We start from the raw sequence: 57,671 nt of genomic DNA, 5'->3' as shown, positions 1-57,671 counted from the left end.
CTTGCGCCTAGGCATGATTTCGCTTGCCGAATTTTGCAGTGCACTTGCTATATTTTACTCTGCGAAACGCTATATAATACTTTATATCTTGCCCAACTGCCTGCTTGATTGTTAAAGTAGTGGGATTTTCTGTGTAGTCTGGTGAAATCATGTTCAAACGCATTCGTGGCCTTTTTTCTAACGATTTATCTATCGATTTAGGGACGGCAAATACGCTAATTTACGTTCCTGGCCAAGGAATTGTGCTTAATGAGCCTTCGGTTGTTGCAATCAAAGAAGACAAGGTGCGTGGCCAAAAAACCATCGCCGCGATCGGTTCGGATGCCAAAAGCATGCTCGGTCGTACGCCGGGCAATATTACCGCGATTCGCCCTCTGAAAGACGGGGTAATTGCCGACTTTGCCGTCACTGAACGCATGTTGCGCCACTTTATCAAAAAAGTGCACGAAAACAAGTTACTCAGACCCAGCCCACGCATCCTGATTTGCGTGCCTTGTGGTTCAACTCAAGTAGAGAGACGCGCCATCCGCGAATCTGCGGCGATGGCCGGCGCCCGCGAGGTATATCTGATTGAAGAGCCGATGTCGGCGGCGGTAGGTGCGGGTTTACCGGTTGAAGCCGCACATGGTTCCATGGTGCTGGACATTGGCGGCGGTACTTCCGAAGTGGCGGTTATTTCCTTAAACGGCATCGTTTATTCGGCTTCGGTACGGATAGGCGGCGATCGATTCGATGAATCCATTATCAGTTATGTGCGCCGTAATTACGGCACCCTGATCGGTGAAGCCACCGCTGAAAAAATCAAACACACTATCGGTGCCGCTTATCCGGGCAGCGAAGTACGGGAAATGCAGGTGACAGGCCGCAATCTGGCTGAAGGCGTACCGCGCAGCTTCTCTTTGAACAGCAATGAAATTCTGGAAGCCTTACAGGAACCTCTGTCCGGCATCGTTAGTGCCGTGAAAGTGGCGCTGGAGCAAACCCCACCGGAACTGGGCGCAGATGTGGCTAGTCGCGGGATTGTGCTGACCGGCGGCGGCGCTTTGCTGAAAGATATAGACCGACTGATTTCTGAAGAAACCGGTTTGCCGGTGTATATTGCCGATGATCCACTGACTTGTGTGGCACGCGGCGGCGGCATTATTCTGGAAATGCTGGACTCAAAAGGGGCTTCAGCGTTTTCGCTGGAATAAACCCACCCGGCCCGGCAAGATAAGGAACTCCAAGCTCAGCACGGTAGCCCAAGCCAGGACTGGGAAGCTGTTCATCCCTGCTGACACGGCATTTTATTACTGATTGTTTGAGGTTGTACTATAAAACTCTTATTTGCTACCGGGCCTTCCTTAAATACACGTCTGCTGGTGGCCGTACTGGTATCGATTACGCTACTGGTGATCGATTATCGCGGCGCTAAACTGAACTCTTTGCGTTCCTTGCTGGCTTTTGCTGTTTACCCTCTACAAAATCTGGCAAGTCTTCCGGCTGACACTATCCACCGGCTATCCAGCACTGTAATTTCTTATGTGGAATTACAAAAGGAGAATCAGCGCCTGAAAGAAATACAGCTGATTAACGACGGCAAGCTGCTGAAACTGGCGGCACTGGAAAAAGAAAACATCCGCTTGCGCCTGCTGCTGGAAAATTCTTTTCAACTTGGCGAACAGGTGCTGGTGGCCGAGCTGTTGTCTGTGAAGCTGGAACCTTATGAACATACCGTGGTGGTCAACAAAGGCACCCGCTTTGGTGTCCACCCTAAACAGCCGGTACTGGATGCCAACGGCATCGTCGGCCAGGTAATCAGGGCCTTGCCCAACACCTCTGAAGTCATGCTGATTACCGACCCCAATCACGCCATTCCGGTGGAAGTGAACCGTAATGGTTTGCGGACAATTGCCTTCGGCACCGGCCAGCCCAATCGTCTGCATTTGCCGTTTCTGGCCAATAATGCCGATATTGTGCCGGGCGATTTGCTGGTCACATCGGGTCTGGGCGGGGGTTTTCCAGCCGGTTATCCGGTGGCAGTGGTGGACAAGTTTGAAGCCAGACCGGATAAATCCTTTGCCAATATTTACGCCACGCCTAAAGCGCAACTGGATTCCAGCCGCGAATTTTTGATTGTGTGGAGCGATACCACGCCAGTAGTGCTGGGTGAACACGATCAAGCCAAACCATCGACCGGTTCTGAGTCCAGCCATGCCGCGCCCTGACGCTTTTGCCTATTTTTACTACATGCTGACCATCGCCGCAGCGATGATATTGCGCGTAACCTCCATCTGGCCCAGCCTGGACCCGTTTAATCCGGACTGGGTATTGCTGGTACTGATCTACTGGTGTATTGCCTTGCCGGAACGGTTTGGGGTGTTTACCGCCTGGTGGGTGGGCTTGCTGACTGATGTATTGACCGGGCGGCTTTTGGGGCAATATGCCTTGATTTATGCCTTGATGGCTTACTTTAGCATTCGTGAACACCGGCGGCTGCGCCAATTTCCGATCATTCAGCAATGTGTGTTTGTGTTTTTTTGTGTGTTAGGCTCGGAAAGCATTATTTTCGGCACAGAAAGCATGAAAGCTGGCAACCGCTTATCCTATGATTTTTGGTATCCGGTGATCAGCGCGGCGTTGGTTTGGCCGCTGGTATTTGGGGTGATGCGTTATATCCGCGTGGTAACGCGTATCGCCTGATGCTGTATGGATAGAAAGTTTGCCATCAAAGATTCTCTGGCGGAAAACCGGATTTTTTTAAGCCGTGTCGTCGCCGCTTTCGTGCTGATTATGCTGTTGATTGCCGGTCTGGTCGTGCGTTTGGTGTATCTACAGATTGTCGGCCATGAGCATTACGCCACCTTATCAAAAGACAACCGCATCAAGATTTCACCTTTGCCGCCGACTCGCGGCATTATCTATGATCGCCGCGGCCGAATGCTGGCGCAAAACGTGCCGACTTACAGCCTGGAATTGATTCCGGAACAGATTGAAAATCTGGACGATACCCTGCAAAAACTGCAGCAGTTGCTGAATATTTCCGATGAAAAAATTGATTTGTTTCAAAAACTGCGCAAACGTAACAAATCATTTACCACCACACCCTTACTGCAAAATCTGACTGAAGAGGATGTGGCGAAATTTGCGGTGGTGCGCCCGTATTTTCCCGGTGTGGATGTTTATGCCAGACTGGTGCGTTATTATCCTTATGCCGATCTGGCCGCGCATGTGGTGGGTTATGTCGGTAGAATCAATGAGCAGGAATTAAAAGTTCTGCCCATCGCTGAATACCGTGGCACCGATTTCATCGGTAAGAACGGTATCGAAAAAAACTATGAAAACCAGCTGCACGGTACCGCCGGCTATGCAGAAATTGAGACCAATGCCCAGGCTAGAGCGGTTAATACCGTATCCACTACTGAGCCGATAGCCGGAGCCAATATCTATTTGACGCTGGATATCGATCTGCAAAAAATTGCTTACGATGCTCTGGGTGAATTCAACGGGGCTGCAGTAGCAATAGACATCAAGACCGGCGGGGTTTTAGTGTTTGCCAGCCGGCCAGGCTTTGACCCCAATCCATTTGTGTCTGGCATTTCCGCCAAGGACTATAAGGCCTTGCAGGATTCGCCGGATCAACCCCTGTACAACCGGGCTCTGCGCGGCCAATATCCGCCCGGATCAACGGTGAAACCATTTCTGGGATTGGCTGGTCTGGAATACGGTGTTGCCGATTTTGGTCATCGTTTGTTTTGCCCTGGTTATTATCGGCTACCCAATGTAGAACATAAATACCGGGACTGGAAAAAATGGGGCCACGGAGTAGTGGATATGAACGAGGCCATCACCCAATCCTGTGACGTGTATTTTTATGATCTGGCGCTGGCGCTGGGCATAGACCGCATACATGAGTTTCTGGACAAATTTGGGTTTGGTAAACGCACCGGCATTGATCTGGTTGGCGAAGTGGATGGCTTATTGCCGTCCAAGGAATGGAAAAAGGCCAATCGCAATCAGGCCTGGTATCCGGGTGAAACTTTAATCACAGGTATTGGTCAGGGCTATATGCAGGCCACACCGTTACAGTTGGCTAAAGCGGTGGCTACGCTGGCCAATCACGGCAAGGTGATTACGCCGCATCTGGTGCAACAGATTATCAATGCCGACTATGCCGATTCGATTGAATTACTGCCCGATGAAGTAATCCCCCTGAAAGAACAAAATGTGGACAATATTATTCTGGCCATGACTAATGTGGTGCATGGAGCACGCGGTACTGCTGGTAAGCTGGATAAAGCGGTGGGTTATCAAATCGCCGGCAAAACCGGTACCGCCCAGGTATTTACCATTAAACAGGAAGAAAAATATAATGAGGACGCCATTGATTTTAAAATGCGCGACCACGCCTTATTCATCTCATTTGCCCCGGTGCACGATCCACAGATTGCCGTGGCAGTTATTGCAGAACATGGTGGCCACGGTGGCTCGGTAGCGGCGCCGATAGCCGGCGAAATTATTGATGCCTATCTGAATCCTAAAAAAGCCAAGCCTGATGAAAAATGAAACCCGCCAAGAGCATTTTAATTCGCCGTCACTGATCGGTAATTTATTACGTAAATTACATATCGATATTCCGCTGTTGCTGGGATTACTGATGATCTGCGCCTTAAGTTTTGTGATTTTATACAGCGCCGGCGGCCAAAAAATTGCGGTGTTGATTCGGCACGGTACCCACATGGGGCTGGCGCTATTGCTGATGACGGTACTTGCCCACATCAATCCTCGCCAGTTTCAGAACTTTTCGCTGGTACTATTCACGATTTGCGTATTGCTGCTGCTGGCGGTAATGGTAATGGGCCAAATCGGCAAAGGTGCGCAGCGTTGGCTGGATTTGGGGTTTTTCCGTTTTCAGCCTTCTGAACTGACTAAACTCAGCGCCCCCATGATGGTGGCCTGGTATCTGTCTGAACATGCCTTACCGCCCAAGGCCAAGCATGTCGCTATCGCCACCGGCTTTTTGAGCCTGCCGGTATTATTAATTGCCAAACAACCCGATTTGGGCACTGCGTTACTGGTAGCCAGTTCCGGGGCAGCCGTACTGTTTTTTGCCGGATTGTCCTGGTGGGTAATGTTGGGAGGGATAACACTGCTGGGCTGTTTGACACCACTATTATGGCATTTTATGCGGGAGTATCAACGGAACCGGGTGCTGACTTTTATCAACCCGGAAGCCGACCCGATGGGGGCTGGTTATCATATTATCCAGTCAAAAATTGCTATCGGCTCAGGCGGCATCAACGGTAAGGGCTGGCTGGGCAGTAGTCAGGCCGAGCTGGATTTTTTACCGGAAAGCTCTACCGATTTTATTTTTGCGGTGTTTGCCGAAGAATTTGGTTTATTTGGTTGCGTCGGCTTATTGTTATTGTATTTGCTGGTGATCAGCCGCTGTTTTTATATTGCCGTGCAAGCTCAGGATACTTATGGCCGTTTGTTGGCCGGCAGTCTGGCTTTTACGTTTTTTGTCTATGTATTTGTCAATATCGGCATGGTGATTGGGGTATTACCGGTAGTCGGCGTACCCTTGCCTATGGTGAGTTATGGCGGTACTTCGATGGTGACACTGATGGCCGGCTTTGGCATTTTGATGTCGATTCATACTCATCGCAAATTATTGCCAGTGTAATAACACAGGCAACCCTGACTATATATTCAGACTATTTATGAAATTTAAACTCACTTTAGCATTATTGCTGACTGTTTTACCCTATCAGTTCGGCTGGGCTGCTGTCGCTGCAACCGACAGCTTTGAAAGTTTTATTCACACCATGGTGCAACGCCACCATTTCCAGGAAAGTGCGTTGCGCCAGCAATTTGCGTCCGTGGAAATTCAGCAAAACATATTGGATGCCATCAGCAAACCTGCAGAAGCCAAACCCTGGTATCAATACCGGGAGATTTTTCTGACTGAGGCGCGTATTGCAGCCGGGGTACAGTTCTGGCAGGATAACGCGGCTACTTTGCAGGCGGTGGAACGTGAATACGGAGTACCGGCTCCGATTTTGCTTGCCATTATTGGCGTAGAGAGCAAATTTGGGGCTCATACCGGCAAGTATAGGGTGATAGATGCGTTATCCACTTTAGGGTTTGCCTATCCGAAACGCAGCGATTTTTTCTTAAAAGAACTGTCCAGCTTTTTGTTATTGAGCCGTGATGAACATCTGGATGCCCTGCAACCGATGGGTTCTTATGCCGGAGCCATGGGTTTGCCGCAATTTATGCCCAGCAGTTTTTTAAGCTATGCTGTGGATTTTGATCACGATGGCAAACGGGATATTTGGCATAACAACGCCGATGCCATTGCCAGTGTTGCCCATTATTTTGTCGCCAATCAATGGCGGCGCGGCGAAGCCGTGGTTGTGCCGGTTTCGGCCAAAGGTCACGCTTATCAGCACTACCTGACATCGGGAGTGAAACCTGATACCAGTGTCCAGCAGTTGCGCACAGCACAAGTGCATTTACCGGCTGCCCTACCCGCCAAACTCCAAGTCAAATTATTAAGCTTTCCGCTGCAGGACGGTGCCGAACTTTGGGCCGGGTTGCATAATTTTTATGTCATCACTCGCTATAATCATAGTCCTTTGTACGCGATGGCCGTTTATCAACTGAGTCAGGCCATTGCCGAGCGCAAAAAGTCAACCAATTGATGCCACTGGCTCATGCGCACCGAATAGCCATGATGCCAGCCATTTTGATTTATCTTCTCAGCCATTTATTGACTAGCCCATGAGTAACGAATATAACGCCGCCGCCATTGAAGTGCTGACCGGGCTGGAACCGGTGCGCAAACGCCCCGGCATGTATACCGACACCACCCGTCCTAATCATTTGGTACAGGAAGTGGTGGACAATAGTGTGGATGAGGCTCTGGCCGGTCACGCCACCACCATTGAGGTGTTGCTGCATAAAGACGGCTCGGTGCTTGTCAAGGATAATGGCCGAGGAATGCCGGTGGATATACACCCGGAACAGGGTATGCCGGGCGTGGAAGTAATCCTGACTCAATTGCATTCCGGGGGCAAGTTCTCCAATAAAAACTATCAGTTTTCCGGTGGCTTGCATGGTGTAGGGGTATCTGTGGTCAACGCCTTGTCGGAACGCCTGGAGATTGAGGTTAAACGCGGCGGCGGGGTCTACCAAATGAGTTTCGCCGGCGGCGAAAAAACCAGCGATCTGGCGCAAACCGGCAGCGTCGGCAAAAACAATACCGGCACCAGCGTACATTTCTGGCCGGATGCCCAATATTTTGACTCCAACCGAGTATCAGTATCGCGCTTAAAGCACGTATTACGCGCCAAAGCCGTGCTCTGCCCAGGTCTGAAAATCGTTTTGCAGGTGGAAGCAACCGCAGAGCTCTATGAATGGTGTTATCAAAACGGTTTGCAAGAGTATTTGCTGAATCGGGTCGGAGATGTCGAAATATTTCCAGATCGGGGGTTTATGGCCACCATGACCACCAGCAAAGAGGCGGTAGAATGGGGCATACTCTGGACGCCAGACAGTCTGCCGGAAAGCATTACCGAAAGTTATGTCAATCTGGTGCCCACCGCTCAGGGCGGTACCCATGTCAATGGTTTACGGGCAGGTCTGACCGAGGCTATCCGCGAGTTTTGCGAGTTTCGCAATCTATTGCCGCGTGGGGTAAAAATTGCGCCGGAAGATGTCTGGGAAACTTGTCATTTTGTGCTGTCGGTTAAATTGGAAGATCCGCAGTTTTCCGGACAAACCAAGGAGCGGCTGAGTTCCCGTGAATGTGTGGCGTTTGTATCCGGAGTAGCCAAAGACAGTTTTAGCCTATGGCTGAATCAGCATCCCCAGGAAGGCGAGAAAATCGCCGATATTATTCTGACCAGCGCCCAAAAGCGGCTGAAAGCCAGCAAAAAAATCATCCGAAAACGCATCACCAGTGGCCCGGCTCTGCCCGGTAAACTGGCTGATTGCTCGGCTCAGGATATCAGCCGTACTGAGTTGTTTCTGGTGGAAGGCGATTCTGCCGGCGGTTCGGCAAAACAGGCCAGGGATCGTGAGTTTCAGGCCATCATGCCCTTACGCGGCAAGATTCTGAATACCTGGGAAGTGGATTCGGCAGAAGTAATGGCTTCGCAAGAGGTACATGATATTGCCGTGGCACTGGGTATAGAACCGGACAGCCGTGATTTGCAAAATTTACGCTACGGTAAAATCTGTATTCTGGCTGATGCCGATTCCGATGGCAATCATATCGCCACCCTGATTTGCGCCTTGTTTTACCGGCATTTTGCTGCGCTGGTTCAGGCCGGGCATGTGTTTGTGGCCATGCCGCCCTTATACCGGATCGATGTGGGTAAAAAGGTTTTCTATGCTCTGGATGAATCCGAGCGGTTAGGGGTACTGGCGCGTATCGAAGCCGAAAAACTCACCGGTAAGATCAATATTCAGCGCTTTAAAGGCTTGGGTGAAATGAATCCCTCGCAATTGCGGGAAACCACCATGAATCCTGACACCCGGCGTTTGGTACAGCTAACGGTTAGTGAAGACGACGGCACTTTTCAGCAAATGGATTTATTACTGGCCAAAAAGCGTGCCGGCGACCGGAAAAGCTGGCTGGAAGACAAGGGTAATCTGGCTGAGCTTTAAGACAGCTCAATCTGTTTGTGGCTGCGGCTTTACGTGTCATATCATGTGGAATTGTTATTCCGCCATAGAATAGCTTAAGCTTGTATAATTGTTAGTCTTTTTGTTTTGTACTTTACTTTCACTGTTATGAAATCCGTCAAGATCCTGATCTGCCTGTTATTCATCATCATAAGCAATGCGGCCATACAGTGGTATGCCAACCAGCCACAAATGGCCGGCACGGATTTGCCGCCCGGTAAATTTAAAAGTTTATCGTTTGCCCCCTTTCGGGAAGGTTATAGTCCGCTGGATAAAAAATTCCCTCTTCCGGAGCACATTGATCAGGATCTGAGCTTATTGGCTGGCAAAACTCAGAATATCCGCACTTATTCGATACTGGACGGCATGGAACGCACACCGGAATTTGCCGGCAAACATGGCATTGATGTAATTCAAGGCGGCTGGCTGGAAGGCAGTACCAAACGCAACAAAAAAGAAATCCAGACCTTGATCGAATCCGTTAATGCTCATCCCGATGTGATAAAACGGGTTATCGTCGGTAATGAGGTATTACTGCGTCATGATATGAGTGTGGAAGCCCTGATCGATTATATTCGCCAGGTAAAACAGGCAGTAAAACAGCCTGTGTCTTATGCGGATGTCTGGTCGATTTACTTGAAATATCCGCAGTTATTTAATGAAGTTGATTTTATTACCATCCACATTCTGCCTTACTGGGAAGACGAGCCGATCGGCATAGATCAAGCGACAGCACACGTTGAAAAGATAGTGCGCCTGATTGAAGCCAAAGCTCACAGCATGGGGCAAGACAAGCCTATTCTGATTGGAGAATCCGGCTGGCCATCTGCCGGACGCCAACGCGGCAAGGCTATACCCAGTGTGGTTAATGAAACCAAATTTATCCGCGGCCTGATAGAAGTGGCTAATCGTCACGGCTTTGATTACAACATAGTCGAAGCTTTTAACCAGCCCTGGAAAAGTCATAACGAAGGCGTAGTGGGTGCCAATTGGGGTTTACTCTCGGCGGATAGACAACCCATGTTCCCCTTAACCGGTCCAGTCATAGAAAACAGTCATTGGCAATGGGACTTTGGCATAGCCTCTGGTTTATTTTTAATCATTGCCGGCGTTTATTTTAAAAAGCTGCAGACTTTTGCCGTATTGCGTCTGCTGATTTTTTTGACCCTGGCACAGCTGTTTGGCACCTGTCTGGTCACGCAGGCCGATTTTATGTGGTTGACCAGTTACAGCTTCTGGCAACGGGCTTACACAGTGATGATGCTGGCTGCCAATTTTGTTCTGGCAATCGGCCTGATTCAGCGCAATTATGAATTACTGGCAGAAATACCAAATTCCATAATATTGGCAACACGCTTGAGAATAGCTTATCAAGTGTTTGCTTTGTTTGCGCTGTATAAGACTATCAGTCTGGCATTTATTGGCCGCAGCCTAAGTTTTCCTATCGAGGAATTCGCCATTCCAGTGATCGGAGTGTGCGGTCTGATTGCATGCCTGGGTTTGAAACACCAAGATCTGGACTGGCATTCCCTAAGCTTCCGAGATTTACTGGAAGGTGGGGAAATCAAACAGAAATTGCGTGACCGGCAAATTGCCCAATATTTGAGCCTGGCGGCTGTGGCCATGCTGATAGGCGAAACCTGTGCCTTCTGGTTTGGTGAAGATTTTGTTATTGCTCATCCTGACTTCATTGCCAGCCTGCCTTTAGCATTGGGTTATACCTTTACCAATCAGCAGTTATTAATCTGGATAGCCTGTGTTTTAATCCTGTCTGTGCCTTTTTGGGGACATGGCGGGCATAATGACCAGCGTTTAAGCTTAAGTTAAGGTAACTATTCAGCGCCCAATTATCACTTTAAAAACAGGTAGTTGTAGGATGCGCCTAACGCAGTGCCGCGCATCATGCGTAGCTAACTACTTGTTTAAAAAGGATTAGCCAAAATTGACCCTGAATAATTACCAAGTTAAAGTTAAGCCGCTAAAAAAACGGGACAGTTTATAAAACTGTCCCGACACCAGGGAGGAGGTGCTAAACGCAGTACAGCGCATCATTCAAAGCTAACTACTTAAGGAGAGCCGTAGCCTCGATGCAACGCAGTGGAATCGAGGGATTCGCAGCGCGTAACTTTTATCAAACAAGGGTTACGGGGATATACAATGGCCTTTACCGTTTCTGCCAAAATCAACTTTTAACACCAACATAGCCTTAAACAAAATACAGCGCATCATGCGCAGCTAACTATTTAAATCAGCAATCTTACGCCGAGCAATTACAATTCTATTAACAAAGCTGCTGAGCCCTTTCGCTCACTGCCACGGCTTCCAGAGCACTATTCACTCGCCAGCGATAACGTAACTCTGCTGATTTACTAATCAAGAAATTGCGTTCCACCAAATAATCCCCACTTTCTTCGGCAAAAACCCGCCACCCCAAATCCACATACAGATTTCTATGCTTATGATCGAGTATGTCATCTATGGTTTCGGCTCCTTTACACGGCAAAGATTTCACCGCCTGTTCTGCCCATGCATGACCATTTGCGTTACTATTAGTACTGATCAAACAGCACAAAACCCCTGCTCTTACTACTAATGATGAATATCTTTTACTTATCATGCGCCAATACCTTGGTATTTTTAGTAAGCACTCAGCGTCAAAATATCCTGATTAAAAACAGGTAGTTGTAGGATGAGCTCAACACAGCACATCATTCGAAGCTAACGACTTGTTGAGAAAAGCATCAGCAACATAACGCTAAGTAATTACTATTTTAATTATCCAGTCCGATAGGCTGTCATCATGCCGGCCTATCTGTTCAATACAACATGCCATCACATTGTATTGATACGATACTACTTTTTTAATATTGAATCAATATTAATTTTCCATTTTGGTGCGTTTTTATGTAAAGCGCACTAAATTAATGCATCAATAATCACTAACACCAGAATTTAACTTGAAAATGCTAATTGGCGGCAGGTTTTCGGTGTTGCAAGTGCTATGGGTGTTTTTGTAGCCAGTACCAGGATTGCTTATAACTACAGCGCGGCTTCGCAGGGTACATTAACCGGTCGATGGGGATATCGTCTGATAACTGCTTTGATTTTTCTTACCGGCACAAAAAAGCCCAATCCTTAGATTGGGCTTTAGCCTAACTGCCGACAAATGTCCTATTTGGAGGCAAACATCTGAACATGCAGTTAGCTAGATTTTCAAGCACTTTTTACCCTTAGCACCCAATAAAACCAAACTTGCAAGCCACAACTGAACTACTTGTGGCTCAGGGACAGGAGCGGACGCAACCAGCGAAGCAGAATTAAGTCCCCAACCTTCATCAGCAAGCCCCTGGTTTGCGCCACTATATAAAAATTGAATAGTATTATCACCGTTTTGCAGGCTGGCGCTTAAGCCACTGACATCCAGCGTACCTCCCGCCCAAGTGAGTCCAGTACCGGAAGGATTACTATTTGTCCATGACGCCGCCGATGGATTGTAATAAACCACATCCGCACCACCCCCACCTAAATTGAATGTACCGCTAAAAGTCTCAACCCCATCCACATATACAGTCAAATCGTCTTCATCATTGTTTTGACCATCCAGAGAACCAAAACCGGCTATTTCAAAATTGAAGATCCCTGTACCGCCGCCACTTGTGACATCCCAAGTGATTACGCCAGGACTGCTGATCTCAAAACTGCCGACAGCCGCCGTACCTGAGCTACCAAAATAATCTAAATAGCTAACTGTAGTAGCTGAATAAGTTGTTGCCAGGGCATTACTGATACTGATAGTGCCCAGCAATAAAGTTGTAGATACAGCGACTAATCTCTTCATATTCGTTCCTTATGCGTATATTATGGCAAATTGATTATTAGGCGTTTTGATTTGAAGTCAAGTGATTTTAGGTGCATTTATAGCAAAGCGCACCAAATCAATACAACATTAATCACTAAAACCAGTAGTTAACCTGAAGAGCTGGGAATTGGCTAGCATAAGTTGCGTTGGCCGAATTGGGCTATGGATGACTATTGGTTGACCCACATGACTTATTCGGAAGTGCCGGAGGATGTGCCGACTCTGGGGGGACATGGTTCGCGAGCGATGCGTACACGGCGTTCAGCGCCTTCTATGTCTCCTACGCCGTATTCGGCGTTGGTTTTAGATGGGGTTGGATTGAATTGGTTGGGTTGACTTTTTCTTTAGGCAAAAAAAAAGCCCAATGATTAGATTGGGCTTTTGGAGTTAGAAGCTTGGCAATGTCCTACTTTCACATGGCAAACTGCCACACTATCATCGGCGCTAAGCGGTTTCACTTCCGAGTTCGGGATGGGATCGGGTGGTTCACGCTCGCTATGGTCACCAAGCAATTTTGGTGGGCAGGCGGTTCTTTAACCTGCCGTCAGACCTTTGAGGCTTTAAGTCTTAGTCCTCCCGTATTTCTACGTTGGCTATGACTATTGCATCGCTATCGCTTTTGCAATCTTTTTTGCTTTTTTGCTTCTCAAAGGCGTCTGGAAATCTGTATTCGTCAGTTCTTTTCGTTTCTCTCGCATTTTATCAGCGCTTTGCCAACAAACACCAAACGCATTGGGTGTTATATGGTCAAGCCTCACGGGCAATTAGTATACGTTAGCTACATGCATTACTGCACTTCCACATCGTACCTATCAACGTCGTCGTCTTCAACGGCCCTTCAGGGGACTTATAGTCCCAGTGAGATCTCATCTTGGGAGGGGCTTCCCGCTTAGATGCTTTCAGCGGTTATCCTGTCCGAACGTGGCTACCCGGCAATGCCATTGGCATGACAACCGGAACACCAGAGGTTCGTCCACTCCGGTCCTCTCGTACTAGGAGCAGCTTCCCTCAAATCTCAAACGCCCACGGCAGATAGGGACCGAACTGTCTCACGACGTTCTGAACCCAGCTCGCGTACCACTTTAAATGGCGAACAGCCATACCCTTGGGACCTGCTTCAGCCCCAGGATGTGATGAGCCGACATCGAGGTGCCAAACACCGCCGTCGATATGAACTCTTGGGCGGTATCAGCCTGTTATCCCCGGCGTACCTTTTATCCGTTGAGCGATGGCCCTTCCATACAGAACCACCGGATCACTAAGACCTACTTTCGTACCTGCTCGACTTGTCCGTCTCGCAGTCAAGCACCCTTATGCCTTTGCACTCATTGCCTGATTTCCGACCAGGCTGAGGGTACCTTCGTGCTCCTCCGTTACTCTTTGGGAGGAGACCGCCCCAGTCAAACTACCCACCAGACACTGTCCCCAAGCCGGATGACGGCTCTAGGTTAGAACTCCAAACATACCAGGGTGGTATTTCAAGGTCGGCTCCACAAGAACTAGCGTTCCTGCTTCTAAGCCTCCCACCTATCCTACACAAGTAGGTTCAAAGTCCAGTGTCAAGCTATAGTAAAGGTGCACGGGGTCTTTCCGTCTAGCCGCGGGTACACTGCATCTTCACAGCGATTTCAATTTCACTGAGTCCCGGGTGGAGACAGTGTGGCCATCGTTACGCCATTCGTGCAGGTCGGAACTTACCCGACAAGGAATTTCGCTACCTTAGGACCGTTATAGTTACGGCCGCCGTTTACTGGGGCTTCGATCAAGAGCTTCTCCGAAGATAACCCCATCAATTAACCTTCCAGCACCGGGCAGGCGTCACACCCTATACGTCCACTTTCGTGTTTGCAGAGTGCTATGTTTTTGCTAAACAGTCGCAGCCACCGATTTTTTGCAACCTCCTTACGCTCCGTCCGCGAGGGACTTCACTTATCAAAGGCATACCTTCTCCCGAAGTTACGGTATCATTTTGCCTAGTTCCTTCACCCGGGTTCTCTCAAGCGCCTTAGAATTTTCATCCCACCCACCTGTGTCGGTTTGGGGTACGGCCACTGTTAACCTGAAGCTTAGAGGTTTTTCCTGGAAGCAGGGCATTCATCACTTCGCGTCTCTCTCAAGACACTCGTCATCACGTCTCAGCATTATGAATCCGGATTTGCCTAGACTCACTGCCTACTCGCTTAAACTGCCACTTCCAACCGACAGCTGATGTAGCCTTCTCCGTCACCCCATCGCAGTTAACATTGGTACAGGAATATTAACCTGTTTTCCATCGACTACGCCTTTCGGCCTCGCCTTAGGTGCCGACTAACCCTGCGTCGATTAACGTTGCGCAGGAAACCTTGGGTTTTCGGCGAGAGGGTTTTTCACCCTCTTTATCGTTACTTATGTCAGCATTCGCACTTCCGATACCTCCAGCCCACTTCTCAATGAACCTTCGCAGGCGTACGGAACGCTCCTCTACCACTCACGCCTAAGCGTAAATCCGTAGCTTCGGTACTATGCTTAGCCCCGGTGAATCTTCCGCGCAGACCGACTCGACCAGTGAGCTATTACGCTTTCTTTAAAGGGTGGCTGCTTCTAAGCCAACCTCCTGGCTGTCTGGGCCTTTCCACATCGTTTCCCACTGAGCATAGATTTGGGGACCTTAGCTGACGGTCTGGGCTGTTTCCCTTTTCACGACGGACCTTATCACCCGCCGTGTGTCTCCCGTGCTGGCACTTCTTGGTATTCGGAGTTTGCATCGGGTTGGTAAGTCGGGATGACCCCCTAGCCGAAACAGTGCTCTACCCCCAAGAGTGATACACGAGGCGCTACCTAAATAGCTTTCGAGGAGAACCAGCTATCTCCGAGCTTGATTAGCCTTTCACTCCTATCCACAGCTCATCCCCGTCTTTTTCAACAGACGTGGGTTCGGCCCTCCAGTCAGTATTACCTGACCTTCAGCCTGGCCATGGATAGATCGCCCGGTTTCGGGTCTACACCTTGCGACTAAACGCCCTATTAAGACTCGCTTTCGCTACGCCTCCCTTATTCAGTTAAGCTTGCCACAAAATGTAAGTCGCTGACCCATTATACAAAAGGTACGCAGTCACCCCACGAAGGGGCTCCCACTGCTTGTACGCATACGGTTTCAGGTTCTATTTCACTCCCCTCTCCGGGGTTCTTTTCGCCTTTCCCTCACGGTACTAGTTCACTATCGGTCAGTAAGGAGTATTTAGCCTTGGAGGATGGTCCCCCCATGTTCAATCAGAGTTTCTCGTGCTCCGACCTACTCGTTTTCACTAAGAGAAAGTTTTCGTGTACGGGGCTATCACCCTGTGCCGCCGGTCTTTCCAGGACCGTTCCACTAACTTTTTCCTAGCTTAAGGGCTAGTCCCCGTTCGCTCGCCACTACTTAGGGAATCTCGGTTGATTTCTTTTCCTCCGGGTACTTAGATGTTTCAGTTCTCCGGGTTCGCTTCCAGCCGCTATGTATTCACGGAAGGATGACGGGGTTATCCCCGCCGGGTTTCCCCATTCGGACATCTCTGGATCAGGGCTTGTTTGCAAGCTCCCCAAAGCTTTTCGCATGCTACAACGTCCTTCATCGCCTCTTACTGCCAAGGCATTCACCGTATGCGCTTATTCACTTGACCATATAACCCGAATGCGTCTGTTGTTCGGTGCTCGGTGTTGTTTGGGCTTGGGCCTCATCACTTGCGTGTGCGGCTTGCGCTTTAACTTTCTCCTCTCACTTCACTTCAGTGCTTTTGAGTTTCTAGTCTGCTGACATGTTCGCTGATTTTTGCTTGAGTGTTGTGCCCACTGTTTTCACAGTGAACAGAACCCATCACGATCTTGACTTTCGTGATGTTTACGTTTTACAGATTTCCAAATTGTTAAAGAGCGATTGGGGTTATTCTCCCAATTCCATGCGGTCTGTTCTCTATCCGGTTAAGCTGATCTCAGCCTACAGGATTCAAACGACATGGAGTTGTGAGTGTGTCCTTCATCTAAAACATCGACGCGCGGTTATGGTGGAGCCAAGGAGGATCGAACTCCTGACCTCCTGCGTGCAAGGCAGGCGCTCTCCCAGCTGAGCTATGGCCCCTTTGTGGGTATGGCTTACGGCTTGGCTTTCTTGGCCTTCGCTTTTCAGCGGCGGCTTGGCGTCGGCTTGCTATGCTGCTTGCCTCGGCCCGGTTTAGTTGGTGGGTCTGGGAGGAGTTGAACCTCCGACCTCACCCTTATCAGGGGTGCGCTCTAACCAACTGAGCTACAGACCCAGGTGCGTCGTGTTTTCTATCGAAATAATTTGTTGTGGATACGTGCCAGGATGGCTTTGACTTTGTAAGGAGGTGATCCAGCCCCAGGTTCCCCTAGGGCTACCTTGTTACGACTTCACCCCAGTCATGAATCACAAAGTGGTAAGCGCCCTCCCGAAGGTTAAACTACCTACTTCTTTTGCAACCCACTCCCATGGTGTGACGGGCGGTGTGTACAAGGCCCGGGAACGTATTCACCGCGGCATTCTGATCCGCGATTACTAGCGATTCCGACTTCATGCAGTCGAGTTGCAGACTGCAATCCGGACTAGGACCGGCTTTTTGGGATTTGCTGGCTCTCGCGAGTTTGCTGCCCTCTGTACCGGCCATTGTAGCACGTGTGTAGCCCTACCCATAAGGGCCATGATGACTTGACGTCGTCCCCACCTTCCTCCGGTTTATCACCGGCAGTCTCCCTAGAGTTCCCAGCCGAACTGTTGGCAACTAAGGATAAGGGTTGCGCTCGTTACGGGACTTAACCCAACATCTCACGACACGAGCTGACGACAGCCATGCAGCACCTGTCTCAGAGTTCCCGAAGGCACTCCGCTATCTCTAACAGATTCTCTGGATGTCAAGGGTAGGTAAGGTTCTTCGCGTTGCATCGAATTAAACCACATGCTCCACCGCTTGTGCGGGCCCCCGTCAATTCATTTGAGTTTTAGCCTTGCGGCCGTACTCCCCAGGCGGTCAACTTAATACGTTAGCTCCACCACTAAGTTCTTTAAGAACCCAACGGTTAGTTGACATCGTTTACGGCGTGGACTACCAGGGTATCTAATCCTGTTTGCTACCCACGCTTTCGTACCTCAGCGTCAGTTTGAGTCCAGAGAGCCGCCTTCGCCACTGGTGTTCCTTCAGATCTCTACGCATTTCACCGCTACACCTGAAATTCCACTCTCCTCTACTCAACTCTAGTGACCCAGTATCAAATGCAGTTCCCAGGTTAAGCCCAGGGCTTTCACATCTGACTTAAATCACCGCCTACGCACGCTTTACGCCCAGTAATTCCGATTAACGCTTGCACCCTCCGTATTACCGCGGCTGCTGGCACGGAGTTAGCCGGTGCTTCTTGTATGGGTAATGTCAGTCTACCGGGTATTCGCCGATAGGTATTCCTTCCCATTGAAAGTGCTTTACAACCCTCAGGCCTTCTTCACACACGCGGTATTGCTGGATCAGGCTTCCGCCCATTGTCCAATATTCCCCACTGCTGCCTCCCGTAGGAGTCTGGGCCGTGTCTCAGTCCCAGTGTGGCTGATCATCCTCTCAGACCAGCTATGGATCGTCGCCTTGGTAGGCCATTACCCTACCAACTAGCTAATCCAACATAGGCTCATCTCATAGCGCGAGGCCCGAAGGTCCCCCGCTTTCACCCGTAGGTCGTATGCGGTATTAGCGTGAGTTTCCCCACGTTATCCCCCACTATGAGGCAGATTCCTATGCATTACTCACCCGTCCGCCACTCGTCAGCGCCCGAAGGCCTGCTACCGTTCGACTTGCATGTGTTAAGCATACCGCCAGCGTTCAATCTGAGCCATGATCAAACTCTTCAGTTTAATTTCAACTGACACTAAATAAGATTAGTGTCCAATCTCTTGGCTCGACGACAGAGCGTCTGTACTGCTAAATTGACGTGTCTCTCTGTGTCGATCTTTCTATTAAGCAAAGCTTAAATCTCGACACATACCCACACAAATTATTTCGATTCGGTTGTTAAAGAGCTGAGGCTTTCGCCCCGTTGAGCCGACAAATTATACAGCCTTTCTTATTTCAGTCAAGCGTTTTTTTTCAGAAGTGATGTGCGATTCGGCATTAAAAACTCACTACCTCATCACCCAACGACCGAAAACCAACACCCGACTATTAAGCAACAACCTCAATTAAAACCGTTACTTAACAACACTGAAAACCTGTTCGTCTCGCCCCACCGCTGTTCGATTCCAGGAATCAATCACCGCTGAAGAGCCGCCCATTATACGGGGAATTTTGCCTTCGGCAACCCCTTTTTGACGACTTTGTGAATTTATTTTAGCCCTACTTTTAAGATCAATAACTTATCGGAAATGTTTTTTACACCTAAACCCCATCTCAACCCACGCACCAGACCGCCATAGGATAGTAGGATAAATTGAACAATATGGGATAGCGCGAATACAGGCAAAACTTTCGGATAGACTGACAGACGCGATTGATGCGCATCACGTTCGCTCAGCGTCCCACGAGTGATCAAGTTTAAGTTTGGCAAACTGCGGGGATAAACCCATCTGGCTTTGGCTGGCGGGGTGGGGGCTGAGATTTGCCCGGCAGGGAGGCCGGGCCAAAGCTTACAGGGAAGTATTTACAGCGTCCTCAGTCGCCACTTCCGTTGGTCAAAGCCGTTCGGAGGCAGGCAGCCGTGCGGGTGAACGGGGGTGTTTAGGGCTTACCTTTAAGGCGATTTGGATTTTGCGCGGCCTATCCCGGATTCCGCTACGCTGCATCCAAGCTACATTTTTTTATCTGACGGGCATAGCCACTCCAACTAAGGGCTATGCCTGAATTGAGAATAAACAGGGTTATTCCTCTATTATTTCGACTTTGGCGAATTTGCGTTTGCCGACCTGGTAGACGTGCTGACTGGTAACGGCGATGACGGTTTTGGGGTCTTCCACTTTTTCACCGTCGATTTTCACGGCACCCTGCTTGATCTGACGAATAGCCTCGGAAGTACTATCCACCAGACCGGCGTTTTTCAGCAAGTTAGCGATGGGTAAACCTTCGAGACCGGCGCTGAACTGGAATTCCGCAATGTCATCAGGAATAGCACCACGCTGGAAGCGGGCTTCGAAGTTTTCCAGCACCTGCTGGGCGGCAGCGGCACCGTGAAAACGGGCCACGATTTCCTGGCCCAGCGCCACTTTGTAATTTCTGGGGTTTTCGCCGTTTTGGCAAGCCAGTTGCCAGGTTTCGATATCGGTTCTGGGTTTGAAGCTGAGCAATTGGTAGTACCGCCACATCAGCTCATCGGAGATGGACATGATTTTGCCGAACATATCATCCGGGGCGTCGGCTATACCTATATAGTTGTTCAGCGATTTGGACATTTTCTGTACGCCGTCCAAACCTTCCAGAATCGGCATGGTCAGCACTACCTGAGGTTTTTGGCCGTAGATTTCCTGCAAATGCCGGCCCATCAACAGATTGAATTTCTGATCGGTACCGCCCAATTCCACATCGGCCTTCATAACTACCGAGTCATAACCCTGAATTAAAGGATATAAAAACTCGTGAATAGCAATAGGCTGGCCACCTTTATAGCGCTTGTGAAAATCATCGCGCTCCAGCATTCTGGCCACCGTGTGCTTGGCAGCCAGTTGGATCAGCTCGGCACTGGTCATCGCCCCCATCCAGGTGGAATTGAATTTGACCTGGGTTTTTTCCGGATCGAGAATTTTAAACACCTGAGCCTGATAGGTTTGGGCATTTTCCAGCACCGCTTCCCGGCTTAACGGTTTGCGGGTGACGTTTTTGCCGGTGGGGTCGCCGATCATGGCAGTAAAATCACCGATCAAAAACTGCACCTGATGCCCGGCTTCCTGAAATTGCTTGAGCTTATTGATCAAAACCGTATGCCCCAAATGTAAATCGGGTGCGGTGGGATCAAAACCGGCCTTAACAATTAAAGGCCGCTGTTCAGCCAGCTTGGTAACCAATTCTGATTCCAGTAATAATTCATCAGCGCCGTATTTAAGTTGCGCCAAGCTTTCTTGTGTCAATTCTCTCTCCTGCAAGCGGGGTTTTTGCCAGACATTATATGTTATAGCCAGCCCAGGTTTGGATAAAAAATGCCTTTTTGATAGCCATATCGGCAAAAATTGCCTACAATCAACATTCGCAAAACAATGAAGTGTGGTTACTGTGCAGAACAGAATAATCAAATCCGTGCTGGTCGGGGCCTTTACTGTGGCCGCCGCCGGCGCAAGCTACGGTCTTATCCCGCATAAGACTTTTGAAGAAACCAAAAACCTGGAACAAGACCGTTTAATCTCAGCCAAGATCAACCAATACACCAACTATAAAGAACCTGCTCCACAACCCCAAATAGCGGATATTGCCGCAGACGATATTTCGGAAGATTTGGAGCATACGGTTAAATCAGGCGAAAACCTGTCCAGCATTTTCTCCCAACTGGATTTAAGCCGGGAAGATTTGCACAAAATTATCCATGCCAACGCAACCGGCAAAATGTTTGCCGATGTTGAGCCAGGCCGCGATGTAGTGGCCACCGTTAACGCCTCCGGCGAACTGGAGCAGTTGACCTATATTAAAAACCCTTTTGAAACCCTGATCGCCACCCGTCATGATCAGGATTTTGACGTACAGCTATTAAGCAAAAAAATCGACACCCAAATTGCCAGCGTTAAAACCAATATTAAATCATCACTGTTTGAAGACGGCAAACAAGCCGGCTTACCGGAAAAACTGATCTTAAAACTGGCCGACATCTTTGCCTGGGATATTGATTTTGCCCTGAACTTAAAAACCGACGACCAATTTACCGTGGTTTACGAAAAACTGTTTGTAGAAGGCAAAGAATTCGATACCGGCGATATTTTGGCAGTGGAATTCATCAACCAGGGTAAAGCCTACACCGCCATCCGCTTTGAAGACGGCCAAGGTGGTTCCGGTTACTACACACCGGAAGGCAATAGTTTGCGTAAAGCCTTTTTACAAACCCCGATGGATTTTGCCGTGATCAGCTCTCATTTTGATTTGCATCGCGAACACCCGATTTTGCATACCATCCGCGCTCACAAAGGCGTGGATTATTCAGCACCGACCGGCACACCGGTTAAAACCACAGGTGACGGCAAAATTGTGTTTCATGGCCAGAAAAACGGCTACGGCAATGTGGTAGAAATTGAACATGGCGACAAATACTCTACTCTGTATGCTCACTTATCCGGGTTTAAAGCCGGGCATAAAGTCGGCAGCCAGATTAAGCAGGGTGATGTGGTTGGCTATGTCGGCTGCACCGGTCTGGCTACTGGCCCGCATCTGCACTATGAGTTCAGAATCGGTGGCCAGCACGTTAACCCTGTCACAGTAAAATTGCCGCATTCCATGCCGATGGATAAAAACCTGCTGGCCAAGTTTAAAGTGCAAAGCCAGAACCTGTTGGCACAGTTACAGCAAGCCAAAGGCACAGTACAAGTCGCTCAGCAATAATATTTATGGTGGCCTTAATAGCTGATTCAGCAAAAATCCAATGGGCTTTTCAACTATTAATGCATAAACAGGTAAGCCGCCCATGCCCGAACTCTATATAGGTTTAATATCCGGCACCAGCATGGATGGCATTGATGCGGCTCTGGTGGATTTCCAGAGCGGCCAACCGCAACTGGTGGATTTTTTCTATCAAGCTTTCGACAACACCCTAAAAGCCAACATTCAGGCTATCAGCCGCCCCGATACCTTGGTCAGTTTATTGGCTTACGGCCAGTTAGACAGCCAGTTGGGCCGGTTGTTCGGCGAAACTGCTCTGGCACTGCTGGCTAAAGCCGGTATTTCGGCCAGCAACATCCAAGCAATTGGCAGCCACGGCCAAACCGTTTATCACGCACCAGCAGCACCTGACGGCTTTTCCCTGCAAATCGGCGATCCAAACCGCATTGCCCAACTTACCGGCATTACCACAATTGCCGACTTGCGCCGCCGCGACATAGCGGTGGGCGGCGAAGGTGCACCACTGGTTCCGGCTTTTCATCAGGCGGTATTTGCCGATGCCGGGCAGGCCCGCACCCTGATCAATATCGGCGGCATTGCCAATATTACCGTGCTGGACGGCAAATCGATCAGCGGTTTTGATACCGGACCCGGCAATGTATTTCTGGATTACTGGTGTCAACGCCACTTGCAACAGCCTTATGATCAGGCCGGCGCCTGGGGAGCTGGCGGCCAGGTTCAGACCGATCTGCTGGCTGTGCTGCATGATGATGCCTATTTCCAATTGCCGCCACCCAAAAGTACCGGTAAAGAATATTTCTGCGCAGACTGGCTGGAACGCAAACTGATTGGCTTTTCCGGAGTTAAGCCGGTCGATGTGCAAGCCACTTTAGTCCAATTAACCGCCGACAGCATCAGCAACGCGATCCGCCGCTATGCGCCGCAAACCGAATTAAGCCTGGTGTGCGGCGGCGGCGCTTACAATCAGGGCTTGATGACAGCACTGGGGCAAAATCTGGATGGGGCGGTGACAACGACTGCCGGCCTGGGTATAGCGGCTGATCATGTCGAAGCGATGGCTTTTGCCTGGCTGGCCAGACAAAGCCTGCATCAATCAGCCGGCAATATTTGTAGCGTCACGGGCGCAACTGCACCCGTGATATTAGGCGGGATTTATCCCGGCAACAGCCCCTTATCAGGCTGAAAAAGATGATCCGCAACCACAAGTCGTGCTTGCGTTTGGATTACGAATCACGAATTGCGAACCAGAAATATCTTCTTTGTAATCAATCTCCGCACCATTCAGATACTGAATACTCATCGCGTCAATCAATACGGTAACACCACCATTTTCGATCAGGGTATCGTCTTCGTTAACCTCTTCATCAAAGGTAAATCCATATTGAAAGCCGGAGCAACCGCCCCCGGAAATATAGACCCTAAGTTTGAGGTTATCATTGCCCTCTTCCTGAATTAAACCCGCCACTTTATGAGCGGCACTATCGGAAAAAACAATAGGTTGTGACATAGCTATCTCTTCATACAACTGTTAGGAATCATGATTATGACTAAACCTAGTAATTTGGTCAAGAATTATACGCCCCTGCTTGAGACAGCTGCGCCAACTGCAACAGCGCCAGGGTTTGCGCCTGGATTTGCGTTACAACTTGCTGATCCAATTGTTGCAACCAACGCTGTGGAATTGCTGACAATCCGTATTTAGCACCTGCCAACATGCCCGCCAAAGCACCAGTGGTGTCTGCATCCTCACCCTGATTGACTGTGGCAATGACACAGCTTTCAAAACTATCCGTGCTAAAAAAGTAATGCAGTACGGATTGCACGGTATGGACGATATAGGCTGAGGCCCGGCCCGGATAAGGCTGATAGGCAAATTCCGGATATTGACCCAGCAACTGGTCAACATGGGCCAGACACACTGCCGGACTCGCGCCTTGCAACAAAGCTTGCAGCATATACCCCAAACATAAAGTAGCAGCATCCGCAGCCGGGTGATGGTGAGTAATATGACTCTGCTGGATAGTGTAATCAATAAAATTTTGCGGCTGCTGCAGGGTAAACAGCACCACCGGCAGATTGCGCATACAAGCCCCATTACCGGCATCGTCAGCCCGCAACACTCCAAAAAGTTCGCCGCTGTCCCGATAACGGCAGATGCCACGCCGGGTCGTATTACCAATATCCGGCGGATTGCTGTTCATCCAGTTCAAAAAATAGTCGGCAACAGTGGCAATATGCCAGCCCTGCCGATCTATGATGGCCTGACCCAGCGCCAGCGCCATTTGAGTATCGTCAGTCACCTGCCCGGCTGCCAAACCCAGCCAGCCACCACCAATAATATCCTGATGCACCCCATAACGGGTTTGAATTTGAGCCGGCTTTAAAAACTCTACCGTTGCGCCCAGAGCATCACCACAGGCAAACCCCAGATACGCAGCCAAAGCTCTATCCCATAACGGCTGTTTCAGCATAATACTCCTGTCAGAGCAGCACTTTAACCCGGTAATCACCACCGATAACCAGATATTCGGATTCACCGCGTAAAGCATGATGCGGCAACAAGTCATTAAAAAACACCAACTTTACCATCGGCACTTCAACCGCCAAAATATAACTGCCAAATTCACTGGCAATGCTGGGCCTATCGGTAAACGACACCAGACTATTAAAACGCAGGACTTTGTCTGGCCCGGCGGCCTGGATAATATCATCCTCAGCCAGACTATTAACGCCGCGAAACAGGGTCTTATGCCTGGCTGCCGGATAATGAAAATGCTCAATAAACCACTGGCAAAATTCATAAAGCAAATCCAGTTGCATATAAATGCAATTATTGTGATAGCGGCTATGCATTTTTTCGGCGATATAGCTGGTCCAGTAAACATTATTAAAACTGGTCAAGCGCTGTTTATGATAACTGGGAAACAAGCCAAAGCGGCTTTCCACCCAGCCTTTAAAAACAGCGCCCTGAGCATTATTGGAATCCAAACCCCAATCCTGGATCAACCTTAAATAGCTATTACGATAACGATGCGGGCCGGATCGGCCAGCCGGCAACGCCGGATCAGCTTCACAGCCAAACACATCATACATATAGTCCTGAAAAATTCGCCCACAATCCAGACGACTGGTTTGCTTATTTAAATACTCAAACAAACCGGATGCGGATTCGCGGGTACCGGCAATATGCAGCGGCAGCGGATTTTCATTAAACACCTGACTAGCCAGACAGTGGGTAGCAATGCCGATCAGATTAGTACTGTGACCATAGCGGGAAATATCGGGCATCGCAGGCAAATAATTATCAGGCAGTCTGTTTAAAGTGGCTTAAGCCGGGATAAGCTGAATTCAGTCTATCCAGCCCACCTGACCATTATAACCCACTCTAAAATTGTGCCTATTATAAAGCTCAGCCGGATACCAGCCTTTCAGCTGCGGATGCGACAATTTTGTGATTGAACCGATGAACTGCAGAGCATTATTTGCTTACTCAGCCCAAAGCGTATGGGCTTATGACAGACCAACCAACAGCCATTGCCGAGCTGCTGTACCCACAGTTAACAGCAATTTTATGCACTTGAGCGAAATTATTTGTAAAATGAATGCTTGAAAAGTTCGTCCAGCGTGGTAACTTTATTGTTCCTGCATAATAATAACTAGTTTAAGAGGATAAATCGCATGAGTATTGATGAAAATAACAACGAAACAGGAACATCCGATCAGCCAGAGGCAGTGAAACCCGTTGAGCCAACCCCACCTACCGAGCCAGTAGCGCCTGCTGCCAGCAGCACACCGCCAGCAGCTGAAGCCGTCACGGCTGGTGCCGGTGGCGCTTTAGCCGGATTTTTGGCACTGCAACAATCGAATCCTAAAGTATTCTACGGCGCGATAGGCGGCGTAGTGTTATTGATTCTGATTTTTGTATTTAGCGGTGGCTCAGATGCAAAATTACCGGTTCACCAAGCCAAACCAGTCGTTATCGGCCAAAACTATGTCTTGAAAAGCCCCAATGCTTACGACAATAATGCCACCATTCGTCTGGTCGCAGTACCTGGCTCAATGGCGGCTTATGACGATACCGAAGAAAATGATCGTGAAGGCGGCTGCAAACATATTCTGCAAGGCACACCGGTAAAAGTAACCCAATCTCAAGATGCTTACGGCAAAAAAGATGTGTTTGTTGAAGTAGAAATGCTGGGTGGCGAGTGTGAAGGCAAAAAAGGCTGGGCGCTGGCAATTAATTTGCAATAACTGTTGACAAAAAGATTTCAGGACGTATAATAGTCGAATAATCAGCAACGCGGGAATAGCTCAGTGGTAGAGCACAACCTTGCCAAGGTTGGGGTCGCGAGTTCGAATCTCGTTTCCCGCTCCAAAATTTAAAAAAGCCGCGTAGTATCGCGGCTTTTTTATTTATCCGCGATGGCTGCGTAGCAAAATGGTTATGCAGCGGCCTGCAAAGCCGTATATACCGGTTCGATTCCGGTCGCAGCCTCCATGGAAAGCCATCAAAAACAACCGCTTACAATAGCGGTTTTTTTATGCCCAAAAAATAAACATTGTAAAAATAGCCAAAAAATATTAAAAAATACCTAAAAAACACCGCCTAAAATGGTTAAAACCCATTTACAACGGCCTAATTGTGGGTATACATAATGGCAAGCATCAGACAACACCCTTCCAGATTATAAGAAATCATCATCCAAAAATGGCATCCAGCTTCCATGCCGCAACGAATTAACCTACCGGATGAACTTGAATATGACGATCTTTATGCCTCAGCTTTTTGCTTACGCAATAACTGCAAACACGCTCGATTCGCCGCCAAATCCAGCGCACTAAAATCATCCTGAGTGGTTAATAAAGGATTGGCACCCGCTTGCAGCAAGTGAGCTACCACCTGGTGTTTACCGCTTGATGCCGAATAGATCAACGCTGTCGCGCCACTGGGGTTTTGGAAATCTATGCCGATACCGGCCTGGAGCAGGATGTCGATACAAGCCAGAGCATCAGCGAAACAAGCGGCCCACAGAGCGTTATTGCCATAGGGGTCAATAACATCCAGTTCAGCCCCCTGCGCCAATAAATAACAAAGCACATCGGCTCGACTGCAACGGGCAGCCAGAATCAAGGCATAGTCACCCTGGCTATTAGGTATTAAGGCTTGATCAGCCGAAAATCCATTGCTCACTAACCAGGCTGAAACTTGCTGAGCATCGTACATAATGACACCGCTTAATACAGAGATGGCCGATGCAGATAGGAAACATATCCGTAACCCGCCGATATGAGTTGTTCAGCAAGTATCTGCCTGCCACTGGAACCCTTACCGCGCAAGAATCTAAGCTCGGCCACGGTCAGCAAGGTAGCCGGCACCAACCGGACTGAACCACAGGGTAAATCCAAATGCTGGGCATAATTACCAGGCAAATTCAGTAATGCCCCGACCCGGCCTCGGCCATCCTTGATATGTTCGATATTAAACTCCAAAGACAGCAACTCGCCGGCCAGCAGCTTCTCGCCCAGACGCGGATAACCGGCCAGGGTATGGCTAATTTCCGCCAGCAACGGAAACATCCAGGTATCGGCCAACTTGGCTGCCGAAGCCTGGGCGGGAATATCGACATCCGGGCTTTCCACAAAAACTTCCATGCCCAGGCCGATTTCAGGTTTGTCACGCTCAACAAAAGGATCGGATAAACCATCGGAAATAATACAGGGTACACCATGACGACGAGCAGCCAGCCAGGCGGCACCCGCCGGCCATTCCGGACCATCGCTCATCGGCCCCATCAATGAGGTCAACGAAATTGGTTCGGAATTGAGCCAGACAGTCAAGGCTTGATGGCGAGCCTCGGTAACCAGGCGTAAGCGGTCGGCATAGGTTAAGCCGACGATATAATCAGTTTCCATGACTGGCCTCCTCCGCCATCAAACTTAATTTACGTTCTGCTGCTAACAAACGCACATCCTCTTCAGAGTCGTTGAGCAACTCATCCAGCAAAGCCATACCCGCCCGCAACGCCACCTCGTAACGCACAGTCCAGTCACTATCCTGACTCAATAAGGCCAAATCTTCGATTTCCATACGCTGGGCCACAATACGGCGGATACCCACTTCGGCATCATGCACCATCAGCCCCAAACTAACGCTAGGGATACGCTCCACCACGGCGCGGCGCACCTGATTATCGGGATCAGCCACCAGCCGGAATAACCGGCCTTGCGGCAAGCGTTTGGCAACATATACCCGCACCAGATAATCAGAGTCGTTAGCCATCAATTCCAGCTGTTCAGCCGGGAGCCGGTCAGCTACAGTAATACGCACTTCACGGTCGCTATCCTGACTTAAGCTCAGCAACCATTCCAAGGGTACCCGATACGCCAATACCCGGCGTACCGCCTCATCCGGATCGTTAAGCATGGCTTGCAGCCGATTGGTAGGCAAATAACGCGCAGCGATAGCCCGGCGTTCCCAGAATGGATCCTGAACATAATCCACAGCAAAACCCGGATTGTTGCGAAAAAAGCGGTCTATTTGTCGGCCACTTTGCGCTGACACACAGTAATCACCCGGCAGGCACTTACCCTGGGCCAACAAAGTGTCCTGAAACCGGCACGCACTGCAATCGGCCAGCGGGGTTAAGTCCGTTTCAACTGGATTTTCCGCTATCATCAGGCAGCCTGGGCTAATTGCGGCAATAGTTGTGGCGTAATCTGGCTTAACCAGCTTTCAATACGGCCATCGGTTAATGCTGGTTGACTACGCTGGTCAATAACCAAACCAACAAACTGCTGATCAACGATGGCTGCTGAATGCTTAAACTCATAACCATCCGTACTCCAGCGCCCGATGATTTTGGCACCATTACCATAAAACAAGGCATACAGATGAATCAAGGAACTGGCAAACCGATCAGCATAGCGCTCCTGGTGACCTAAACCGAATAGCGCCACCCGCTTGCCGCTTAAATCCACACCATCCAGATAAGGGGCAAATTCGGCCCAGCCGGCTTCCTGACAACCAGTGACCAACCCCGGTAAATCACCGATGCCATAACTAGGGGTACCTAAGATCAAGGCATCATATTGCAATAATTCGGCAGGACTGGTGCGATTGATGTTTTTGGGTTTATCCGCCAGTTCCTCACCCAACTGGCTGAAAATTTTTTTAGCCACCAGCCGCGTGGTTCCGGTATCTGTGCCGAAAAATATGCCGATTTTGCTCATAATTCACCTATGATAGAAATTGCCGGATCAGACTAGACAGTCTTGTTGTTTTGTAACTATTAAGCGTCCAAGTATCCTTTTAAAAAACAGCTAGTTGTAGGATGTGCTAAACGCAGTGCAGCACATCATTCAAAGCTAACTATTGATTTTAAAAAGGATCAGCAACATAACGCTGAGTCATTACTTTATTTTTAAGCAAATTTCAATCCAGATCCAAATTACAAAAAAATTACATATATATCAATATGATATATATGTAATTTATTATTCAATCACAACAAAATCCGACACGGACATCGACAATTAGCCAGGGTTTGGGAGGGCTTATGACATTTTTAATACCATCATAGGGCTCAACAGAACAATGCAAACCGATTCCAGACAAACTACAAATCATTCATGTGGCAAGAAGCCTAAGATTTATTGTTAGCACGGCTATTTGAGTGGTTTCCACGGCTTATCGCCAACATAGCCTATAATAAACAGCTCCTCCCCCCAACCATACCAATATGCTGCACTGGAACGAATATCTACAGCTTTCAGCGGGTTTAATTTCCGTAGTTAATCCCATCGGCGTGATTCCTACCTTTATCGCCCTGACCGAAAACCGCCCAGCCCTGGAACGTAAACACATTGCTTTTATCTGCGCGGCATCGGTGGCAACTGTATTGCTCTTTGCGCTAGTGGTTGGCGAACCGATTCTGCATTTACTGGGTATCAGTCTGGCCTCTTTCCGGGTGGCAGGCGGTATTCTGGTGTTATTGATGGGTATTTCCATGATGTATGCCACTCATGACCGTTCCCGGCATACCCCCGAAGAACTGGCCGAATCATATGAGCGAGATTCAGTAGCCGTGGTGCCGTTAGCCATTCCTCTATTGAGCGGACCGGGAGCAATCAGCACGATTATTGTCTACGCCCATTCCCAGCAATCCTGGTCTCATTACCTGCTGGTTACCGCAGTGATTTTCTCGGTAGCCAGTCTGGTATTGGCTGTCTTACTCACTGCCCCGAAAATTGCCGGCGTAATGGGCCACACCGGCATGAATGTGGTGACACGGGTCATGGGCTTGTTGTTGGCTTCAATTGCGGTGGAGTTTATTGCCAAAGGCCTACAGGCGCTGTTTCCGGGACTTTGCGGTATCTGACACATTACGCCTTAAATAACGACTGCTCCGCCCGGTCGGGCGATAAAACCACATCTGATAAATGCTCAGCATAATCTGAATACTCATCGAAATCCCCATTAAGGCGCCGCTTAACACCACAACATAGGCAAAACCGGCAAACCACTTAGTGATGAACCAGGACATCACATCAAACAACATGGCCAAAAACGGGATCACTACCGCAATCCGCTTGACATAGATATTAATGTCACACAGTAGAAATATCTTACCAATAAAATACAAGATAAAAGCGATACCAAACAAATGGATATGTGAAACCCGCACCAAGGCCGGCACCGATGCACCGCCGGCATGGGCAACAGCGGCAACCCCTTGATAGCTGGTTAAATCCGGCAACGCCGGATTAACGGCCGGGGTATGGCAAACAATACAATCGCGATTTAAAATAGGCGCAATCGTTTGCTGATACCCGGATTCATCAGCACCCTCATGTATCCATTTTAAAATCACTTCCTTATCGGACTTAAAACTTAAATTCGGCTCCATGATACCGTTAATGGCAGAACCTAACCGGGTCTGATGGGCCGAACCGTGATAGAGGATCATAATATCTTCTATGGACACCCCCGGTTTGCCGTCTCGGCCCTGATGGGTGTAATACATATTGATCAAGGCCATCAGATAACCCAGGCCTATGGTTAGCAAAAAAACAGTATTGAGTATTTTTTCACTCACAGAAATATCGCTAAAGCGGGTATAGCGCTTGATCATGTTGATGTACCTGCATAGATTAAAAGTAGTAATAACGGCCAGCCTAACCGTCAATATCCTTTCCTAGACAATCATTGTTGCTGAAGTTTCCAAAACTGAAAAAACGGCTGCTTATGGTGCTGTTTTATCGGTAGGTGTCGCTAATAGACAGCCGTGCAAAAACAATTGGGTGGCTTGCTCCGCCAGATCACAAATCTTGGCGTCACAGGGCGGTAATTCCAGACCCAGCTGCAAACGGTAATATTGTTCACCGCGCAGCAAACTTAGATATTGTTCGGCCAGAAATTCAGCATCAAAAGGAGCAATTCGGCCGGCAGCCTGCTGAAATTTGAAGAACTCAGCTAGATAATTCAGCGTACGCCTGGGCCCTTGTTCATAAAACTGTAGCGCCAATTCGGGAAAGCGAGGCGATTCTGCAATCAGAATAGCCCGAATCCGAATAATCTCGGGCAGAGTCATACTTTGCAAAAATTGCCTGGCAAAAGTCAGCAAAGCTTCCTCCAGAGGTTTATCCCGAGCCAGAGTACCGACAAACTGATCGCTATAGCGTCTGATGACCGCCCCAAACAAACCGGCCTTGCCGCCAAACTGACTATAAATAGTTCTTAAAGATACATGGGCATCTTTGGCTATGGTTTCCATAGTCAGATTGCCGTAACTGTATTCCAAAAATAATTGCCGGGCGGAATCCAGTAAACGATCTCTACTCAATTGCTCGTCACCTTTGCATGGGCGTCCGCATTTAACCATGTTGAAATACTCTCAAAACTTGTTGACTTAACTATTAATAATAACGTAGACTCAACGGTAATTCATATTACCATTTTAACCAACAGCCTGAGGTGCTAATAAAATGGCAAAACCGCTCGCTCTCCCCGTATTATCCAAAATCAATCTGTTTGCAAAATCCGCCTCCCGGTTCACGGCTTACGCCTGGCCAAGTCTGCTGGTAATCAGCTTGTCTGCAGGTTTAACAGCCTGCGACAAAGCCGGCTCAGCCAATCCCGCCCCGGGCAAAGCCCCCGAACCACTGGTAAAAATTGCTCAACCACTAAGCCGCGATACCATCGAATGGGATGAGTATACCGGCAGAGTGGAAGCGGTCAATGCCGTGGATGTCCGCGCCAGAATTGGCGGGCACCTGGAGCAGGTAAACTTTACTGCCGGTGCCAAAGTCAAAAAAGGCGATCTGTTGTTTGAAATTGACCCCAAACCCTATAAAGCTCAGCTGAACTTTGCCGCATCAGAACTGGAGCGTGCCAAATCAAAATACGAATTGGCCAAAAACGATTTACAGCGTGCTGATACCCTGTACCGGGAAAAAGCCATTTCAACTGAAGAGTTTGATGGTCGCAGCAAAGGCTTACGCGAAGCAGCTGCATCAGTGGCCTCCGCCGAAGCCAATGTCTATAGTGCCAAAATCAATCTGGATTATTGTGAAATAAGGGCGCCCATCAGCGGCCGTATTGGCCGGGAACAGATCACCGCCGGCAATTTGGTTACTGGCGGCGATACGACAGTGTTAACCAATATCGTTTCTATTGACCCGGTTTATGTGTATGTGGATGCCGACGAGCAATCCGTACTGAAGTATCGTCGCCAGGCGGTAAAATCTGCCCACAATGCTGAACTTAAGGGTACGCCGGTAGAATTGCAGGTTGTTGATGAGCAAAATTATCCGCATCACGGTTTTATTGATTATGTCGCACCACGGGAAAATACCGCCACCGGTACTGTCACCTTACGCGCCGTATTCACCAATCCCGACGAATTACTCAGCCCCGGCTTTTTTGCCCGGTTACGGGTAAGAGCCAGTGCGCCCTATCCGGCATTACTGATTCCTGATCGAGCCATTAGTGCCGATCAGGCGCAAAGCTTTGTCTGGGTCAGCAATCAGGATAATCAGGTGGAGTACCGCAAAATTTCTGCAGGTGCACATATCGGCGACTTGCGGGTCATCAGTGCCGGACTGCAGGCCAATGATTGGGTGGTGATAGACGGTCTGCAAAAGCTTAAACCCGGCAGCAAGGTCAATCCCGAAAAAATCACGCTTGGCAAATAGCTGGGAGTCTGACAGGCATGGATAAATTTACCAATTTTTTCATTGATAGACCGATCTTCGCAGCGGTACTGTCTATTCTTATTGTACTGGTCGGCGGACTAGCGCTGCTGGGCTTACCGATCGCCCAATATCCAGAGATAGCCCCGCCTACGGTAGTGGTTACCACTACCTATCCGGGGGCAAATGCTCAAGTGGTGGCGGAAACAGTTGCCACCCCAATCGAGCAGGAAGTAAATGGGGTGGAAGATATGCTGTACATGTCTTCGCAATCCACTAATAGCGGGGTAATGGCGCTAACGATTACTTTTAAACCCGGCACTAACCTGGACAAATCTCAAGTCTTGGTGCAAAACCGGGTGGCTCTGGCCGAACCGCGTTTGCCGGATGAGGTGAAACGTCAGGGTATCAGCGTTAAAAAACGCAGCCCGGATTTAAGTCTGGTGGTAAACCTGATTTCTCCCGACAAACGCTACGACAGCATTTATTTAAGCAATTACGCTTTACTGCAAATTAAGGACACTTTAGCCAGATTACCGGGTGTCGGCGATATTTTAGTATTTGGTGCCCGCGATTACAGTATGCGGCTGTGGCTGAATCCAGAAAAAATCGCCGCCCGCAATCTCACAGCTTCAGAGGTGGTGCAGGCAGTGCGGGAACAGAACGTTCAGGTGGCCGCCGGCGTGGTGGGTCAACAACCCACCCAGGGCAATGTCGAATTCCAGTATACAGTCAGCACCTTGGGCCGCTTGACCAGCCCAGAACAATTTGCCGATATTGTCATTAAGCAAGGCGGTAATGGCGAAATTACCCGCCTGAAAGACGTGGCTCGCATTGAACTGGGTGCCAAAGATTATAACTCCGGCTTATATCTGGACGGTGAACCCACGGTAGGTCTGGCCTTATTCCAATTGCCCGGCTCTAATGCGCTGGATACCAAAAAAGCCGTCATTGCCGCAATGGAAAAACTGAAAACCCATTTTCCGGACGGTATGGACTATAAAGCGGTGTATGACACCGTAATGTTTGTCGAGCAATCCACCGATGCGGTAATAGAAACCTTGTTTGAAGCACTGCTGTTGGTTGTATTAGTGGTTATCGTTTTCCTGCAAAACTGGCGGGCAGCGGTGATTCCACTACTGGCAGTTCCGGTATCGCTGATCGGCACTTTTGCGGTGATGGCTGCATTGGGTTTGTCATTAAATACTTTGTCATTATTCGGTCTGGTGCTGGCAATAGGCATTGTGGTGGATGACGCCATCGTGGTGGTGGAAAATGTCGAGCGCCATATAGCCGAAGGTTTGAGCGCGCGCGAAGCCACCCGCTTGGCTATGCACGAGGTGGTTGGCCCCATCATCGCCACGGCCCTGGTATTGGTGGCGGTATTTTTACCCACGGCATTTATTACCGGGGTATCCGGGGCGTTTTACAAGCAATTTGCCTTGACCATCGCGGTTTCCACCATCATATCGGCTTTCAACTCATTAACCTTAAGCCCGGCCTTATGCGCTTTGCTGCTGGATAGAGCGCATGGCGACCAGGATATTTTCAGCCGCTGGATTGATAAGCTGTTCGGCTGGTTTTTCAGACGCTTTAACCGTTTTTTTGACCGACTGAGTCAAGGTTATTCTCAATTGGTCAGTCGACTGATACGCATGACAGTATCTGTGCTGGTAATTTATGCCGGCCTGGTCGGCCTGAACTTTCTGGCTTTTGAAAAAGTGCCGACCGGATTTATTCCTGATCAGGATCAAGGCTATCTGATTTTATACGCCCAATTACCGGATGCGGCCTCTTTAAGCCGTACTCAACAAGTGGTACAGCAAACCAATCAGATCTTGATGTCTACACCCGGTGTTGCTCATGGCAACGAATATGCCGGCTGGTCGGTGCTGACTGGCGCCAGTCAATCCAATGTGGCCACCATGTTTGCGGTTTTGAGTCCGTTTGCAGAACGGTCTGGGCATCCGGAATTGTCCGCCAATGCGATTATCAAAACGCTGAATCAACGCCTGGCTGCCATTCCCGAAGCCAGAATTGCCGTGTTTGCGCCGCCGCCGATCAGAGGCATGAGTTCAGTGGGTGGTTTTAAACTGCAAATTCAGGACCGCACCAATGCCGGGATAGGCGAATTGCAAAAAGTCACTGCCGAAATGATAGCCAAGGGTAATCAGCAGCCGGGTCTGGTCGGTTTGTTCACCACCTTTAGAGCGGGAGTGCCGCAATTATTTGTGGATGTGGATCGTACTCGCACCAAATCCATGAATGTGCCTTTGCAACAGGTTTTCGATACCTTACAAGTCTATTTGGGTTCATTGTATATCAATGACTTTAATACATTTGGCCGCAGTTATCAGGTGGTAGCGCAGGCAGATGCCGAGTTTCGGATGCAAAGCGAAGATATTGCCAAACTGAAAACCAAAAACCTGCAAGGCGGCATGGTGCCGCTGGAAGCCATTGCCGATGTCCGGGAAATCAGCGGCCCGGATAAAATCACCCGCTACAATATGTATCCGGCAGCGGAAATTAATGGTGCTACCCTGCCCGGCTTCAGCTCAGGTTATGCCATTGAGACCATGAATAAATTGTTGAGCGCAGAACTGCCGCCTGGCTTCGATTTTGAATGGACTGAAATCACCCTGCAGCAGGTGCTGGCCGGTAATGTCGCCTTTCTGATATTTCCGCTAAGTGTGATTTTTGTGTTTCTGGCCCTGGCAGCTCAATACGAAAGCTGGGCTTTGCCGTTTGCGGTCATTTTGATTGTGCCTATGTGTATTCTGTCGTCCATGACCGGCATTTGGATACGTGGTTTGGATAATAATATCTTTACCCAGATCGGTTTTATTGTGTTGGTGGGTCTGGCCAGTAAAAACGCGATTTTGATCGTCGAATTTGCCAAACGCCGTCATGAAACCGGCATCAGTGCCGGAGCTGCTGCTGTGGAAGCCGCCAAAATCCGGTTACGGCCCATCCTGATGACCTCGTTTGCTTTTATCATGGGCGTGTTTCCCTTGGTCATTGCCAGCGGGGCCGGCTCGGAATCCCGCCAGGTATTGGGTACAGCTGTGTTCAGCGGCATGATAGGTGTTACCGTATTCGGCCTGCTGTTAACCCCGGTATTTTTTGTCACCATAGAATCCCTGGCTAAACGTCTGAGCAGCAAACGCCGCATCCAACCCAATATCGCCGAAGCACCTTCTGCAGGGGATAATCATTTATGAGCGTTATCACTACCAAACCAATAACCGGCATTAGCGGAAGTCGGCCTTTGAGCTTAAGCTTATCAATATTGTTTAGCAGTCTGCTGCTAAACGCCTGTGCCGTCGGCCCGGACTATAAACAACCGGAAAACCATTTGCCGGACAGTTTTGCCAACAGCAACCATGCTGAATTTTCCAGTACCGATACAGCACTGGACTGGTGGAAATTGTTCAATGACAATCAACTGACTGAGTTAATCAATCAAACGACACAGCATAATTATGAGATAAAAGCCGCGCGCGCTAATCTGGCTGAAGCCCGGGCTTTGTACCTGGAAGCCGGCTTAAATCTGTTGCCGCAAATCAGCTCTCACGCTAATTACACCGAAACCACCCGCAGCTCGTCCGCCTTGAACAACCGATCTTATGTACCGCGCGGCTTGGAGTTATACAACACCGGTTTTGATGCCTTTTGGGAAGTGGATTTCTTCGGCAGAGTCCGGCGTAATGTGGAAGCCACCAAAGATGATACCGACCAATTGGATGCCGGACTGCGGGATGTGGTGGTCAGCCTGATTGCAGAGACAGCCCGTAATTATTTTGAATTGCGTGGCCTGCAACGCCAACTTGAAGTAGCGGAAAGAAATGCCCAGAATCAGGCCGAAACCTTGTCTTTAACCAAGGTAAAACTGGATAATGGCCGCGGCACCGAGCTGGACACCTCTCGAGCCCTGGCCCAATTGGAAACCACCCGCGCCACCATTCCGGATCTGAAAACCGCAATTGCCCGCAACATTCATCGGCTTAGCGTATTGTGCGGAGAAATCCCGACCGCCTTGTCTGATAAACTTGCCCCTCCCATGCCTTTGCCCAAAGCACCAGACCATATCCAGATCGGCAATCCCGCACAATTATTGCAACGCCGTCCAGATATACGCAGCGCCGAACGGGCTTTGGCGGCGGCCACTGCCCGCATAGGCGTGGCAACTGCAGACCTGTTTCCGCGCGTGACCTTCGTCGGAGCGCTATCGTTGGAATCCAACAGTTTGGGCAATATGACCGGCCCCGGTACCAATACCGATACTTTTGGCCCTAAAATCAGTTGGGCGTTTCTGGATATGGGCAGGGTTTATGCCCGCATCAAGGCCGCCGATGCCCGCGCCGAATCCAGCCTGGCCCAGTATCAGCAAACCGTACTGAGTGCGCTGGAAGAAACCGAAAATGCCCTGGTTAATTATAATCAGGCCCGGATTCGCCGCTCATCACTAGCCATAGCCGCTCAAGCCAGCGAAAAAGCCAATCAACTGGCCCACTTGCGCTATCAGGCCGGTATCACCGACTTCTTAACAGTACTGGACACCGAATTACGTTTATTGCAGGATCAAAGCGAATTGGCACAAAGCGAAACATCCACCGCCACCGCACTAACAGCAGTTTATAAAGCCTTAGGCGGCGGCTGGAGCGAAAACTAAAGAAAACATCCTAGGAAAATACCATAGCCTCGATGCAACGCAGTCGAATCGAGGCTCATCGCAGCCAATAAACTAAAACACACAGATAAGCGGCTTCGCAGCCACTTGCCCAAATCACTTAAAAAGCCACCCTGTGTAGCGGGCACCAGCCTGTGATCGCGACCCGTAGCCTCGATGCAACGCAGTGGAATCGAGGATCATCGCAGCCAATAAACTAAAACACACGATAAGCGGCTTCGCAGCCACTTGCCCAAATCACTTAAAAAGCCACCCTGTGAGCGAGCAGCAGCCTGTGATCGCACCCCGTAGCCTCGATGCAACGCAGTGGAATCGAGGATCATCGCAGCCGATAAACTTAAACACACAGATAAGCGGCTTCGCAGCCACTTGCCCAAATCACTTAAAAAGCCACCCTGTGTAGCGGGCACCAGCCTGTGATCGCGACCCGTAGCCTCGATGCAACGCAGTGGAATCGAGGATCATCGCAGCCGATAAACTTAAACACACAGATAAGCGGCTTCGCAGCCACTTGCCCAAATCACTTAAAAAGCCACCCTGTGTAGCGGGCACCAGCCTGTGATCGCGACCCGTAGCCTCGATGCAACGCAGTGGAATCGAGGATCATCGCAGCCGATAAACTTAAACACACAGATAAGCGGCTTCGCAGCCACTTGCCCAAATCACTTAAAAAGCCACCCTGTGTAGCGGGCACCAGCCTGTGATCGCACCCCGTAGCCTCGATGCAACGCAGTGGAATCGAGGATCATCGCAGCCAATAAACTAAAACACACAGATAAGCGGCTTCGCAGCCACTTGCCCAAATCACTTAAAAAGCCACCCTGTGAGCGAGCAGCAGCCTGTGATCGCGACCCGTAGCCTCGATGCAACGCAGTGGAATCGAGGATCATCGCAGCCAATAAACTAAAACACACGATAAGCTGCTTCGCAGCCAAATTCAACTCAAAAGCCAAAAGCTAACCTTCCAACCAATGATTAATCTCCAACAAATTATCCTCACTGATGGTACCAATGGCTCTTAAAAACCGCACCCGGTTAATAATATAATTATATTTAGCTCTAGCCAGATCACGCTTAGCTTTGAGTTCGGCCTGTTGAGCCTCCAGCACTTCCCGTATGGTTTTAACCCCATAATTAAACCCACTTTGCATGGCTTCCCGCGATTTTGCTGCCGAACTCACAGCTCTGTGCGCCGCGGCAATACGTTTGGCATTGGCATTGGATAAGGTATAGGCTTCGCTGGTTTCTTTAATCAAAGCCCGTAATTTCGCTTCGTTTTCTTCTTTTACAATGGCCAGCTTACTTTGCGATTCAGACACCGCCTCACTCAATACACCACCGGAAAAAATCGGCACGTTAACATTTAATGCCGCCACCTGGGTCTGCATGTGATTAGTTCTCACGCTTTGATAACCGGTATCGGTGTCGTAATAATACAATTGCAAATCGACAACCGGCAGGTGTTTGGCTTTTCTAACTGCCACATCGTTTTGGGCGGCCTGCACAGCGCTATGGTGGGCCGACAGGGTGGGATTTTCGCTTTTTGCTACTTCCAGCCAATCCTCCAGCTTGCCATCCAGTTCTTTATATTCGATAGCCTCGCGCAAATGCCGCAACTCGCCGCTAGCACTATTAGTCAATTCCATCAAAGACTGACGCGCCGTCAATAACAGACTTTCCGCTTCAATTTCATCAGCCTTGATCTGATCCAGCCGGGCCTCCACTTCATAGACCTCGGTGATTTTAGTCATCTGCTTGGCAAACAGCTTATTGATCTGCTGCTGATAGATTTCGGTAGACTGTTTTTCAGTTTTGATAAAGCCCAGTTGTTCCTCGGCATCAAGAATCAAAAAATAGCGTTTTACCACCTCAAACAACAGAGATTGCTGAGCCGTTAACTGTTCGGCATCAAACTGGCGCTGCTGTTCCCGGCTGCGTTGCCATTCCCAGTATTTGGCAAAATCCATCAGACTTTGAGTCAACGAAACATAATACCGAGTACCATTATAAGTCTGACCAAAATTGCCTTGGTGAAAATCGTTCCCCGACCAGTTTGCCACACCATTAACCTGCGGCAACATCTGCCCAAAAGCTTCGCCTTTTTGTGCCTCACCCACAGCCACCTTCAAACCGGCAGCTTTCAGTTCCGGGGCAGACACTAAAGCCTGCTGATAAATACTCAGCAAATCTTCGCCGCAAACTGGTCGGCTCAAGCCCAACACCAACATTAGCACCCACCCGCTGCGCTGTAGTGATAACCATAGTCGTGCAGTGTTCATGCCGATCAATCCTCTACAAATGCACGGGCAAAAGCATTTGTGATTGGTTTAGCCAGATACTGAAACAGGGTTCTCTCCCCGGTTTTGATCATCACTTCAACCGGCATCCCCGGCAGCAGTTCCAGATGCTGCATTTTCTCAATACTTTCCGGAGTCAGTTCCACCAAAGCCTGGTAATAAGTATTGCCGGTTTTCTCATCCAGAATCCGGTCAGCGGACAGATTAATCACTTTACCTTCGATGATAGGAGTCAAGGCTTGCTTGAACACCGGAAATCGCACTTCAGCAACCATGCCGATACTTACCCGGTCGATATCCAGTGTCGCCACCTGAGCATCAATGACCAGTTCTTCCTGTTGCGGAACGATTTCCAATATCGGATAACCCGGCGCAATTACCCCACCCAGAGTATGTACCGCCAAGCCCATGACTCTGCCGGCCACCGGAGCCTTGATTTCAACCCTATTCACCTTGTCCTGAGACGTCAACAGGCGTTGATTGATGTCATACAGATTAGCCTGTACCTCACTGTATTTGGTCGTGACTTCTTCCTGGAATCTTTTTTCCAGTTGCAGAATTTTCAGCCGGGTTTCACCTATCTGTATTTCGCTGCCGGCTATTTCGGCATTAATCGAAGCGATATCACCCAGATTGCTGGCATGGTTACGTTCCAGTTCCCGTAAACGCAGTTTATCGGCAAAGCCTTCGCTTAATAATTCCCGTAAATCCTTAACTTCTTCAGCATAAGAATCAGCCAAAGTCTGTTTACTGGTACGCATGCCTTTCAATCCCTCGATCTTGGATTGCAACTGACTGACTTGCTGCTTCAGCACGGCAATTTCACCATCGTGGGCATTTTTCCGGGCTGCAAAAATGTGCTCTTCGCTCTGCCTGGCTTCCAGAACCCGAGCATCGCTCTGGTCGATAAATTGTTCCGGGAAATTAATGGTTTTTTTGCCGTCACGCTCGGCTTCCAGTCGCGCCAATTGCGCCGCCAGGGTAATATACTGCCCTCGCGCCATCTCCAGCAGCGCTCTGTTTTCAGTGGCATCCAGCACCAGCAAGGCATCTCCTTCCTTGACCACATCGCCATCTTTGACCAGTAACTGGCTGACTATGCCGCCTTCGCGGTGTTGCACGGTCTTTTTATGGGATTTGACCACCACATAACCCGGTGCCACCGCTGCACTATCAATAGGGGCCAGACAGGCCCAAGCGCCAAACACCCCTAACGTCAAAAACAGCACCACATAACCGATTACACGGATGGGTCTATCATCAGTTAATAAGGTAATGGCTGGGGGCTTTTGCTGAGACTGATCTTGCTTAGACATAGTTAAAAAATATGGAGTTGACTAACGCTTAAGCAGGTGCGGCAGCGGGTGTGGGGGCATTTTTTTGCAGATGGGCAATCACCAGATCTTTCTTGCCGTAAACCACCAGCTCACCATCATTCAGAATCAGCAATTTATCGACCTGAGCCAAAATATTATTGCGATGCGTCACCACAATCACGGTGGCTAGGCTGGCTTTCAGGGCCAGCATAGCGTTGGCCAGAGCAATTTCACCCTGTTCATCCAGATTGGAGTTGGGCTCGTCAAGCACCACCAGCACCGGATTACCGTACAAAGCCCGTGCCAAACCGATACGCTGGCGCTGACCGCCGGACAATACCCCACTGTTGGCGCCTATCACAGTATCATAGCCTTCCGGCAGCCGTAAAATCAGTTCATGGACATCGGCCATTTTCGCGGCACTAACCACTTTTTCGGCGTCAATTTCGCCAAAACGGGCAATATTTTCGCTGATACTGCCTTCAAACAACTCAATGTCCTGGGGTAGATAACCGATATACGGGCCTAGTTCATCCCGATTCCAGGCAAAAACGTCTACCCCATCCAGCCTGATTTTACCGGCACTGGTCGGCCAAATACCCAATAAGGCTCTGGACAAGGTTGATTTGCCGGCGCCGCTGGGGCCCAAAACCCCAACAATATCACCGCGCTCTATCAGCATGCTCAAATTCTTGATGGCCGGCAGTTTGGCACCGGGCGGGATAACTTGCACCTGTTCCAACAGCACAGTACCGAGTGGGGCCGGTAAAGGCATTTTGTCAGCTTCGGCCGGAACCCGCACCAACAATTCCTGCAAACGATGGTATTGGCCTCTGGCATTAATAAAGCCTTTCCAGGTACCGATCAGCATATCGATAGGGGCCAACGCCCGGCCCAGCAGAATGGAACCTGCTATCATCATACCCGGCGAAATTTCCCGTTCAATAACCAGATAGGCTCCCAAGGCCAAAATTAAAGATTGCGAGGTCAACCGAAAAATTTTAGAAACGGCGGCGATCAAACCCGCTCTGGAGCTAACCTGAGACTGCAGCTCCAGCACTTTATAAGCCGTACTCAACCAGCGCTGCCGAACACTGCGCAACATGCCCATGGCTTCTATAACCTCGGCATTACGCAAATTGCGGTTGACTTGAGCCCGCCCCGCTGCGGCCACCTTATTGGCATCTTCCAGCATTTTGGCAGTGGCGCGTTCGTTGATATAGGCTATCGCTACCAAACTTAACGCAGTCAACACCGAAAACCAGCCATACCAGGCATGAAACGCAAACATTAAAGCGATGTAAAACGGCAGCCAGGGGGCATCAAAAAAGGCAAACAAACCGCTGCCGGTTAAAAACTGCCGCAAACCGGTCAAATCATCCAAAGCTTGCGAGGTGACCCGGCCACCACTATATAAAGACTGCTGATAAGCGATACCAAATACTCTTTCGTTGAGTAAAGTCTCCAGCTTGGCGCTGACCCGCACCAGAATTTGTGAACGTACCCATTCCAGCATGGCCATGGTGACGAACAAACCAAACATGATCAGGGTTAACATCAACAAGGTGGCTTGATTACCGGTTGATACTACCCTATCATAAATCTGTAACATATAGATTGATGGCACCAGCATCAGCAGATTAATCACCATGCTGAAAGCGGCAGCAGAGATGAAGGCGCCTTTACATAAAGCTAAAGCTCTCTCCAAATCTGACTTGCTAAAGTTTTTCATTTCGGCTTTTCCCTGTTTAGCCTTGCATTTTTTAAATTCATGTCACTTTTCAGCCTATTGAAAAGTAAACCCTGTAGCCTCGATCAATCGCAGTGGCATCGAGGCACATCGAAGCAGAGTTACCTAAAAATGCCACAGGATGCTGCAAAGCCGTTTGCTAAATAATGCCTCGATTCGGCAATGCACCATTGAGGCTACCCTGAATAGTTACCGATTCATGCCCTCATTTTAGGGCTTATTCTGCCATATTGCCATAATCTTTGCAGAAACAGGTATGATAAGGAATGGACTTAAGCCCGCATAGACCATGCCTTGCAACCACCATAGCCTAAATAGGATGTGCCGATGGCCAACAGGCGCATCGCTCGCGATTTAAGTCCAATGCTTTATGTTTTTAGCCACAATCCAGATGAGAAACCACCTAGATGGAAGATAAATTTCAGCTATTTCCTTATTTTCAACCTATCGTCAGTGTCGCTAGCGGCCGCATCATTGGCTACGAAGCCCAGGCCCGGCAACGCGATAAAAATAATCGCATCATCTCTGCCGGCCGGCTGTTTGCTTCACCCAAATTGGAAGCCAAACAGCGCATGGAGCTGGATCGCCAAGTACGCCGTCAGGCTCTGGAAAAATTTGCCGAACTGGATGACAACAGCTTTTTGGCTATCAATATCTCGGCATCCTGGATAGACAATGTGCGCAAGATCAATGCCCTGCCCACCCTGAAAATACTGGATCAAATCAATATCGACCGCCAACGTATCATCGTCGAAATCAATGAAGCCCATGCCGATTTGAGCCGATTGCGGGAAATTGTCAAACGCTACCGGCATCACGGGTTGCGGGTGGCACTGGATGACTTCGGCTCGGGTTCTTCGCAACTGGAGCGGGTGCTGGCGATTCATCCCGATATCATTAAAATTGATATGCAATTATTTAAAAAAGCCAATAAAGGCGGTATTGCCAGCGATATTATGCACATGCTCACCCGACTGGGCACCCGCACCGGCTGCCAGATTATTTGCGAAGGCGTGGAAACCGACGATGAGTTTTTATTCGGCCTGACCTGCGGCGCGCAATATATGCAAGGCTATCTATTCTCAGCCGCCGAAGCCGAATTCAAACCGGCCACACTTTATGAACAACACATCAATTCCTTAACAGGCAAGTTTTTCCGTAATTCGGTAGCCAAAGCCGAAAAAAACATTGCAAACGTTAACGCCACTAAAAATCTGATCTATAAGCTCAAGGATGCCTTACAAGGCGACTTTAATCTGAATGAATTGGCCAAGTGGAATTTCACCCAAAGTAATATTACCCGCTTTTACATGTGCGACAACGAGGGCCGCCAAATCTCGCCCAACTTCAATTTCACCGAAAATCGCTGGTTTACCGATCCACGCAAAATCGGCTTCAACTGGTCATGGCGGCCTTATTTCTTTCAGTTATTCGCCCGCGAAAACAACGGTGACAGCAACCGCATCATCACTTCCGAGCGCTACCGCGACTTCGATACCAATTTATATTGCAAAACCTTGGCCTTACGCCTGGATAGAGACAGGATATTACTAACTGACATTATCGTCGAAGATATTTAGCCTTTCTGGCTAGTCCCGTAGCCTCGATGTAACAAAGTGGAATCGAGGGCTTCGCAGCTTGGCTTCAACTAATCGATGCCATCGCCATATAGACAACCGCCATCCTCAATTCCACGCCGCTGTATCACAGTTACCTTAGGCTTTTTACATAGGATGGCCTTACGCGCATATGACTAACTCACATTATCGCCGAAGATATTCAGCAAAAGGCGATCCCGTAGCCTCGATGTAACGAAGTGGAATCGAGGGCTTCGCAGCTTGGCTTCAATTAATCGATGCCATCGCCATATAGACAACCGCCATCCTCAATTCCACGCCTAGGATGACCTTACCCGCATATGACTAACTCACATTATCGCCGAAGATATTCAGCAAAAGGCGATCCCGTAGCCTCGATGTAACAAAGTGGAATCGAGGGCTTCGCAGCTTGGCTTCAACTAATCGATGTCATCGCCATATAGACAACCGCCATCCTCAATTCCACGCCGCTGCATCACAATTACCTTAGGCTTTTTACATAGGATGGCCTTACCGCGCATATGACTAACTGACATTATCGCCGAAGATATTCAGCAAAAGGCGATCCCCGTAGCCTCGATGTAACGAAGTGGAATCGAGGGTTTCGCAGCCTGGCTTCAATTAATCGATGTCATCGCCATATAGACAACCGCCATCCTCAATTCCACGCCGCTGCATCACAGTTACCTTAGGCTTTTTAAGTAGGATGACCTTACGCGCATATGACTAACTCACATTATCGCCGAAGATATTCAGCAAAAGGTAGTCCCGTAGCCTCGATGTAACAAAGTGGAATCGAGGGCTTCGCAGCCTGGCTTCAATTAATCGATGTCATCGCCATATAGACAACCGCCATCCTCAATTCCACGCCGCTGCATCACAATTACCTTAGGCTTTTTAAGTAGGCTGAGGCATCAATCACGCACTATGCGCTTCCAGAGTCGGCAGATCCTTTGGTGATTCCGTCAAAGTAATATTGGTCAACCACTTGCTTAAAAAGGTATTCTAAAATTTACACTTAATAATAATTACTGTTCGTGTTAATAATTGATACGGCTTTTAGGTTAACAAATATCCTCTGCGTAAGCAAACCAACCAGTTCACCCTTTAAAAAGGCTACGGGGCGTACGCCTCAATAACTAAACACCAAACACCCGCGCTGTTTTGGTGGCGAAGCCACCCGACATGGCTAAATTAAAACCAATGTCCCCCTTACCAAATTCACCAGCCAAAACCTTGGCAATCTCAGCCTGAAAACCACTTAAACTTAAACTTGCTAAAAAAATAATTGCCAAGTTCAGCTGCCTAATGTTATAAACGAACACAACTGTAAACCAAAATATTGGCCACACATATCAATAATTATCATATAGATATGTGTAATACAGAACTGGAATTTTTTATTGTGTTGATAGGGTATATAACCACATTTAACGCAGCTGATTAATTATTACAAAAACATGTCATAAAAATAATAATACCTCATTATGAGCCAAATAAGGGAAATATCGGCACTGTTCGATACACCAGCGCTTGAAAATCAACACAGGGATATCCAAAAGCCTGAGTTACCAGCTATTGCCTTGGCCAGTCTGTCCCGCAAACAAAACCTCACACCCAATCCAAAATTACCTAGCCGATACCCCAAGCAGTGCTGCCATAGCCAGAGTTATGCGATAGGGCTGCGTTTTAAACGCCAAGATTTTTTCTGGCCATTACCCCATCAACACCCACGGCGCCAGTTTACATGTCCCCGGCTGATCAGCCTTGCTCGCGTCAAAACCAAGATACAACCGATAGCCGGATTCGCACAACCCTTAACGCCAAGCATCGCCAATATCAATTAATTTTCGCCTCAAGGAGCTGTACCATGACTATTTATAAACTGCCTTATGTTTCATCTGGCGTCACCATTACCACTTAATGGCACCGTGCTAAACAGCGGCGATCAGGAATTAATTACCAGTGGTGGTACGGCGTACAACACGGCAATCAACAGCGGCGGCAAAGAAATAGTTTCCAGCGGAGGTATTGATAGTGGCAGCACTGTTTACAGCGGTGGCACAGAAACCGTTTCCAGCGGCGGCATGGCGAATAACGTGACCATAAATGCCGGCGGCAGCGAAACAGTCTACGGTGTCAATAACACAGCCGCTATTTACGGAACTGAAACTGTTTCCAGCGGTGGTGTCGATAATGGTACATATGTTTACGGTGGTATTGAAACCGTAACTAGCGGCGGTCTGGCAATCAATACTTTCAACTATGGCGCTTATTATTCCGGCAACGGCAGCGTCTTAATCAATAATGGCGGTAAAGAATTAGTCAGTGCCGGTAATGCCTATTATGTTACCGTCAACAGTGGTGGTACTGAGCTGGTCAGCAGTGGTGGTACAGCCTATTACTCCATTATCAATTCTGGTGGTAGCGAGCAGATCGTCAGCGGAGGTATCAGCAATTACACCTCAGTCAATAAAGGCGGTACCGAGGTGATTTCCAATGGCGGTAATGCCAATTACACCACCTTGAACAGCGGCGGTACTGAGCAGGTTATCAGCGGGGGTGCTAGCAATTACGCCATAGTCAATAAAGGCGGCAGCGAGATCGTCTCCAAGGGTGGCGTGGAAAATTACGCAACAATTAACAGCGGCGGTACCGAACTGGTCAGCAGTGGCGGCATTAGCTATTCCCCCATCATCAATTCCGGTGGTAACGAATCGATTAACAATGGCGGTGTCGTTAACAACGCCACGGTTAACAGCGGTGGCAGCGAGATCGTCTCCAGTGGTGGCTTAGCCAATACTCTTTATATCAGCAGCGGTGGCAGTGAAACGGTTTCCAGCGGTGGTGTCGATAGTGGCAGCTATGTTTACAGTGGCGGCACAGAAACTGTCTCCAGCGGCGGCTTGGCCATCAATACTTATGGTCAGGGCGGCAACGTCCTGATTAATAATGGTGCAAAGGAACTGGTTAGTGCCGGGACGGCCTATTATGTTACCGTCAACAGTGGTGGTACTGAAGTGATTTCCAATGGCGGTAATGCCCAGTACACCACCTTGAACAGCGGCGGTACCGAAGTGGTTTCCAATGGCGGTAATGCCAATTACACCACCTTGAACAGCGGCGGTACTGAGCAGGTTATCAGCGGGGGTGTTAGCTATTACGCCATAGTCAATAAAGGTGGCAGCGAGATCGTCTCCAAGGGTGGCGTGGAAAATTACGCAACAATTAACAGCGGCGGTACCGAACTGGTCAGCAGTGGCGGCATTAGCTATTCCCCCATCATCAATTCCGGTGGTAACGAATCGATTAACAATGGCGGCATCGTTAACAACGCCACGGTTAACAGCGGCGGCAGCGAGATCGTCTCCAGTGGTGGCTTAGCCAATACTCTTTATATCAGCAGCGGTGGCAGTGAAACGGTTTCCAGCGGTGGTGTCGATAGTGGCAGCTATGTTTACAGTGGCGGCACAGAAACTGTCTCCAGCGGCGGCTTGGCCATCAATACTTATGGTCAGGGCGGCAACGTCCTGATTAATAATGGTGCAAAGGAACTGGTTAGTGCCGGGACGGCCTATTATGTTACCGTCAACAGTGGTGGTACTGAAGTGATTTCCAATGGCGGTAATGCCCAGTACACCACCTTGAACAGCGGCGGTACCGAAGTGGTTTCCAATGGCGGTAATGCCAATTACACCACATTGAACAGCGGCGGTACTGAGCAGGTTATCAGCGGGGGTGTTAGCTATTACGCCATAGTCAATAAAGGTGGCAGCGAGATCGTCTCCAAGGGTGGCGTGGAATATTACGCAACAATTAACAGCGGCGGTACCGAACTGGTCAGCAGTGGCGGCATTAGCTATTCCCCCACCATCAATTCCGGTGGTAACGAATCGATTAACAATGGCGGCATCGTTAACAACGCCACGGTTAACAGCGGTGGCAGTGAAACGGTTTCCAGCGGTGGTGTTGATAATGACAGCACTGTTTACGGCGGCGGCACAGAAACCGTTTCCAGCGGCGGCGTGGCGAATAACGTGACCATAAATGCCGGCGGCAGCGAAACAGTCTACGGTGTGAATAACGGCGCATCTATTTACGGAACTGAAACTGTTTCCAGCGGTGGTGTCGATAGTGGTACATATGTTTACAGTGGTGGTATTGAAACCGTAACTAGCGGCGGTCTGGCCATCAATACCTTCAACCAAGGTGCTTATTATTACGGCAGCGGCAGCGTCTTAATCAATAATGGCGGCAAAGAACTCGTCAGTGCAGGGGCAGTCTATTATGTCACTGTCAACAGTGGTGGTACTGAGGTAGTTTCCTACGGCGGTAATGCCCAGTACACCACCTTGAACAGCGGCGGTACCGAAGTGGTTTCCAATGGCGGTAATGCCAATTACACCACATTGAACAGCGGCGGTACTGAGCAGGTTATCAGCGGGGGTGCTAGCAATTACGCCATAGTCAATAAAGGCGGCAGCGAGATCGTCTCCAAGGGTGGCGTGGAAAATTACGCAACAATTAACAGCGGCGGTACCGAACTGGTCAGCAGTGGCGGCATTAGCTATTCCCCCATCATCAATTCCGGTGGTAACGAATCGATTAACAATGGCGGTGTCGTTAACAACGCCACGGTTAACAGCGGTGGCAGCGAGATCGTCTCCAGTGGTGGCTTAGCCAATACTCTTTTTATCAGCAGCGGTGGCAGTGAAACGGTTTCCAGCGGTGGTGTTGATAATGGCAGCACTGTTTACGGCGGCGGCACAGAAACCGTTTCCAGCGGCGGCGTGGCGAATAACGTGACCATAAATGCCGGCGGCAGCGAAACAGTCTACGGCGTCAATAACACAGCCGCTATTTACGGAACTGAAACTGTTTCCAGCGGTGGTGTCGATAGTGGCAGCACTGTTTACAGTGGTGGTATTGAAACCGTAACTAGCGGCGGTCTGGCAATCAATACTTTCAACTATTATGGTGCTTATTATTACGGCAGTGGCAGTGGCAGTGTCTTGATCAATAATGGTGGCAAAGAACTGGTCAGTGCAGGGGCAGTCTATTATGTCACTGTCAACAGTGGTGGTACTGAGGTAGTTTCCAACGGCGGTAATGCCACTTACACCATTATCAACTCAGGCGGCACCGGGCAGATAGTCAGTGGAGGTATCAGCAATTACACATCAGTCAATAAAGGCGGCAGCGAGATCGTCTCCAGCGGAGGGGTGGAAAATTACGCAACAATTAACAGCGGCGGCACCGAACTGGTCAGCAGTGGCGGCATTAGTTATTACGCTACCATAAACTCAGGTGGTAACGAATCGATTAACAATGGCGGTATCGTTAACAACGCCACGGTTAACAGCGGCGGCAGCGAGATCGTCTCCAGTGGTGGCGTGGCGAATAACGTGACCATAAATGCCGGCGGCAGCGAAACAGTCTACGGCGTCAATAACACAGCCGCTATTTACGGAACTGAAACTGTTTCCAGCGGTGGTGTCGATAGTGGCAGCACTGTTTACAGTGGTGGTATTGAAACCGTAACTAGCGGCGGTCTGGCAATCAATACTTTCAACTATGGTGCTTATTATTACGGCAGTGGCAGTGGCAGTGTCTTGATCAATAATGGTGGCAAAGAACTGGTCAGTGCAGGGGCAGTCTATTATGTCACTGTCAACAGTGGTGGTACTGAGGTAGTTTCCAACGGCGGTAATGCCACTTACACCATTATCAACTCAGGCGGCACCGGGCAGATAGTCAGTGGAGGTATCAGCAATTACACATCAGTCAATAAAGGCGGCAGCGAGATCGTCTCCAGCGGAGGGGTGGAAAATTACGCAACAATTAACAGCGGCGGCACCGAACTGGTCAGCAGTGGTGGTACAGCCTATTACTCCATTGTTAATTCTGGTGGTAGCGAGCAGATCGTCAGTGGTGGCATAAGCTATTACACGGCTATCAACTCAGGTGGTAACGAATTGATTAGCAATGGCGGTGTGGCTAACAACGACACCGTTTACAGCGGTGGTACTGAAACCATATCCAGCGGCGGCATCGCTTACTACCCGGTCAATAGCGGTGGCGCGGAAAACGTGTTGAGCGGCGGCGAACTGGTGGTTAACAACACGACCACCGGCATCAGCCTGAATGGCGGCGCGATTCTGGATTTGGCGGGTGTGGTGGCTACAGCCGGCAGTGTCAATGCCAGCAATCAGTTAGTGCTGACCAGCGGCGGTAGCGTGGTCGAAACCCTGGGCTTAGTCGGTGATAACAGCAATTTTAGTTTTAGCACCAAAACCGATGGCAGCGGCGGTACCTTGGTCACAGTGGCGGTGATTCCACCCACCTTGACTAAAGCGGTGTATAACGCTGCCAATGGTCAATTAAGCCTGACCGGCACTCATTTAACCAGTCTGGCCAGTAACTTTATTGTGACCGATCTGACGCTGAAAGGTGATGGTGCCACCGCTTATACCTTAACCAGTGGCAGTGTGGTGAGCGGCACTCCTAGCAACAGCGGGGCTGTGATTCAACTGTCTGCGGCCGATCAGTTAGCCATCAACGGCTTGCTGAATAAAATCGGTACCCAAGCCAATGATGGCCTGACCAATTACAATCTGAGTGCGATAGCCGGTTGGGATGCCTATGCCGGGGCGATTACCACCTTGCCGATCACCGTCAGCAATGTCACTGCGCCGACCATCAGCAGCGTTAGCTATAATGCGGCAACCGGTGTGTTCAGCGTCACCGGTGCCAATCTGGACAACCACGGCAGTGCCAACGGCATTAACCTGCCGGGCCTGACCTTTAGCGGCGGCAGCGGCACTTACACCTTTAGCGCCACCAATGACAGCGTCAGCAATCTCAGTGCCACTGGTTTTACCATTACCTTAAGTGCAGCTGATAAAACCAGCATCAACAGCTTCATCACCGATAACGGCACGGCACCGGTGAGTGGCGCAGCCTACAATCTGGCAGCGACTGTTAACTGGGACAGCGACAGCGGGGCGAAAATTATCACCCAACCGGTCACGGTCAGCGGTTTGCCGACTGCTTTGACTGGCGTGGCCTATAACGCCGGTACCGGCGTATTAACCCTAAGCGGTCACAATCTGGCCACCACAGCAGCGGGTTATCTGGTCAGTGATCTGACTTTGAAAGGTGACGGCAATACCAGCTATACCTTGACCGGCGGCAGTGTGGTCAGCGGCACCCCGGCCAGCAACGGCACAGGGGTCAGCATCCAATTGTCCACAGTTGATCAATTGGCTATCAACGGTTTGCTCAACAAAGCCGGCACCCAGGCTAATGACGGTGTCACCACTTATAATCTCAGCGCAATCAGTGGTTGGGATACCGGCGCAGCCGCTGTTACCACCCAGGGTGTCACGGTCGGCAATGTTACTGCGCCGACTATCAGCAGTGTGGCTTACAACGCCGCCACCGGCGTATTCACCGTTACCGGCGCCAACCTCGACAACCACGGCAGCAGCAACGGCATTAACCTGCCGGGCCTGACCTTAACCGGCGGCAGCGGTACTTATACCTTTAGCGCCACCACTGACAGCGTCAGCAATCTCAGCGCCACCGGCTTTACCTTGACCTTAAGCAGTGCCGACCAAGCACTGGTAAACGCCTTCGTCACTGATAACGGCACCGCACCGGCTAACGGTGCTGTCTACAATTTGGCGGCTGCGCTGAATTGGGATAGCGACAGTGGTGCCAAGATTACCACCCAAGCGGTGACAGTCAGCGGTTTATCACCATCCCTGAGCGGGGTGAGCTATAACGCCGGCAGCGGTATATTAACCCTGAGCGGCCATAACCTGGCTACTACCGCAGCGGGTTATGTGGTCAGTGATCTGACTTTGAAAGGTGACGGCAATACCAGCTATACCCTGACCGGCGGCAGTGTGGTCAGCGGCACCCCGGCCGGCAACGGCACCGGGGTCAGCATCCAATTGTCCACAGTTGATCAATTGGCTATCAACGGTTTGCTCAACAAAGCCGGCACCCAGGCTAATGACGGTGTCACCACTTATAATCTCAGCGCAATCAGTGGCTGGGATACCGGCGCAGCCGCTGTTACCACCCAGAGCGTCACGGTCGGCAATGTTACTGCGCCGACTATCAGCGGTGTGGCTTACAACGCCGCCACCGGCGTATTCACCGTTACCGGCGCCAATCTGGACAACCACGGCAGCAGCAACGGCATTAACCTGCCGGGCCTGACCTTAACCGGCGGCAGCGGTACTTATACCTTTAGCGCCACCACTGACAGCGTCAGCAATCTCAGCGCCACCGGCTTTACCCTGACCTTAAGCAGTGCCGATAAAACCAGCGTTAACAGTTTTGTCAATGCCAACGGCACCGCACCCACCAGCGGCAAAGCCTACAATCTGGCGGCCAGCGTGAATTGGGACAGCGACAGCGGTGCGCAAATTACAACTCAGTCCGTCACCGTCAGCGGCCTCAGCTCCAGCTTACCAACCCTGAGCCAGGTGGCCTACAACGCCGGCACCGGTGTGCTGAGCCTGAGCGGTACCAATTTCACCACCACGGCGGCAGGCTATGTGGTCGGCGATCTGACCTTGAAAGGTGATGGCAATACCAGCTATACCTTGACCAGCGGCAGTGTGGTGAAAGGTACGCCAACCGCCACCGGGGTCAGCATACAATTGTCGGCAGCCGATCAGCTTGCCATCAACGGCTTGTTGAACAAAGCCGGCACCCAGGCTAATGACAGCATTAGCAACTACAGTTTGACGGCTACCAGCGGCTGGGATACCGGGGCGGGAGCCACCAACCTGGGTGTCACCGTCAGCAATGTCACTGCACCCACCATCAGCAGCGTGGCTTATAACGCTACCACCGGTGTGTTCACCGTGACTGGGGCTAATCTGGACAATCACGGCAGTGCCAACGGCATAGCTTTGGGTAACTTCACCCTAAGCGCCGGCAGCAGCAGTTATACCTTCAGTGCCGTCAATGACACGATTAGCAATTTGACCGCCACCGGCTTTAAGATCAGCTTAAGCAGTGCCGACGAGGCAGTGGTGAATAACTTTGTCACCACCAATGGCACCAGCACCACGGGTGGCGCAGTTTACAATCTGGCGGCGACAGCGAACTGGGATAGCGATAGTGGTGCCGCTATTACCACTCAGGGCGTCAGCGTTAGTGGTGCCGCACTCAGTGTGGTCAACTCAGGCAGCTTTACCAATCCGCAAGGCGTGGCGCTGGATAGTGCCGGCAATATCTATGTTACCGATTTTGCCGTCAATACCATCGTCAAAATTGCGGCCGGCACTTATGCTGCCAGCACTTTCTTGAATGTCAACCAGCCTTCGGGATTGGTGATCGATAAAGCCGGCAATTTCTATGTCAGTGAATACGGCAATAATACCGTGCAGGAATTTACGGCCGGCAGCCTGGCACCTACCACTATCGCAACGGGTTTGAATAAACCGACCGGCTTGTCGCTGGATAGTGCCGGTAATGTCTATGTCGTCAACAGCGGTAATGCCAGTCTGACGGAAATCAATCATGCCCTTTACCTGCCGACAGCGACGGCTGTGACCCCTACCCCGGTCAACAACCTGTGGGAAAACACCGGGCAAATCGAGTTGTCAAAAGCCCTGTTTACCGCCTTTGCCGGTGCCAGTGGCGTGACCGCCGCCAACTTCAGTAATGCCGCAGCAGCCACTACCCCAACGGATTATCTGTACTACAACGCCACTAATGGCGGCTTGTATTACGATGCCAATGGTTCAGTGAGCGGCCCGGCCACGGAAATTGCGGTGATAGGTTTAAGCAGTCACCCAACCGCCTTGAGTGCAGGCGATTTTACCTTGATTCCATAATGTGGAGATTTATTTAGATACAGGCAGGGGACTGGCAGAGTTGTTCTGACAGCCCCTGCTTTTTGTGTACTTCCGTAGCCTCGATGTAACGCAGTGGAATCGAGGAATTCGCAGCTTTGCCTTAATTGATCAATGTCATCACAATTTTGGCAGTCTGCATCCTCGATTCCGCCTTCCTGCTTCGCAGTTGTAAGATGAGCTAAACACAGTGCATCGCCTCATTCGAAGCTAACCACTTGTTTAAAATAGGATCATGCAACCTTACACTGAATAATTACAAAACTAAAACATTGAACTGATGAACCAAGCAATTGATAAACCAGCCATTCCCGAATCCCCATCCCTTGACACCCAATCGGGAGACGATCAACAAAATCCTCAGTCTTCTGCCCCAACCGAACCACCCAAACAAAACTTCGTCCCCGCCCCGGAATTACCCACCCAGCTTGGCCCTCACGGCATTCGTTACGATTTCAACGATGGTTGCCGGCTTTTACTGCCGGAAGGCAACTGGCGGGTGCGCATTTCAGACCTCGATACCGGCAATATCGTCTTCGAAACCAATATCCAGGCTGGCCGCGTCAATACCGCCAAACGTTATTTTGTCCGCAACCGTTTGCAAATTTGGTCAGGTGAAGAGCTGATCCTCAGCCACGACTTTGCGGCAAACGATCAACATGTCTTGATTCAACTACCGGTCGGCACCCTGGGCGATACTCTGGGCTGGTTGCCTTATCTGGTTAAATTTCAGCAGCAGCACGGCTGCCGCTTGACTTGCGCATTGGCCGAACGGCTGATTCCTTTATTCCGCGATGCTTATCCCGACATCGAATTGCTTAGTCACGAAGCTGTCAGTGCCGAGCGCTATTACGCCACTTATCGCATCGGTCTGTTTTTTGACGACGAGCAGAATATTCATCAGCCCTGTGATTTTCGGCTGGTGGGCTTACACCGCACTGCCGGCTATATTCTGGGTGTAGACCCCACCGAACAGCCGCCGCGTATCCAGCTAAAAAACAGTAGTCGGCCTATCCCTGAGCCGTATATCTGCATTGCCAGCCAAAGCACCACCCAATGCAAATACTGGAACAACCCCAACGGCTGGCGGGAACTGGTCGGTTATCTCAAAGCCCAGGGCTATCGGGTAATCTGCATCGACCAAAAACCGGTACACGGCACCGGCATCGTCTGGAATCATATTCCCTATGGCGCCGAAGACCAGACCGGCGACCAGGATTTGCTGGAACGGGCCCGCTGGCTGCAACATGCCGAATTCTTTATTGGTTTGAGCAGCGGCTTAAGCTGGCTGGCCTGGGCCATGCAAATCCCGGTGGTCATGATCAGCGGTTTTACTCATCCGACCAACGAATTTGCCACCCCTTACCGGGTCATCAACTACCACACTTGCAACAGTTGCTGGAACGATGTCCGGCATCGCTTTGACCATAAAGACTTTTTCTGGTGTCCGCGTCATAAAGACACGCCACGCCAGTTTGAATGTACCCGGCTGATTACAGTTGACAATGTCAAAGCCGTCATTCAAGACTTAATACCGCCTAGACCTGAGATATCGACAACTACAGCATGACTCCCATACTGTATAGCTTCCGCCGCTGCCCGTATGCCATGCGGGCCAGACTGGCACTGGCAGTTGCCCAAATTAGTGTGGAATTGCGTGAAGTGGCGTTGCGTAATAAACCGGCTGAATTGCTGAATATTTCCCCCAAAGCCACCGTACCGGTATTACAACTTGATAACGGCAAGGTATTGGAGCAGAGTCTGGATATTATGGACTGGGCCTTAGCCCAAAACGACCCTGAACATTGGCTGGAAAGCGCTAGCCACAGTCAGGCAAGACAGTTGATCAGCGAAAACGACGGTCAGTTTAAATATTATCTGGATCGTTATAAATACCCAGACCGCTATCCGCAACACAGCCAACAGTTTTACCGGCAGCAAGCCGAAATATTTATTCAAACCCTGGAAAATTGCCTGCAAAAACAAGCGTTTTTATGCGGTGGGCATTTTGCACTGGCAGATGCAGCCATATTGCCGTTTATTCGCCAATTTGCCGCAGTGGATAGCGATTGGTTTAACAATGCGCCCTACCCCTCTGTTCAGCAATGGCTGGCTAACTTTATCGACTCGGGGATATTTGCCGCTATCATGCCGGCTTATCCGGTTTGGCAGCCCAATTCGCCTGTATTGTATTTCCCTGCGACATAGCAGAACTGTATATTGATAAGTAGACCCCGTAGCCTCGATGCAACGCCGTGGAATCGAGGAACATCGAAGCAAATTTACCTAAAAACGCGATAACATGCTTTAAAGCCGTTTGCTAAAACCACTCAAAAGCCAAGTATACCTTTAAAAAACAGCCCAGTTGTAGGATAAGTAGACCCCGTAGCCTCGATGCAACGCAGTGGAATCGAGGAACATCGAAGCAAATTTACCTAAAAACGCGATAACATGCTTTAAAGACGTTTGCTAAAACCACTCAAAAGCCAAGTATACCTTTAAAAAACAGCCCAGTTGTAGGATAAGTAGACCCCGTAGCCTCGATGCAACGCAGTGGAATCGAGGAACATCGAAGCAAATTTACCTAAAAACGCGATAACATGCTTTAAAGACGTTTGCTAAAACCACTCAAAAGCCAAGTATACCTTTAAAAAACAGCCCAGTTGTAGGATAAGTAGACCCCGTAGCCTCGATGCAACGCAGTGGAATCGAGGAACATCGAAGCAAATTTACCTAAAAACGCGATAACATGCTTTAAAGACGTTTGCTAAAACCACTCAAAAGCCAAGTATACCTTTAAAAAACAGCCCAGTTGTAGGATAAGTAGACCCCGTAGCCTCGATGCAACGCAGTGGAATCGAGGAACATCGAAGCAAATTTACCT

General features: G+C 49.7%; 37 protein-coding genes, 4 tRNA genes and 3 rRNA genes. 23 read left to right on the top strand and 21 right to left on the bottom strand.

Features of this window, described 5'->3' with window-relative positions:
• The first annotated feature begins 149 nt into the window (after positions 1 to 149).
• The 8 genes from KEF85_RS02980 (at position 150) to KEF85_RS02945 (ending at position 10,500) form a co-directional block, all read left to right on the top strand.
• Positions 150 to 1,193, top strand: coding sequence for a rod shape-determining protein (locus KEF85_RS02980; protein ID WP_215583246.1), 1,044 nt, complete (start codon positions 150 to 152; stop codon positions 1,191 to 1,193).
• Positions 1,194 to 1,313: 120 nt separating this feature from the next.
• The gene (gene mreC, locus KEF85_RS02975; RefSeq protein WP_215584975.1) at positions 1,314 to 2,207 is read left to right on the top strand and encodes a rod shape-determining protein MreC; all 894 of its coding nucleotides are present in this window, start codon (positions 1,314 to 1,316) and stop codon (positions 2,205 to 2,207) included.
• Entirely contained in the window at positions 2,194 to 2,682 is a 489-nt protein-coding gene (gene mreD / locus KEF85_RS02970; protein ID WP_215583245.1) for a rod shape-determining protein MreD, read from the top strand. Before mreC ends, mreD begins: the two co-directional genes overlap by 14 nt.
• 6 nt (positions 2,683 to 2,688) lie before the next feature.
• Positions 2,689 to 4,545 carry a penicillin-binding protein 2 gene (gene mrdA / locus KEF85_RS02965; RefSeq protein ID WP_215583244.1) on the top strand — a complete coding sequence of 619 codons (1,857 nt, stop codon included), beginning with the start codon at positions 2,689 to 2,691 and terminating at the stop codon, positions 4,543 to 4,545.
• A complete protein-coding gene (gene rodA, locus KEF85_RS02960; protein ID WP_215583243.1) occupies positions 4,535 to 5,665 on the top strand; it encodes a rod shape-determining protein RodA in 1,131 nt (376 codons plus the stop codon). The genes mrdA and rodA overlap by 11 nt, the downstream gene beginning before the upstream one ends.
• 37 nt (positions 5,666 to 5,702) lie before the next feature.
• Complete coding sequence (gene mltB, locus KEF85_RS02955; RefSeq protein ID WP_215583242.1) at positions 5,703 to 6,686, top strand: lytic murein transglycosylase B; 984 nt, start codon at positions 5,703 to 5,705, stop codon at positions 6,684 to 6,686.
• Between the two features lie 79 nt (positions 6,687 to 6,765).
• On the top strand, positions 6,766 to 8,655 hold the full coding sequence (gene parE, locus KEF85_RS02950; RefSeq protein ID WP_215583241.1) for a DNA topoisomerase IV subunit B: 1,890 nt from the start codon (positions 6,766 to 6,768) through the stop codon (positions 8,653 to 8,655).
• Positions 8,656 to 8,781: 126 nt separating this feature from the next.
• Positions 8,782 to 10,500, top strand: coding sequence for a glycoside hydrolase family 17 protein (locus KEF85_RS02945; RefSeq protein ID WP_215583240.1), 1,719 nt, complete (start codon positions 8,782 to 8,784; stop codon positions 10,498 to 10,500).
• 454 nt (positions 10,501 to 10,954) lie between these two features.
• Here the strand turns inward: KEF85_RS02945 and KEF85_RS02940 are convergent, their stop codons facing one another.
• Both KEF85_RS02940 and KEF85_RS02935 read right to left on the bottom strand, forming a co-directional pair.
• Positions 10,955 to 11,176 (bottom strand): hypothetical protein, encoded by a 222-nt coding sequence (locus tag KEF85_RS02940; protein ID WP_215583239.1) that lies wholly within the window; start codon positions 11,174 to 11,176, stop codon positions 10,955 to 10,957.
• A gap of 702 nt (positions 11,177 to 11,878) precedes the next feature.
• A complete protein-coding gene (locus tag KEF85_RS02935; protein ID WP_215583238.1) occupies positions 11,879 to 12,511 on the bottom strand; it encodes a hypothetical protein in 633 nt (210 codons plus the stop codon).
• 183 nt (positions 12,512 to 12,694) lie between these two features.
• Between KEF85_RS02935 and KEF85_RS02930 the strand changes: the two genes are divergently transcribed.
• Positions 12,695 to 12,868: a hypothetical protein gene (locus KEF85_RS02930; protein ID WP_215583237.1), complete on the top strand. Its 174-nt coding sequence runs from the start codon at positions 12,695 to 12,697 to the stop codon at positions 12,866 to 12,868.
• Between the two features lie 57 nt (positions 12,869 to 12,925).
• Here the strand turns inward: KEF85_RS02930 and rrf are convergent.
• From rrf to tyrS, 6 genes are all read right to left on the bottom strand, one after another.
• A 5S ribosomal RNA gene (rrf, locus tag KEF85_RS02925) occupies positions 12,926 to 13,041 on the bottom strand.
• Between the two features lie 234 nt (positions 13,042 to 13,275).
• Positions 13,276 to 16,170 (bottom strand): 23S ribosomal RNA (locus KEF85_RS02920).
• Positions 16,171 to 16,549: 379 nt separating this feature from the next.
• Positions 16,550 to 16,625, bottom strand: a tRNA-Ala gene (locus KEF85_RS02915).
• 98 nt (positions 16,626 to 16,723) lie between these two features.
• Positions 16,724 to 16,800 (bottom strand) — tRNA-Ile (locus KEF85_RS02910).
• Between the two features lie 65 nt (positions 16,801 to 16,865).
• Positions 16,866 to 18,398: ribosomal RNA gene (locus KEF85_RS02905) — 16S ribosomal RNA — on the bottom strand.
• Together the 16S, 23S and 5S rRNA genes with 2 tRNA genes alongside form the textbook arrangement of a ribosomal RNA operon.
• 999 nt (positions 18,399 to 19,397) lie before the next feature.
• The gene (gene tyrS / locus KEF85_RS02900; RefSeq protein WP_215583236.1) at positions 19,398 to 20,597 is read right to left on the bottom strand and encodes a tyrosine--tRNA ligase; all 1,200 of its coding nucleotides are present in this window, start codon (positions 20,595 to 20,597) and stop codon (positions 19,398 to 19,400) included.
• A gap of 142 nt (positions 20,598 to 20,739) precedes the next feature.
• Here tyrS and KEF85_RS02895 point away from each other — a divergent pair, with 142 nt between their 5' ends.
• The gene (locus KEF85_RS02895) at positions 20,740 to 22,050 is read left to right on the top strand and encodes a peptidoglycan DD-metalloendopeptidase family protein (RefSeq protein ID WP_215583235.1); all 1,311 of its coding nucleotides are present in this window, start codon (positions 20,740 to 20,742) and stop codon (positions 22,048 to 22,050) included.
• A gap of 82 nt (positions 22,051 to 22,132) precedes the next feature.
• Entirely contained in the window at positions 22,133 to 23,251 is a 1,119-nt protein-coding gene (locus KEF85_RS02890; RefSeq protein ID WP_215583234.1) for an anhydro-N-acetylmuramic acid kinase, read from the top strand.
• Here KEF85_RS02890 and erpA read toward each other — a convergent pair.
• From erpA to KEF85_RS02875, 3 genes are read right to left on the bottom strand one after another with little or no spacing between them, the layout of a single operon-like run.
• The gene (erpA, locus tag KEF85_RS02885; RefSeq protein WP_215583233.1) at positions 23,243 to 23,575 is read right to left on the bottom strand and encodes an iron-sulfur cluster insertion protein ErpA; all 333 of its coding nucleotides are present in this window, start codon (positions 23,573 to 23,575) and stop codon (positions 23,243 to 23,245) included. The genes KEF85_RS02890 and erpA overlap by 9 nt on opposite strands.
• Before the next feature lie 58 nt (positions 23,576 to 23,633).
• Positions 23,634 to 24,539, bottom strand: a complete 906-nt coding sequence (gene draG, locus KEF85_RS02880) for an ADP-ribosyl-[dinitrogen reductase] hydrolase (RefSeq protein WP_215583232.1) — start codon at positions 24,537 to 24,539, stop codon at positions 23,634 to 23,636.
• Between the two features lie 10 nt (positions 24,540 to 24,549).
• The gene (locus KEF85_RS02875) at positions 24,550 to 25,356 is read right to left on the bottom strand and encodes an NAD(+)--dinitrogen-reductase ADP-D-ribosyltransferase (RefSeq protein WP_215583231.1); all 807 of its coding nucleotides are present in this window, start codon (positions 25,354 to 25,356) and stop codon (positions 24,550 to 24,552) included.
• A gap of 390 nt (positions 25,357 to 25,746) precedes the next feature.
• Here KEF85_RS02875 and KEF85_RS02870 point away from each other — a divergent pair, with 390 nt between their 5' ends.
• The 3 genes from KEF85_RS02870 to KEF85_RS02860 all read left to right on the top strand — a co-directional run bounded on the left by KEF85_RS02870 (position 25,747) and on the right by KEF85_RS02860 (position 26,566).
• Positions 25,747 to 26,319, top strand: a complete 573-nt coding sequence (locus KEF85_RS02870) for a hypothetical protein (protein ID WP_215583230.1) — start codon at positions 25,747 to 25,749, stop codon at positions 26,317 to 26,319.
• 49 nt (positions 26,320 to 26,368) lie between these two features.
• A tRNA-Gly gene (locus KEF85_RS02865) sits at positions 26,369 to 26,443 on the top strand.
• A 49-nt stretch (positions 26,444 to 26,492) separates the two neighbouring features.
• Positions 26,493 to 26,566 (top strand) — tRNA-Cys (locus KEF85_RS02860).
• A gap of 273 nt (positions 26,567 to 26,839) precedes the next feature.
• Here KEF85_RS02860 and KEF85_RS02855 read toward each other — a convergent pair.
• The 4 genes from KEF85_RS02855 to KEF85_RS02840 are packed head-to-tail and all read right to left on the bottom strand — an operon-like array spanning position 26,840 to position 29,298.
• A complete protein-coding gene (locus KEF85_RS02855) occupies positions 26,840 to 27,292 on the bottom strand; it encodes an ankyrin repeat domain-containing protein (RefSeq protein ID WP_215583229.1) in 453 nt (150 codons plus the stop codon).
• Between the two features lie 11 nt (positions 27,293 to 27,303).
• Positions 27,304 to 27,981 (bottom strand): suppressor of fused domain protein, encoded by a 678-nt coding sequence (locus KEF85_RS02850; protein WP_215583228.1) that lies wholly within the window; start codon positions 27,979 to 27,981, stop codon positions 27,304 to 27,306.
• A complete protein-coding gene (locus KEF85_RS02845) occupies positions 27,971 to 28,744 on the bottom strand; it encodes a 4Fe4S-binding leucine-rich repeat protein (RefSeq protein WP_215583227.1) in 774 nt (257 codons plus the stop codon). Before KEF85_RS02845 ends, KEF85_RS02850 begins: the two co-directional genes overlap by 11 nt.
• Positions 28,744 to 29,298, bottom strand: coding sequence for a flavodoxin (locus KEF85_RS02840; protein ID WP_215583226.1), 555 nt, complete (start codon positions 29,296 to 29,298; stop codon positions 28,744 to 28,746). Before KEF85_RS02840 ends, KEF85_RS02845 begins: the two co-directional genes overlap by 1 nt.
• Before the next feature lie 509 nt (positions 29,299 to 29,807).
• On the opposite strand from KEF85_RS02840, the gene KEF85_RS02835 reads away from it, so the two are divergent.
• Positions 29,808 to 30,446, top strand: a complete 639-nt coding sequence (locus KEF85_RS02835) for a MarC family protein (protein ID WP_215583225.1) — start codon at positions 29,808 to 29,810, stop codon at positions 30,444 to 30,446.
• On the opposite strand, the gene KEF85_RS02830 is transcribed toward KEF85_RS02835, so the two are convergent.
• Both KEF85_RS02830 and KEF85_RS02825 read right to left on the bottom strand, forming a co-directional pair.
• Positions 30,411 to 31,199 carry a hypothetical protein gene (locus tag KEF85_RS02830; protein WP_215583224.1) on the bottom strand — a complete coding sequence of 263 codons (789 nt, stop codon included), beginning with the start codon at positions 31,197 to 31,199 and terminating at the stop codon, positions 30,411 to 30,413. The two genes, KEF85_RS02835 and KEF85_RS02830, sit on opposite strands and share 36 nt — an antisense overlap.
• Before the next feature lie 111 nt (positions 31,200 to 31,310).
• Positions 31,311 to 31,910 (bottom strand): TetR/AcrR family transcriptional regulator, encoded by a 600-nt coding sequence (locus KEF85_RS02825; RefSeq protein WP_343222151.1) that lies wholly within the window; start codon positions 31,908 to 31,910, stop codon positions 31,311 to 31,313.
• A 142-nt stretch (positions 31,911 to 32,052) separates the two neighbouring features.
• Between KEF85_RS02825 and KEF85_RS02820 the strand changes: the two genes are divergently transcribed.
• From KEF85_RS02820 to KEF85_RS02810, 3 genes are read left to right on the top strand one after another with little or no spacing between them, the layout of a single operon-like run.
• Entirely contained in the window at positions 32,053 to 33,261 is a 1,209-nt protein-coding gene (locus KEF85_RS02820; protein ID WP_215583222.1) for an efflux RND transporter periplasmic adaptor subunit, read from the top strand.
• A 17-nt stretch (positions 33,262 to 33,278) separates the two neighbouring features.
• Positions 33,279 to 36,479, top strand: coding sequence for an efflux RND transporter permease subunit (locus KEF85_RS02815; RefSeq protein WP_215583221.1), 3,201 nt, complete (start codon positions 33,279 to 33,281; stop codon positions 36,477 to 36,479).
• Positions 36,476 to 37,930 carry an efflux transporter outer membrane subunit gene (locus KEF85_RS02810; protein WP_215583220.1) on the top strand — a complete coding sequence of 485 codons (1,455 nt, stop codon included), beginning with the start codon at positions 36,476 to 36,478 and terminating at the stop codon, positions 37,928 to 37,930. The genes KEF85_RS02815 and KEF85_RS02810 overlap by 4 nt, the downstream gene beginning before the upstream one ends.
• 974 nt (positions 37,931 to 38,904) lie before the next feature.
• Here the strand turns inward: KEF85_RS02810 and KEF85_RS02805 are convergent.
• From KEF85_RS02805 to KEF85_RS02795, 3 genes are read right to left on the bottom strand one after another with little or no spacing between them, the layout of a single operon-like run.
• A complete protein-coding gene (locus KEF85_RS02805; protein WP_215583219.1) occupies positions 38,905 to 40,227 on the bottom strand; it encodes a TolC family outer membrane protein in 1,323 nt (440 codons plus the stop codon).
• Between the two features lie 5 nt (positions 40,228 to 40,232).
• Positions 40,233 to 41,561: an HlyD family type I secretion periplasmic adaptor subunit gene (locus KEF85_RS02800; RefSeq protein WP_215583218.1), complete on the bottom strand. Its 1,329-nt coding sequence runs from the start codon at positions 41,559 to 41,561 to the stop codon at positions 40,233 to 40,235.
• A 28-nt stretch (positions 41,562 to 41,589) separates the two neighbouring features.
• A complete protein-coding gene (locus KEF85_RS02795; protein WP_215583217.1) occupies positions 41,590 to 43,293 on the bottom strand; it encodes a type I secretion system permease/ATPase in 1,704 nt (567 codons plus the stop codon).
• Positions 43,294 to 43,718: 425 nt separating this feature from the next.
• Between KEF85_RS02795 and KEF85_RS02790 the strand changes: the two genes are divergently transcribed.
• The gene (locus KEF85_RS02790) at positions 43,719 to 44,891 is read left to right on the top strand and encodes an EAL domain-containing protein (RefSeq protein WP_215583216.1); all 1,173 of its coding nucleotides are present in this window, start codon (positions 43,719 to 43,721) and stop codon (positions 44,889 to 44,891) included.
• Positions 44,892 to 46,048: 1,157 nt separating this feature from the next.
• Here KEF85_RS02790 and KEF85_RS02785 read toward each other — a convergent pair.
• The gene (locus KEF85_RS02785; protein WP_215583215.1) at positions 46,049 to 46,204 is read right to left on the bottom strand and encodes a hypothetical protein; all 156 of its coding nucleotides are present in this window, start codon (positions 46,202 to 46,204) and stop codon (positions 46,049 to 46,051) included.
• A 192-nt stretch (positions 46,205 to 46,396) separates the two neighbouring features.
• Between KEF85_RS02785 and KEF85_RS02780 the strand changes: the two genes are divergently transcribed.
• The 4 genes from KEF85_RS02780 (at position 46,397) to KEF85_RS02765 (ending at position 56,995) form a co-directional block, all read left to right on the top strand.
• Positions 46,397 to 46,756 carry a hypothetical protein gene (locus KEF85_RS02780; RefSeq protein WP_215583214.1) on the top strand — a complete coding sequence of 120 codons (360 nt, stop codon included), beginning with the start codon at positions 46,397 to 46,399 and terminating at the stop codon, positions 46,754 to 46,756.
• 45 nt (positions 46,757 to 46,801) lie between these two features.
• Complete coding sequence (locus tag KEF85_RS02775) at positions 46,802 to 54,769, top strand: AIDA repeat-containing protein (RefSeq protein WP_215583213.1); 7,968 nt, start codon at positions 46,802 to 46,804, stop codon at positions 54,767 to 54,769.
• A 298-nt stretch (positions 54,770 to 55,067) separates the two neighbouring features.
• Positions 55,068 to 56,357, top strand: a complete 1,290-nt coding sequence (locus tag KEF85_RS02770; RefSeq protein WP_215583212.1) for an autotransporter strand-loop-strand O-heptosyltransferase — start codon at positions 55,068 to 55,070, stop codon at positions 56,355 to 56,357.
• Entirely contained in the window at positions 56,354 to 56,995 is a 642-nt protein-coding gene (locus tag KEF85_RS02765) for a glutathione S-transferase (RefSeq protein ID WP_215583211.1), read from the top strand. The genes KEF85_RS02770 and KEF85_RS02765 overlap by 4 nt, the downstream gene beginning before the upstream one ends.
• The last annotated feature ends 676 nt before the right edge of the window (positions 56,996 to 57,671 follow it).

The organism is Methylomonas paludis, assembly GCF_018734325.1.
GTDB classification, from domain to species: domain Bacteria; phylum Pseudomonadota; class Gammaproteobacteria; order Methylococcales; family Methylomonadaceae; genus Methylomonas; species Methylomonas paludis.
Note: the sequence above shows the minus strand (reverse complement) of the source record. Positions and strands in the feature narration are given on the sequence as shown.

Coding starts and splice junctions, on each gene's coding strand:
- KEF85_RS02980 (WP_215583246.1), top strand. CDS start 150: ATGTTCAAACGCATTCGTGGCCTTTTTTCTAACGATTTATCTATCGAT.
- mreD (WP_215583245.1), top strand. CDS start 2,194: ATGCCGCGCCCTGACGCTTTTGCCTATTTTTACTACATGCTGACCATC.
- mrdA (WP_215583244.1), top strand. CDS start 2,689: ATGGATAGAAAGTTTGCCATCAAAGATTCTCTGGCGGAAAACCGGATT.
- rodA (WP_215583243.1), top strand. CDS start 4,535: ATGAAAAATGAAACCCGCCAAGAGCATTTTAATTCGCCGTCACTGATC.
- mltB (WP_215583242.1), top strand. CDS start 5,703: ATGAAATTTAAACTCACTTTAGCATTATTGCTGACTGTTTTACCCTAT.
- parE (WP_215583241.1), top strand. CDS start 6,766: ATGAGTAACGAATATAACGCCGCCGCCATTGAAGTGCTGACCGGGCTG.
- KEF85_RS02945 (WP_215583240.1), top strand. CDS start 8,782: ATGAAATCCGTCAAGATCCTGATCTGCCTGTTATTCATCATCATAAGC.
- KEF85_RS02935 (WP_215583238.1), bottom strand. CDS start 12,511: ATGAAGAGATTAGTCGCTGTATCTACAACTTTATTGCTGGGCACTATC.
- KEF85_RS02930 (WP_215583237.1), top strand. CDS start 12,695: ATGGATGACTATTGGTTGACCCACATGACTTATTCGGAAGTGCCGGAG.
- KEF85_RS02890 (WP_215583234.1), top strand. CDS start 22,133: ATGCCCGAACTCTATATAGGTTTAATATCCGGCACCAGCATGGATGGC.
- erpA (WP_215583233.1), bottom strand. CDS start 23,575: ATGTCACAACCTATTGTTTTTTCCGATAGTGCCGCTCATAAAGTGGCG.
- draG (WP_215583232.1), bottom strand. CDS start 24,539: ATGCTGAAACAGCCGTTATGGGATAGAGCTTTGGCTGCGTATCTGGGG.
- KEF85_RS02875 (WP_215583231.1), bottom strand. CDS start 25,356: ATGCCCGATATTTCCCGCTATGGTCACAGTACTAATCTGATCGGCATT.
- KEF85_RS02870 (WP_215583230.1), top strand. CDS start 25,747: ATGAGTATTGATGAAAATAACAACGAAACAGGAACATCCGATCAGCCA.
- KEF85_RS02855 (WP_215583229.1), bottom strand. CDS start 27,292: ATGTACGATGCTCAGCAAGTTTCAGCCTGGTTAGTGAGCAATGGATTT.
- KEF85_RS02850 (WP_215583228.1), bottom strand. CDS start 27,981: ATGGAAACTGATTATATCGTCGGCTTAACCTATGCCGACCGCTTACGC.
- KEF85_RS02845 (WP_215583227.1), bottom strand. CDS start 28,744: ATGATAGCGGAAAATCCAGTTGAAACGGACTTAACCCCGCTGGCCGAT.
- KEF85_RS02840 (WP_215583226.1), bottom strand. CDS start 29,298: ATGAGCAAAATCGGCATATTTTTCGGCACAGATACCGGAACCACGCGG.
- KEF85_RS02835 (WP_215583225.1), top strand. CDS start 29,808: ATGCTGCACTGGAACGAATATCTACAGCTTTCAGCGGGTTTAATTTCC.
- KEF85_RS02830 (WP_215583224.1), bottom strand. CDS start 31,199: ATGATCAAGCGCTATACCCGCTTTAGCGATATTTCTGTGAGTGAAAAA.
- KEF85_RS02820 (WP_215583222.1), top strand. CDS start 32,053: ATGGCAAAACCGCTCGCTCTCCCCGTATTATCCAAAATCAATCTGTTT.
- KEF85_RS02815 (WP_215583221.1), top strand. CDS start 33,279: ATGGATAAATTTACCAATTTTTTCATTGATAGACCGATCTTCGCAGCG.
- KEF85_RS02810 (WP_215583220.1), top strand. CDS start 36,476: ATGAGCGTTATCACTACCAAACCAATAACCGGCATTAGCGGAAGTCGG.
- KEF85_RS02805 (WP_215583219.1), bottom strand. CDS start 40,227: ATGAACACTGCACGACTATGGTTATCACTACAGCGCAGCGGGTGGGTG.
- KEF85_RS02800 (WP_215583218.1), bottom strand. CDS start 41,561: ATGTCTAAGCAAGATCAGTCTCAGCAAAAGCCCCCAGCCATTACCTTA.
- KEF85_RS02795 (WP_215583217.1), bottom strand. CDS start 43,293: ATGAAAAACTTTAGCAAGTCAGATTTGGAGAGAGCTTTAGCTTTATGT.
- KEF85_RS02790 (WP_215583216.1), top strand. CDS start 43,719: ATGGAAGATAAATTTCAGCTATTTCCTTATTTTCAACCTATCGTCAGT.
- KEF85_RS02780 (WP_215583214.1), top strand. CDS start 46,397: ATGAGCCAAATAAGGGAAATATCGGCACTGTTCGATACACCAGCGCTT.
- KEF85_RS02775 (WP_215583213.1), top strand. CDS start 46,802: ATGTTTCATCTGGCGTCACCATTACCACTTAATGGCACCGTGCTAAAC.
- KEF85_RS02770 (WP_215583212.1), top strand. CDS start 55,068: ATGAACCAAGCAATTGATAAACCAGCCATTCCCGAATCCCCATCCCTT.
- KEF85_RS02765 (WP_215583211.1), top strand. CDS start 56,354: ATGACTCCCATACTGTATAGCTTCCGCCGCTGCCCGTATGCCATGCGG.